The organism is Bradyrhizobium sp. 1 (assembly GCF_023073315.1).
Taxonomy (GTDB): Bacteria; Pseudomonadota; Alphaproteobacteria; order Rhizobiales; family Xanthobacteraceae; genus Bradyrhizobium.
In genome coordinates this window covers 93,379-142,478 of sequence record NZ_JADPJH010000020.1, presented here as the reverse complement: position 1 = coordinate 142,478, position 49,100 = coordinate 93,379, and the positions used below count along the sequence as shown (strand labels likewise).

53 protein-coding genes and 1 pseudogene (1 of these 54 running past the window's edge) are annotated in these 49,100 nt (G+C 64.1%); 25 read left to right on the top strand and 29 right to left on the bottom strand.

Going from position 1 to position 49,100, the window contains the following annotated elements; genetic code table 11:
- Nucleotides 1–194 precede the first annotated feature (194 nt).
- The 5 genes from IVB29_RS16680 to IVB29_RS16660 form a co-directional block, all read right to left on the bottom strand.
- On the bottom strand, nt 195–344 hold the full coding sequence (locus tag IVB29_RS16680) for a hypothetical protein (protein ID WP_007591825.1): 150 nt from the start codon (nt 342–344) through the stop codon (nt 195–197).
- A gap of 74 nt (nt 345–418) precedes the next feature.
- Nucleotides 419–1,240 (bottom strand): tetratricopeptide repeat protein, encoded by an 822-nt coding sequence (locus tag IVB29_RS16675; RefSeq protein ID WP_247504460.1) that lies wholly within the window; start codon nt 1,238–1,240, stop codon nt 419–421.
- A gap of 32 nt (nt 1,241–1,272) precedes the next feature.
- Complete coding sequence (locus IVB29_RS16670; protein WP_247504459.1) at nt 1,273–1,959, bottom strand: substrate-binding domain-containing protein; 687 nt, start codon at nt 1,957–1,959, stop codon at nt 1,273–1,275.
- Between the two features lie 19 nt (nt 1,960–1,978).
- The gene (locus IVB29_RS16665) at nt 1,979–2,680 is read right to left on the bottom strand and encodes a GrlR family regulatory protein (RefSeq protein WP_247504468.1); all 702 of its coding nucleotides are present in this window, start codon (nt 2,678–2,680) and stop codon (nt 1,979–1,981) included.
- Between the two features lie 198 nt (nt 2,681–2,878).
- Complete coding sequence (locus IVB29_RS16660; protein ID WP_247504458.1) at nt 2,879–3,913, bottom strand: glutamine synthetase beta-grasp domain-containing protein; 1,035 nt, start codon at nt 3,911–3,913, stop codon at nt 2,879–2,881.
- Between the two features lie 537 nt (nt 3,914–4,450).
- Between IVB29_RS16660 and IVB29_RS16655 the strand changes: the two genes are divergently transcribed.
- On the top strand, nt 4,451–4,654 hold the full coding sequence (locus IVB29_RS16655) for a DUF2735 domain-containing protein (RefSeq protein ID WP_247504467.1): 204 nt from the start codon (nt 4,451–4,453) through the stop codon (nt 4,652–4,654).
- A 110-nt stretch (nt 4,655–4,764) separates the two neighbouring features.
- Here IVB29_RS16655 and IVB29_RS16650 read toward each other — a convergent pair.
- Nucleotides 4,765–5,090, bottom strand: a pseudogene (locus IVB29_RS16650) (MliC family protein).
- A gap of 63 nt (nt 5,091–5,153) precedes the next feature.
- On the opposite strand from IVB29_RS16650, the gene IVB29_RS16645 reads away from it, so the two are divergent.
- Nucleotides 5,154–5,897 carry a tyrosine-protein phosphatase gene (locus IVB29_RS16645; RefSeq protein ID WP_247504457.1) on the top strand — a complete coding sequence of 248 codons (744 nt, stop codon included), beginning with the start codon at nt 5,154–5,156 and terminating at the stop codon, nt 5,895–5,897.
- Here the strand turns inward: IVB29_RS16645 and IVB29_RS16640 are convergent, their stop codons facing one another.
- On the bottom strand, nt 5,898–6,635 hold the full coding sequence (locus IVB29_RS16640) for an SGNH/GDSL hydrolase family protein (protein WP_247504456.1): 738 nt from the start codon (nt 6,633–6,635) through the stop codon (nt 5,898–5,900). It abuts the gene before it with no gap.
- Nucleotides 6,636–6,753: 118 nt separating this feature from the next.
- Here IVB29_RS16640 and IVB29_RS16635 point away from each other — a divergent pair, with 118 nt between their 5' ends.
- A complete protein-coding gene (locus IVB29_RS16635) occupies nt 6,754–7,434 on the top strand; it encodes an SDR family oxidoreductase (protein WP_247504455.1) in 681 nt (226 codons plus the stop codon).
- Here the strand turns inward: IVB29_RS16635 and IVB29_RS16630 are convergent.
- Entirely contained in the window at nt 7,431–7,778 is a 348-nt protein-coding gene (locus IVB29_RS16630) for a GrlR family regulatory protein (protein ID WP_247504454.1), read from the bottom strand. The genes IVB29_RS16635 and IVB29_RS16630 overlap by 4 nt on opposite strands.
- 142 nt (nt 7,779–7,920) lie before the next feature.
- Here IVB29_RS16630 and IVB29_RS16625 point away from each other — a divergent pair, with 142 nt between their 5' ends.
- The 3 genes from IVB29_RS16625 to IVB29_RS16615 all read left to right on the top strand — a co-directional run bounded on the left by IVB29_RS16625 (nt 7,921) and on the right by IVB29_RS16615 (nt 9,323).
- Nucleotides 7,921–8,607: a DUF2161 family putative PD-(D/E)XK-type phosphodiesterase gene (locus IVB29_RS16625; protein WP_247504453.1), complete on the top strand. Its 687-nt coding sequence runs from the start codon at nt 7,921–7,923 to the stop codon at nt 8,605–8,607.
- Between the two features lie 25 nt (nt 8,608–8,632).
- Nucleotides 8,633–8,932, top strand: a complete 300-nt coding sequence (locus IVB29_RS16620) for a putative quinol monooxygenase (protein ID WP_247504452.1) — start codon at nt 8,633–8,635, stop codon at nt 8,930–8,932.
- Nucleotides 8,933–9,017: 85 nt separating this feature from the next.
- The gene (locus IVB29_RS16615) at nt 9,018–9,323 is read left to right on the top strand and encodes a hypothetical protein (RefSeq protein ID WP_007591844.1); all 306 of its coding nucleotides are present in this window, start codon (nt 9,018–9,020) and stop codon (nt 9,321–9,323) included.
- Nucleotides 9,324–9,399: 76 nt separating this feature from the next.
- Here IVB29_RS16615 and IVB29_RS16610 read toward each other — a convergent pair whose 3' ends face one another.
- Both IVB29_RS16610 and IVB29_RS16605 read right to left on the bottom strand, forming a co-directional pair.
- A complete protein-coding gene (locus IVB29_RS16610) occupies nt 9,400–10,029 on the bottom strand; it encodes a GNAT family N-acetyltransferase (protein ID WP_247504451.1) in 630 nt (209 codons plus the stop codon).
- Between the two features lie 152 nt (nt 10,030–10,181).
- Nucleotides 10,182–10,580, bottom strand: a complete 399-nt coding sequence (locus tag IVB29_RS16605; protein ID WP_247504450.1) for a PaaI family thioesterase — start codon at nt 10,578–10,580, stop codon at nt 10,182–10,184.
- A 119-nt stretch (nt 10,581–10,699) separates the two neighbouring features.
- Between IVB29_RS16605 and IVB29_RS16600 the strand changes: the two genes are divergently transcribed.
- Entirely contained in the window at nt 10,700–11,488 is a 789-nt protein-coding gene (locus tag IVB29_RS16600) for a cobalamin-binding protein (protein ID WP_247504449.1), read from the top strand.
- 156 nt (nt 11,489–11,644) lie between these two features.
- Here the strand turns inward: IVB29_RS16600 and kynU are convergent, their stop codons facing one another.
- The 5 genes from kynU to IVB29_RS16575 all read right to left on the bottom strand — a co-directional run bounded on the left by kynU (nt 11,645) and on the right by IVB29_RS16575 (nt 16,873).
- Nucleotides 11,645–12,847, bottom strand: a complete 1,203-nt coding sequence (kynU, locus tag IVB29_RS16595) for a kynureninase (RefSeq protein WP_247504448.1) — start codon at nt 12,845–12,847, stop codon at nt 11,645–11,647.
- Nucleotides 12,848–12,867: 20 nt separating this feature from the next.
- Nucleotides 12,868–13,707 (bottom strand): tryptophan 2,3-dioxygenase, encoded by an 840-nt coding sequence (gene kynA, locus IVB29_RS16590; RefSeq protein WP_247504447.1) that lies wholly within the window; start codon nt 13,705–13,707, stop codon nt 12,868–12,870.
- A 34-nt stretch (nt 13,708–13,741) separates the two neighbouring features.
- Complete coding sequence (locus IVB29_RS16585) at nt 13,742–14,551, bottom strand: alpha/beta hydrolase (RefSeq protein ID WP_247504446.1); 810 nt, start codon at nt 14,549–14,551, stop codon at nt 13,742–13,744.
- Between the two features lie 266 nt (nt 14,552–14,817).
- The gene (locus IVB29_RS16580; protein WP_247504445.1) at nt 14,818–16,095 is read right to left on the bottom strand and encodes an ArgE/DapE family deacylase; all 1,278 of its coding nucleotides are present in this window, start codon (nt 16,093–16,095) and stop codon (nt 14,818–14,820) included.
- 52 nt (nt 16,096–16,147) lie between these two features.
- Nucleotides 16,148–16,873, bottom strand: a complete 726-nt coding sequence (locus tag IVB29_RS16575; RefSeq protein ID WP_247504444.1) for a pyridoxamine 5'-phosphate oxidase family protein — start codon at nt 16,871–16,873, stop codon at nt 16,148–16,150.
- Nucleotides 16,874–16,947: 74 nt separating this feature from the next.
- Between IVB29_RS16575 and IVB29_RS16570 the strand changes: the two genes are divergently transcribed.
- Nucleotides 16,948–18,417, top strand: coding sequence for a PLP-dependent aminotransferase family protein (locus IVB29_RS16570; protein WP_247504443.1), 1,470 nt, complete (start codon nt 16,948–16,950; stop codon nt 18,415–18,417).
- A 67-nt stretch (nt 18,418–18,484) separates the two neighbouring features.
- Nucleotides 18,485–18,730: a DUF6719 family protein gene (locus IVB29_RS16565; RefSeq protein WP_247504442.1), complete on the top strand. Its 246-nt coding sequence runs from the start codon at nt 18,485–18,487 to the stop codon at nt 18,728–18,730.
- 4 nt (nt 18,731–18,734) lie between these two features.
- Here the strand turns inward: IVB29_RS16565 and IVB29_RS16560 are convergent, their stop codons facing one another.
- Together IVB29_RS16560 and IVB29_RS16555 are read right to left on the bottom strand one after the other, a co-directional pair.
- Complete coding sequence (locus tag IVB29_RS16560) at nt 18,735–19,100, bottom strand: hypothetical protein (protein WP_247504441.1); 366 nt, start codon at nt 19,098–19,100, stop codon at nt 18,735–18,737.
- 34 nt (nt 19,101–19,134) lie between these two features.
- Nucleotides 19,135–19,299, bottom strand: coding sequence for a hypothetical protein (locus IVB29_RS16555; protein WP_247504440.1), 165 nt, complete (start codon nt 19,297–19,299; stop codon nt 19,135–19,137).
- Nucleotides 19,300–19,715: 416 nt separating this feature from the next.
- Here IVB29_RS16555 and IVB29_RS16550 point away from each other — a divergent pair, with 416 nt between their 5' ends.
- Nucleotides 19,716–19,904, top strand: coding sequence for a hypothetical protein (locus IVB29_RS16550; RefSeq protein WP_247504439.1), 189 nt, complete (start codon nt 19,716–19,718; stop codon nt 19,902–19,904).
- A gap of 19 nt (nt 19,905–19,923) precedes the next feature.
- On the opposite strand, the gene IVB29_RS16545 is transcribed toward IVB29_RS16550, so the two are convergent.
- On the bottom strand, nt 19,924–20,472 hold the full coding sequence (locus IVB29_RS16545; protein ID WP_247504438.1) for a CreA family protein: 549 nt from the start codon (nt 20,470–20,472) through the stop codon (nt 19,924–19,926).
- A 208-nt stretch (nt 20,473–20,680) separates the two neighbouring features.
- Between IVB29_RS16545 and IVB29_RS16540 the strand changes: the two genes are divergently transcribed.
- From IVB29_RS16540 to IVB29_RS16525, 4 genes are all read left to right on the top strand, one after another.
- The gene (locus IVB29_RS16540; protein ID WP_247504437.1) at nt 20,681–22,312 is read left to right on the top strand and encodes a L,D-transpeptidase; all 1,632 of its coding nucleotides are present in this window, start codon (nt 20,681–20,683) and stop codon (nt 22,310–22,312) included.
- An 89-nt stretch (nt 22,313–22,401) separates the two neighbouring features.
- Entirely contained in the window at nt 22,402–22,968 is a 567-nt protein-coding gene (locus IVB29_RS16535) for a glutathione peroxidase (RefSeq protein ID WP_247504436.1), read from the top strand.
- Nucleotides 22,969–23,132: 164 nt separating this feature from the next.
- On the top strand, nt 23,133–24,134 hold the full coding sequence (locus IVB29_RS16530; protein WP_247504435.1) for a polysaccharide deacetylase family protein: 1,002 nt from the start codon (nt 23,133–23,135) through the stop codon (nt 24,132–24,134).
- Nucleotides 24,135–24,141: 7 nt separating this feature from the next.
- Nucleotides 24,142–24,693 carry a dihydrofolate reductase gene (locus IVB29_RS16525; RefSeq protein ID WP_247504434.1) on the top strand — a complete coding sequence of 184 codons (552 nt, stop codon included), beginning with the start codon at nt 24,142–24,144 and terminating at the stop codon, nt 24,691–24,693.
- A 3-nt stretch (nt 24,694–24,696) separates the two neighbouring features.
- On the opposite strand, the gene IVB29_RS16520 is transcribed toward IVB29_RS16525, so the two are convergent.
- Together IVB29_RS16520 and IVB29_RS16515 are read right to left on the bottom strand one after the other, a co-directional pair.
- Complete coding sequence (locus IVB29_RS16520) at nt 24,697–25,149, bottom strand: DoxX family membrane protein (RefSeq protein WP_247504433.1); 453 nt, start codon at nt 25,147–25,149, stop codon at nt 24,697–24,699.
- A 178-nt stretch (nt 25,150–25,327) separates the two neighbouring features.
- Complete coding sequence (locus IVB29_RS16515) at nt 25,328–27,637, bottom strand: NADP-dependent malic enzyme (RefSeq protein ID WP_247504432.1); 2,310 nt, start codon at nt 27,635–27,637, stop codon at nt 25,328–25,330.
- Between the two features lie 247 nt (nt 27,638–27,884).
- Between IVB29_RS16515 and IVB29_RS16510 the strand changes: the two genes are divergently transcribed.
- Entirely contained in the window at nt 27,885–29,852 is a 1,968-nt protein-coding gene (locus tag IVB29_RS16510; RefSeq protein ID WP_247504431.1) for a hypothetical protein, read from the top strand.
- 168 nt (nt 29,853–30,020) lie between these two features.
- Here IVB29_RS16510 and aspS read toward each other — a convergent pair whose 3' ends face one another.
- Nucleotides 30,021–31,793, bottom strand: a complete 1,773-nt coding sequence (gene aspS, locus IVB29_RS16505; RefSeq protein WP_247504430.1) for an aspartate--tRNA ligase — start codon at nt 31,791–31,793, stop codon at nt 30,021–30,023.
- A 196-nt stretch (nt 31,794–31,989) separates the two neighbouring features.
- Between aspS and IVB29_RS16500 the strand changes: the two genes are divergently transcribed.
- The 6 genes from IVB29_RS16500 to rnd all read left to right on the top strand — a co-directional run bounded on the left by IVB29_RS16500 (nt 31,990) and on the right by rnd (nt 39,505).
- Nucleotides 31,990–33,465, top strand: coding sequence for a protein adenylyltransferase SelO (locus tag IVB29_RS16500; RefSeq protein ID WP_247504429.1), 1,476 nt, complete (start codon nt 31,990–31,992; stop codon nt 33,463–33,465).
- 431 nt (nt 33,466–33,896) lie between these two features.
- Nucleotides 33,897–34,748: a phosphodiesterase gene (locus IVB29_RS16495; protein WP_247504428.1), complete on the top strand. Its 852-nt coding sequence runs from the start codon at nt 33,897–33,899 to the stop codon at nt 34,746–34,748.
- 1 nt (nt 34,749) lies between these two features.
- Nucleotides 34,750–35,700 carry a sugar ABC transporter permease gene (locus tag IVB29_RS16490; RefSeq protein ID WP_247504427.1) on the top strand — a complete coding sequence of 317 codons (951 nt, stop codon included), beginning with the start codon at nt 34,750–34,752 and terminating at the stop codon, nt 35,698–35,700.
- Nucleotides 35,697–36,566, top strand: a complete 870-nt coding sequence (locus tag IVB29_RS16485; RefSeq protein WP_247504426.1) for a carbohydrate ABC transporter permease — start codon at nt 35,697–35,699, stop codon at nt 36,564–36,566. The genes IVB29_RS16490 and IVB29_RS16485 overlap by 4 nt, the downstream gene beginning before the upstream one ends.
- Before the next feature lie 11 nt (nt 36,567–36,577).
- Nucleotides 36,578–37,909 carry an ABC transporter substrate-binding protein gene (locus IVB29_RS16480; RefSeq protein WP_247504425.1) on the top strand — a complete coding sequence of 444 codons (1,332 nt, stop codon included), beginning with the start codon at nt 36,578–36,580 and terminating at the stop codon, nt 37,907–37,909.
- A gap of 411 nt (nt 37,910–38,320) precedes the next feature.
- Nucleotides 38,321–39,505 carry a ribonuclease D gene (rnd, locus tag IVB29_RS16475; RefSeq protein ID WP_247504424.1) on the top strand — a complete coding sequence of 395 codons (1,185 nt, stop codon included), beginning with the start codon at nt 38,321–38,323 and terminating at the stop codon, nt 39,503–39,505.
- Nucleotides 39,506–39,672: 167 nt separating this feature from the next.
- Here the strand turns inward: rnd and IVB29_RS16470 are convergent, their stop codons facing one another.
- The 5 genes from IVB29_RS16470 to IVB29_RS16450 form a co-directional block, all read right to left on the bottom strand.
- Entirely contained in the window at nt 39,673–41,055 is a 1,383-nt protein-coding gene (locus tag IVB29_RS16470; RefSeq protein ID WP_247504423.1) for an aspartate aminotransferase family protein, read from the bottom strand.
- A gap of 143 nt (nt 41,056–41,198) precedes the next feature.
- A complete protein-coding gene (locus tag IVB29_RS16465; RefSeq protein ID WP_247504422.1) occupies nt 41,199–41,369 on the bottom strand; it encodes a hypothetical protein in 171 nt (56 codons plus the stop codon).
- A gap of 30 nt (nt 41,370–41,399) precedes the next feature.
- Nucleotides 41,400–41,963, bottom strand: a complete 564-nt coding sequence (locus IVB29_RS16460; RefSeq protein ID WP_247504421.1) for an isochorismatase family protein — start codon at nt 41,961–41,963, stop codon at nt 41,400–41,402.
- A gap of 25 nt (nt 41,964–41,988) precedes the next feature.
- Entirely contained in the window at nt 41,989–42,609 is a 621-nt protein-coding gene (locus tag IVB29_RS16455; protein ID WP_247504420.1) for a GNAT family N-acetyltransferase, read from the bottom strand.
- Nucleotides 42,596–43,207 carry a hypothetical protein gene (locus tag IVB29_RS16450; protein ID WP_247504419.1) on the bottom strand — a complete coding sequence of 204 codons (612 nt, stop codon included), beginning with the start codon at nt 43,205–43,207 and terminating at the stop codon, nt 42,596–42,598. The genes IVB29_RS16455 and IVB29_RS16450 overlap by 14 nt, the downstream gene beginning before the upstream one ends.
- A 77-nt stretch (nt 43,208–43,284) precedes the next feature.
- On the opposite strand from IVB29_RS16450, the gene IVB29_RS16445 reads away from it, so the two are divergent.
- Entirely contained in the window at nt 43,285–44,325 is a 1,041-nt protein-coding gene (locus IVB29_RS16445; protein WP_247504418.1) for a LysR family transcriptional regulator, read from the top strand.
- Nucleotides 44,326–44,343: 18 nt separating this feature from the next.
- Here IVB29_RS16445 and IVB29_RS16440 read toward each other — a convergent pair whose 3' ends face one another.
- Entirely contained in the window at nt 44,344–45,492 is a 1,149-nt protein-coding gene (locus tag IVB29_RS16440; protein ID WP_247504417.1) for an autotransporter outer membrane beta-barrel domain-containing protein, read from the bottom strand.
- 371 nt (nt 45,493–45,863) lie between these two features.
- On the opposite strand from IVB29_RS16440, the gene IVB29_RS16435 reads away from it, so the two are divergent.
- Nucleotides 45,864–46,070, top strand: coding sequence for a cold-shock protein (locus tag IVB29_RS16435; RefSeq protein ID WP_092025880.1), 207 nt, complete (start codon nt 45,864–45,866; stop codon nt 46,068–46,070).
- 76 nt (nt 46,071–46,146) lie between these two features.
- Here IVB29_RS16435 and purN read toward each other — a convergent pair whose 3' ends face one another.
- Nucleotides 46,147–46,800: a phosphoribosylglycinamide formyltransferase gene (purN, locus tag IVB29_RS16430; protein WP_247504416.1), complete on the bottom strand. Its 654-nt coding sequence runs from the start codon at nt 46,798–46,800 to the stop codon at nt 46,147–46,149.
- A complete protein-coding gene (gene purM, locus IVB29_RS16425) occupies nt 46,800–47,873 on the bottom strand; it encodes a phosphoribosylformylglycinamidine cyclo-ligase (RefSeq protein WP_247504415.1) in 1,074 nt (357 codons plus the stop codon). Before purM ends, purN begins: the two co-directional genes overlap by 1 nt.
- A 154-nt stretch (nt 47,874–48,027) precedes the next feature.
- Between purM and IVB29_RS16420 the strand changes: the two genes are divergently transcribed.
- Nucleotides 48,028–48,570, top strand: coding sequence for a CDP-alcohol phosphatidyltransferase family protein (locus tag IVB29_RS16420; RefSeq protein WP_247504414.1), 543 nt, complete (start codon nt 48,028–48,030; stop codon nt 48,568–48,570).
- A 94-nt stretch (nt 48,571–48,664) separates the two neighbouring features.
- Nucleotides 48,665–49,100, top strand: partial view of a DnaA/Hda family protein gene (locus tag IVB29_RS16415; RefSeq protein WP_247504413.1) — the 5' portion only. It continues 242 nt past the right edge of the window; the window shows 436 of its 678 coding nt (coding positions 1–436); it begins with the start codon at nt 48,665–48,667; its stop codon lies off the right edge, out of view.

Genomic DNA, 49,100 nt, shown 5'->3' with positions numbered 1-49,100 from the left:
ATCGCCTAAGGCCGCCAACGACCAATTCTTGCTCAGCCTCGACGGGGCAAGACATTTTTCGCTAAATCAGAAATTAACGATCTCAACCGACAAGTGATTTCGGCGCCCCAGCGATTTCAACGACTTGGCTACGGTGCATGGGGTTGTTTTCGAGCTTTTTGCTTTGGCCGGTCCCGGACCGCCTTGCTCATGCGTCAGTGGCGCTTGAAATATTGCACCTCGCGCTCGTGCTTCTCCGCCGCCGCACGGCTTCTGAAGGTACCGAGGTTGCGGCGCTTGCCGGTCTTGGGATTCACCTTGCGCGAATAGAGACGGTATTCGCCGGATGCGAGCTTGCGGATCATGGTTGCGCCTCCTGTCATGCTTTCGGATTCAACCCGCTCGGCACGCGATCCGTTCCGCGTTTCTCCGCCGGGGATCAGAAGCACAGCGTGGTGACGAGCTTGCCCTGCTTGTCCTTGATCGCATAGGGACAGCGCAGCCGCTCCAGCGCCGCCTTGGCGTCCTCGTCGCCGAGCGCTGAAGCGCGCTCGTAATAGGCCTTTGCGGCGTCCTTGTCCTTCGCACCGCCGCGGCCTTCCTGCGCGAAGGCACCCATCCGCTCCAGCGCGCCGGAATGGTTTTGTGCCGCCGCCTTCTCGAACAGCGCCCGCGCCGCAACGTCGTCCTTCGCGCCGCCCGTACCTTCGGACAGCATCAGGCCGAGCTGGTACTGCGCCTCCGCGTTGGTTTCGGCGGACTTGCTCAGCAGCGCGCGGGCCTGCGCGGGATCGGCCGGAACCGCACCACCTGCACCGCCGACGGCGGCAAGGTTGCTGACGCCGCGGGGATTGCCTGCCTGCGCCGCCTTCTCGAACAATTTGCGCGCCTGCGCCTCGTCCTTCGCAACGCCGGAGCCGGTGCCGTAGAGCACGCCGAGCTCGACCATGGCCGCGCTTGATCCCTTGTCGGCCGCCTTGCGCCAGGCGGCAATCGCCTCCGCCGTCTGCCGGTTGGCTGCATAGGCGCGCCCGAGCGCGAACATCGCGCGCCGCGACGATGGTGCCGCCTGCTTGCAGAACTTGATGGCGGTCGCAACGTCTGAGGAAGCGATCTCGCTCACGCCCTTCACATCGGCCGGCTTGTCGGGATCGCTGGGATCGGCGGCGACCCGGTCGCACAGGACGAGGTCGGCCGATTGCGCATGTGCAGCCAGGGGCGCGGCGAGCGCGAAAATGATGGCAAGGAGATAAGTTCGCATGGACACCACGTTGCGTCCGCGTGCCGGCGATTTCAAGGCTCGAGTCCCGATTGGCGCAGCACCGGCACGACCTCGGGCGATGCCAGATAGCGCAGCAGCCGGTCGGCGGCTTCGGCATTGTTCGCATTGGCCATGCGGCCGGCGGAGAACACGGCCGGTGTCTGCAAATCGTGCGGGACCGGGCCGACGACCTCGATGCCCGCGACCTGCTTCAGCTCGCTGATCTGCTGTACGGCCAGATCAGCCTCGCCGCTGACGAGCCGCTCCGCGGTAAAACCTTGCTCGACGATGGTCGCCTTGGCGTTGATCTCATCCGCGATCCCCATCCGCACGATCAACTGGGCGAAATACACGCCGCTCGCGCCCAGCCGCGAATAAGCGACTGACCGCGCCGCAAGCACCGTCTTGCGCAGCGCGGCTTCGCTGGCGATATCGGGATGCGGCTGCCCTGCCCGCACGGCGATGCCGACGAAGGAGCGCGCCAGATCGGCTGCGGTGCCGGCGATCACGCGGCCCTCGCCGATCATCTCGTCGAGCCCCTCGCGCGTCAGGATCACGAGATCGGCCGCCTCGCCGTCGCGCAGGCGCTTGAGCAGCGCCAGGGTCGGCGCGAAGTCGGCATCGACGTGAATGCCGCTCGCGGTCTCGAAGGCGGTGGACAGGCTGCGCATCGCCCCCATCAGGCCGAGCGTCGAGAGCATGCGAATGGTGCTTGTCATGTGTCTTCCCGGATATCGATCAGGCGCTGTGCATCAGCTTGAGCGCGGCGGTCAAGCGCAGGCTGCGCTTGCCGGCGAGCGCCGTTGCGTCCAGCACCGCCTGTTCCGCGTCATAGCTGCCGGAGAAGCCGATGCCGACCTCGTGGCCGCCGAAGATCGGATCGTCCTTGGCCGGCGTGTGCTCCTGATTGAGGATCTGGCCCTTCCAGCGGCCGTTCGCGGCGGTGTAGCTGCCGAGATAGTAGAACGAGGCGTCGCCGCCAAGGATGCGGCCCCGGTTGAGCAGCATCACGCCGGTCAGGCCGCCATCGACGCCGTCGAGCATGCGCAGGTGAACCGAGTAAAGACCGTCGGCAATGCCGCCCTCGCCGACACTGCCCGCGATCGGCACCTCGCCTTCCGTGATCGGCGTCATCACCGACTGGAACGGCACGCCGGGCAGCTCCCTGAGCTCGCCCTTCAAGCGATAGAGATCGCCGTCAGGCCAGCCCTTTGCGAGCAGGGTCGCATCGTCGGTGCCCGCCATGGCACGGTAGGTCGGGTCGGGGTTGTGGCGCACGGTCTTGATGACGATGTCGACGCCGACTTCGGTTCTCTCATAGGTGCCGATATGGGCGAAGGCCGAATTGCCCCCCAGCATCTTGCCATTGCCGACATGCATCACGCTCCGGCCGACGGCGTCGCCGAGCTGAAATCTCGTCTTGTAGAAGCCTTCAAACACCAGCCGTGTCCCCGGCCCCGCGCGCATCGGAGAGCACTCTATCCCGGTTTGGCCGGCGATGGACAGACTGCAAGCCGGCATGGCCGGCAGACCCACAACAATGGCTGTCATCAGAATGCAAAAATCCGCCGGAGCCTTTCGGCTCCGGCGGATTGAATGCCAACCCGGGCCAGCCCCCTAGCCCGGGCCGGGAGGATCTTAGGCGACCGCCTTCTGTTCGGTCGGCACGGACGCGATCGTCTTCAGGATCTGCGAAGCGATCTGGTATGGGTCGCCCTGCGAGTTCGGACGGCGGTCTTCCAGATAGCCCTTGTAGCCGTTGTTGGCAAAGGAGTGCGGAACGCGGATCGAAGCGCCGCGATCGGCAATGCCGTAGCTGAACTTGTTCCACGGCGCGGTCTCGTGCTTGCCGGTCAGACGCTTGTCGTTGTCCGGGCCGTAGACGGCGATGTGGTCCATGATGTTCTTGTCGAAGGCCGCCATCAGCGCCTCGAAATACTCCTTGCCGCCGACCGTGCGCATGTACTCGGTCGAGAAGTTGGCGTGCATGCCGGAGCCGTTCCAGTCGGTGTCGCCGAGCGGCTTGCAGTGATACTCGATGTCGATGCCGTAGCTCTCGGTGAGCCGCTGCATCAGGTAGCGAGCGATCCACATTTCGTCAGCGGCCTTTTTGGAGCCCTTGCCGAAGATCTGGAATTCCCACTGGCCCTTCGCCACTTCGGCGTTGATGCCTTCGTGGTTGATGCCGGCGGCGAGGCAGAGATTGAGATGCTTCTCGACGATCTCACGCGCGACCGCGCCGACATTCGAATAACCCACGCCGGTGTAGTACGGGCCCTGCGGCGCCGGATAGCCAGCCTCCGGGAAGCCGAGCGGACGGCCGTCCTTGTAGAAGAAGTATTCCTGCTCGAAGCCGAACCAGGCGCCGGCATCGTCGAGGATGGTCGCGCGCTTGTTGGTGGAGTGCGGGGTCTTGCCATCGGGCATCATGACTTCGCACATCACCAGCGCACCGTTCTCCCGCGCGGCGTCCGGATAGACGGCGACCGGCTTCAGCACGCAATCCGAGCTGTGGCCTTCGGCCTGCTGGGTGGAGGAGCCATCAAAGCCCCAGAGCGGAAGCTGCTCGAGCGTCGGGAACGACGCGAATTCCTTGATCTGGGTTTTGCCGCGCAAGTTCGGAGTCGGCGTATATCCGTCGAGCCAGATGTACTCGAGCTTATACTTGGTCATTGAGCCTCTCTGTAGATGATGCGAAAGGTGGGGGCCCGGGGGCCCCCGCACGATTGTTTACCCGGCCACTATCGGCCGACCCTTTCCAAGCATTTTACGTGCCAAAAGGCCGCAGCGCGGGAGGTTATCCACCGCGACCCGGGCCTCCCGCTGTTGCTAAACCGTCCACGGCAGCGTGCGTCATAGAAGCGCACCTTCTCGTGAAGCTGCACTGCAAAAATCCCGCGTAAAACGCATGATTCTGGAGCAGATGGTGCATTGCCAGAGGTTGCCGATGAAACGCGCATCAACGTGCGGCAATTTTTGCAAAGTCAGGAGCCCCCGCCCGCAACCTTCGCAATGGCCCAAGCGTTAGTCATCAACGTGGTGCCTTGGAGAATGCAGACGGCTCTCTGCCTACAAAATGAGCTGAGCCTGATTTCCTTTTCAGCACTTTGCATTTCGGAGTGCGGCGCCGATATGGGGACTCCAGTAACCACAAGCCAACGAGTCGGGCGCACCATGGAGGCAAGCGCTTGGGCCCGAGGAGATACCGCAATGATGAACAACGGACTGAGTCAGGGATCGGCAACGATCTATCAATTCCCTGTCGGGGGCCGCGCGGCTCTTGCAGGACGCCACTCCGGTGAGACCCGCCTTCCTGCTGACCGTCTCTCGCTCCCCGTGAACGAGACGATCTGCAGCGGCAGCTGGTACCATCAGGAAGCCGTCGATGAGGCCAAGCCGAAATGGGATCGCTGATGCCTGCGTTTGGTTTGATACCCCAGCGCTCCCACATGCGCCGGGCGGCAATCTAAAAAGGGTCGAAACAACGAGGTTTCGGCCCTTTTTGATTCGTGTTGTCGTTCCGGCTAGAGCCCGGGCTTGTCGACCGCTGCGCAGGCCTCACCGGCCGCTTCAGATGCTTGACCGTAGTGGCCCCGCTCTTGGGAATCCTCAGCGTGATCCCCGCCCCCGAATAGCGCGCGCCGGAAACCGTCAGCCGCTTGGCAAGCGTGGCAGGCTCGCCGTCGATCTGGAGGAAAGCGCGCTGGTCCTCGTCATAAAACCCGACGATGAACTGCGTACCATCGGCGCAGCGATAGGTCCGGAACGTCTGCGCATCGGCCTGCCGCGCAGCGAAAATTCCGCCCGCCAGCATGGTGATCGCCAAAACAATGGCCTTGTGCCGGTCCATGATCGCCCCCTGTAATAGTCCACCGGCAACATAACAAAAGCTGATCCGATGCAAGACTCCTCTGTGCAAGCCTCCCCTCTCCGTCATCTCGCCCTGCAAGGCGCCAGCAATTTTCGCGATCTCGGCGGCTACGCCACAACTGACGGCCGCACCACGCGCTGGCGCCACATCTTCCGATCCAACCATCTCGGCCAGCTCACCGCCGCCGACATCGAGATCGTCCGCGCGCTCGGGGTGCGAAGCGCATTCGATTTTCGCGGCGTCGAGGAGCGCGCGGCCGGCGTCTGCGTGGTGAACGAGATCACGGTGCACTCGCTGCCGATCGAACCGACAGTCGTGGCGGGGCTGCGCGCCGAGCTCGCCAGGGGCAGGCTGACCGCACCGGTCGCGCTCGAGCTCATGCGCGAGTCTTATCGCAACTATGTCCGCCACAACACGCACAGCTTTCGCGCGCTGTTCGGCCATCTGCTGGAAGACCGCGCGCCGCTCGTGATCCATTGCACCGCCGGCAAGGACCGCACCGGCTTTGCCGGCGCGCTGATCCTGCATGCGCTCGGCGTGGCCGACGAGGTCATTGCCGAGGACTATTTATTGACCAACCAGCACTACAAGCGCGACGCGACGGCCGCCATCGATCTACCCGAGGACGTGCGCAATGCCATCGGCAACGTCGAGGCCTCTTACCTCGCGGCGGCGTTCGAGGCCGTCAGTAGCGAATACGGCGATCTCGAAACCTACTTGCGCGACGGCCTCAAGCTCGGCACTGCAGAGCAGACCGCACTGAAGGCGCGTTATCTGCAGGTGTGATCAGGATTTCTGCCCAGCCGCCAGCCATCCCGCCGCCGTGGTTGCGTCCGTGATCGCCTTGCACAGCGCCTTGGAGACCTGAAGCGTGCTCCAGTCGCTCTGATGGAGCTTGTCGCCATCCGTGGGGTCGAGCAGTTGCTCGAACGACACCTCGTTGCTTACGTGCCAATGCCGCATCAGAGCCCAGCGCTGAAACACGCTGATCTTCGCTTCATCGGCGATTTTTCGGATCTCCGAAACCATCGTTTCCGAAAGCTCCGCCTTGTCATCACGGAGCATGGCCGTCACATATTGCGGGTCGATCAACACGACGTCGATCGGATGCTTGGCAAGTAGACGCACGCCCTCGGCAATCTTGTCGACGACCTCCTTGAAATTGAAGTCCTGCTTGCGAAAGACGGCATTGGTGCCGACCTGCCAAAGCACGAGAGGCGGATTATCGCAAAAGATATCGGCATCGAAGCGATCGAACTCTTTCGGAGCTTCCTCTCCACCCCTGCCCCGATTCAAGACGTCGATCCGGACATTCGGCAAAGGTTCGGCGTAGTGCTGCCTCAGATACATCTCGAGACGATAGGGGTAAGGCACGACGTCAGCCCGCCCTGCCGTCGAGGACGATCCCATCGCCACGACGCGAACCGGCCCTCCTCCACGCAGCGCGTCGAAGAAGTTTGATAGTGGGCGCTCAAGCTTGATGATGCCTTGGGGAATGTCCACGACAGGCAGACTTTCGGACATATCGCCCCCCTCCCGCCATCCAAGGTTGTAGCAATCATTCAGCCTTGAAGCCGCCGCCATTGCAAGTCCAATTCAGCCCGCGCAATAGTCAACCCGAAGTGAAACGACGGAGAGTCTCGTGCAGGGAAAAGTCATTGTCGTGACCGGAGCGCTCGGCGCACTGGGCAAGGTGGTCGCTGAGGCTGCGCAGTCTCGCGGCGCACGGATCGCCGGCATCGATCACGCCCCCTCGCAGATGTCGGCGACGCCTGAAAGAATCGAGATCGGCGGCGTCGACCTGTCCGACGCGACGCAGGCGACAACGGCGGTCGAGACCGCCGCGAAGCACTTTGGCCGGCTCGACGCGCTGATCAACATCGCCGGCGGCTTCGCCTTCGAGACCGTCGGCGACGGCGACATCAAGACATGGCAGCGAATGTATGCGCTCAACGTGCTGACCGCGCTCAACGCCTCGCGCGCGGCGCTGCCGCACCTCGCCGCGTCCAAGGCCGGCCGCATCGTCAATATCGGCGCCATGGGCGCGCTTCAGGCCGGCTCCGGCATGGGCCCCTATGCGGCGTCGAAGGCCGGCGTGCATCGCCTGACCGAAGCGCTGGCGAGCGAGTGGAAAGGTAAGGTCACGGTGAACGCGGTGCTGCCCTCGATCATCGACACAGGGGCCAATCGCGCCGACATGCCGAAGGCGGACTTTTCCAAATGGGTGACGCCGCAGGAACTCGCCGAGGTGATCCTGTTCCTCGTAAGCGATGCCGCAAGCGGCGTCACCGGCGCGCTGCTCCCGGTGGGCGGGCGGGTTTAATCCGGCACCAATAGCCGCAGATTGCCCTTGAAGCGGATGCTCTGCTTGCCTGCGAGCGCGATGCCCTCGCCATAGGCGGTCTCGTCATTGTAAGTGCCGCTGAAGCCGATGGTCACGGCCTTGCGGCCCCACACCGGGCGCTCGTCGAATGAGGGTGAGTGCTCCTCGTTGGTCAGCTCGCCCTTCCACTTGCCGTCGGCCGAGGTGTAGCTGCCGTAGGCGAAGAAGAATGAATCGCCGCCGCGCATGGTTCCGTCACGCAGCACCATAACGCCCTGATTGCCGCCCTGGACCGCATCGAGCATCTCGATGCGAATGTGATAGAGCCCGTTCCTGATTGTCATGTCGCCAGTGCCAGACTGTCCCGCCCGCAGGATAGCCGGATCATCGGTTCCCGATCAAATGGCGCGGGAGCGCCAAGTCCGATCCGGGCTAAGCTGCCCGCAACTGATTCTCGGATCTGAACGCAAGACTCGAAAGCTATCCTTGGAAACTGAGCTTTATCTCCCCGTCAAACGCTTCCTCGAAGAGCTCGGCTTCTCGGTCAAGGGCGAGATCGGCGGCTGCGATCTCGTGGGCCTCAGCGCCGGCGATCCGCCGGTGGTGGTGATCGGCGAGCTCAAGCTCGCCTTCAATCTCGAGCTGATCCTGCAGGCGGTCGACCGCGCGCCCGCCGGCGACGAGGTCTGGATCGCCGCTAAAATGTCGGTGCGTGGCAAGGGACGCGAGAGCGATGCGCGCTATCGCAATCTCTGCCGCCGGCTCGGTTTCGGTATGCTCGGGGTAACCGACCGCGGCCAGGTCGAGGTGCTGGTGAAGCCGCCGACGGCAGCCCCGCGGCGAGAGCCCAAGATTCGTTCGCGCCTCGTGGCCGAGCATCAGCGCCGCCAGGGCGATCCCGTGCTCGGCGGCAGTACGCGCGCACCGATCATGACGGCCTATCGGCAGCAGGCGCTGGCCTGCGCCTCGGAACTTGCGGCAGGCCCGCGGCGCGTGAGCGAATTGCGCCAACGCTGTCCCGACGCCGGCAAGATCATGCTTAACAACGTGTATGGCTGGTTCGAACGCGCTGAGCGGGGCATCTACCGGCTGACCGAGGCCGGACGCGCGGCGTTGAAGCGTTGGCCGCAAGCGCCTGTGAAAGACACCGCCCGCGAGGCATCCCCGCCCTAGCGGCACTTACATCGGGAGACGTCGCATGATCGTTGTGACCGGCAGCGTAACGACCCGACCCGAGACGTTCGAGGAGGCGCGGCGCCTGAGCCTCGAGCACGTTCATCGGTCGCGACAGGAGCCCGGCTGCATCTCGCATGCCGTGCATGTCGACTGCGAGAACCCGCTCAGGCTGGTGTTCTTCGAGCAATGGGCTGACCGCGCAGCCTTGGCCGCCCATTTTGCGGTATCTGCGTCCGGTGCGCTCGTGCGCAACTTGCGCGCGTTGGCCACGGGCCCGACAACCCTCGACCTTTATGACGCCAGCAAGCTCGAGAAACCGTGAGTGCATAGCTGAGATGCCACACCAAATTTATATTGCAATGCAACATCGGCGGCACTAGGTATCCCGGCATCCAAACGAGGCCGTTATGAACGCAGACTGGAATACCAAATATGGCACGCGGCGCGTGCGCCACGATCCCCCGACTCTGGACGAGGCGATCTTCGCCGCCGTCGGCATCACCGACGATCAGGAGCAGCAGGCCGAGATCGCCGCAGCGCTGATGGGCATGCCGCTGGATGTCGTGCAGGCCGAAGTCAAGAAGCAGGTTCGCACCAACAGCCGCATCACCTCCACTCGCGTGATCGCCGGCGAACAGGGCGCACAGCGCTCGGTGGTGGTCGAGCGCCGCGTCGTGCGCCGCTTCGGCAACGACAAGCGCACCGGCACCTGAGCGCATCATTCCCTGCCCCAAAACAAAAGCGGACCGGTTTTAGCCGGTCCGCTTTTTGATTCAGGTGGCTTTCGCTTCAGGCGGCGCGATTGCCGTACATGCTGGAGATGATCTTCCAGCAGGTCGAATTGAAGCTGAGCAAAGCGCGCCCCGCCGTGAACGGCGAGGCCGCGAGATCGGCGAGCTCGGCTTCCGGTGTCTTGATGAGATCGATCGTGCCGGTCGATTCGCCATGGCGGAATTGCAGATTTGCGCCGAACTTCCGGGCCAGCGCGCGCATGGCGTGATTCTCGGCGCCGGTGGTAATACGCAGGCGCTTAAAGCCCTTCCAGCGCGCTTCGGCGATCAGACGGCTGAACAGGATCGTGCCGACATTCTGGCGGCGCGCGGAGGCTTCCACGCTGAAGGCGACCTCGGGCAGCGAATCGCCCTCCGGCGGATGCAGCTCGGCCGCACCGCGGACCATGCCCTCGACGATGTAGGCTACGATCACGGTGCCGTCCTCGGCGCAGCGGGCGGCATAGCGCTCGATGAAGCTGTCGTCGAGAAAGCCGTTGAAACGGTCGTGCCGGCTCGCGGCATCGAGCCTGAGCAGGTGATCGCGCAGAAGCGGCAATTCTTCCTGCTGGCTCAAGGTCCGCACATAGCCCGGAACGGACTGCGCGCGGGTGGTATCTTCAAGTGCTGAATCTGCTTCGCGTGACAAGTCAAAACTCCTCTTGGTATCCCTCGAGGAGGCGTTCGAATCCCTAGGCCTCCAATATTGTGCGCCGCAGCAAATTTTTCAAGACGGGAACCTGCCCAAGTTTGAGGCATTGAACGCGACTAATTCGTTAACAAAATCAAAGCCCCGTAGTCTTACAGGATCAGCTGCGTCTGGGTCACCAATGCGACCAGCTTGCCGTCTTCGGTTTCCAGCCGGGTGGTCCAGACCTGGGTGCGACGGCCCCGGTGCACCGGGGTCGCGGTTGCGACGACCGTGGTTCCCTCCTTGGCCCCGCCGATGAAATTGGTCTTGCTCTCCAGCGTGGTCGTGCCCTTGGCGTCCTCCGGCAAATTGATCACGGTCGCCGCCGCGCCGACGGAATCAGCCAGCGCCATCACTGCGCCGCCATGGATGGTGTGGTGAAGCGTGCAGAGATCGGGGCGAACGATCATCCGCGCCACCACGCGATCCTTCTCGGCCTCCACGAACTCGACGCCCTTGAGCTCGGCGAACGGCATCTTCATCGCTTTAAGTTTCTCGAGCGGCGTCATCAGAAATCCTCCCAATTCATTGTTGCCTCAGCGTGAATTGCTTCGCGCGGCAAAGCAATGACGTCGGAGGTCATGGCCACCGTGACATCGCCTGCGGCATCAGCGCATATGCTCCTCCCATGCGCCACTTCCCACCCCGCCGCATCGTCTGCCTGACCGAAGAGACGGTCGAAACCCTCTATCTGCTCGGCGAGCAGGATCGCATCGTCGGCGTCTCCGGCTACGCCGTCCGCCCGCCACAGGTGCGACGCGAGAAGCCGCGGGTGTCGGCCTTCGTCTCCGCAGACATCCCGAAGATCCTGTCGCTGGAACCGGACCTGGTGCTGGCGTTCTCCGACCTCCAGGCCGGCATCGTTGCCGATCTCGTCCGCGCCGGCGTCGACGTCCACGTCTTCAACCAGCGCGAAATTGCCGGGATTCTTGCGATGATCCGGACACTGGGCGCGCTGGTCGGTGCTGCCGGGCGTGCGGAGGAGCTCGCTCAAGGTTTCGAGCGGCGCCTCGCCACGATCGCGGCAACACCCCGCCCTTCGCCGCGCCCAAGGGTCTATTTCGAGGAATGGGACGAGCCATTGATCTCGGGCATCGGCTGGGTGTCGGAGCTGATCGAGATTGCCGGCGGCGAAGATGTGTTTGCGGAGCTGCGCTCTCGGCAGGCGGCAAAGGATCGCATCATCTCGGCGGATGCGGTGCAGGACGCAGCACCCCACGTCATCCTCGCCTCCTGGTGCGGCAAGAAGGTTGTTCCTGCCCGCATTCGGGAACGCGATGGCTGGGGTCAAATTCCGGCCGTACGGGACGGCCGTATCGTCGAGATCAAGTCGCCAATTATCCTGCAGCCGGGACCGGCAGCGTTGACGGACGGGCTCGATGCAATCGTGACGGTGTTGTGGGGCGAACTCAAATAGCGAGATCGCAGCTCTCGTGTCCCGGACGCGCTGCAACGCGCTGGCGTTGCTGCGCTGAGCCGGGACCCATCTCACAACGGAATCCCTGCAGCGTGGCCCCGGCTCTGCGGCGCACCGCTGAAGAAGCGCTGCGCCGCGTCCGGGGCACGGCAGACCTCACGTCACCGCATTCACGACCTGATACTCCGGCTGCCGCCACACCTCGCCTGCGATCACCTCCTCGATGATCCCGGCCGCCCTTATCACCTCAGCCTCGCCGATATACAGCGGCGTGATCCCGAACCTCATGATGTCAGGCGCGCGGAAATCGCCGATGACGCCGCGGGCGATCAGGGCCTGCATCGCGGCGTAGCCGCCGTCGAAAGCGAAGGAGACCTGTGAGCCGCGTTGCCCATGCGCGCGCGGGGTCACCAACGCCAGAGACGGACAACGGCGTTCGACCTCGGCGATTAGCAAGTCGCCGAGCGCCAGCGAACGCGCCCGCACCTCGGCAATATCGACGCAGTCCCAGATATCCAGCGAAGCCTCCAGCGCGGCCATTGCGAGCACCGGCGGCGTGCCGACGCGCATGCGCTCGACGCCGCCCGCGGCCGCATAGCCAAGCTCGAACGCAAACGGCTTTGCATGCCCCATCCACCCCGACAAGGCGGCGCGTGCACTGTCGGCATGGCGCGGCGCGACGTAGAGGAAGGCCGGCGCACCCGGGCCGGCGTTGATGTATTTGTAAGTGCAGCCCGCGGCGAAATCTGCACCGCAGCCGGCGAGATCGACCGGCAATGCACCGGCCGAATGCGCGAGATCCCAGACGGTGACGATACCGAGTGCATGCGCTTTCTCCGTCAGCTTCGCCATGTCGTGGCGGCGACCGGTACGGTAATCGACCTCGGTGATGTACAGGACGGCGATCTCGTCCGACAGCGCGGCCTCGATCTCCTTCGGCGCCACCAGGCGCAATTGATGACCGCGCCCCAGCGTCGCAATCAGGCCTTCGGCCATGTAGAGGTCGGTCGGAAAATTGCCGGTGTCCGACAGGACAATCTTGCGCGACGCGTTCATGTCGAGCGCAGCCGCAAGCGCCTGATAGACCTTCAGCGACAGCGTGTCGCCGACCATGACGGATCCGGCCTCCGCGCCGATCAGCCGCGCGATGCGATCGCCGACTACGCGCGGCTGGGCGTACCAGCCCGCGCTGTTCCAGGCACGGATCAGTTCGTTGCCCCACTCGGTCGTGATGACGCGGCTCACGCGTTCGGCAACACCGAGCGGCAGCGCGCCGAGCGAATTGCCATCGAGATAGATCACGCCGTCAGGCAGATGGAACAGCGCTTTGGTGTCGTGATAGACGCGATATCTGGTCATGGAGTTATTCTTGGGCATTTCTACAGGATGGTGCGGACGCGCCAGAGTTCGGGGAACAGCTCGACCTCCAGCATGCGCTTGAGATAGCTGACGCCGCCGGTGCCGCCAGTGCCACGCTTGAAGCCGATGACGCGCTCGACCGTCGTCACATGGTTGAAGCGCCAGCGGCGGAAGTAGTCCTCGAAATCGACCAGCTTCTCCGCGAGCTCGTACAGCATCCAGTGCGTCTCCGGCGCCTCGTAGACGATCCGCCAGGCCTGGAGCACGCCCTCGCTAAAACTGTGGGTCTCGCGGACGTCGCGCGCCAGCACGGCCGCCGGCATCGTGAGCCCGTTGCGGTCGGCGAGCCTGAGCACTTCGTCATAGAGGCTTGGCGTCGCGAGCTCGGCTTCCAGCAGTTTTGTCGTTTCCTCATCGTGCGCGTGCGGCTTCAGCATGGCGTGGTTGCGGTTGCCGAGCAGGAATTCGATCAGCCGGTATTGCCGCGACTGGAAGCCCGAGGACTGGCCGAGCTGCGAGCGGAAGCGCGTGTATTCGCTCGGCGTCATGGTGCGCAGCACGTCCCAGGCGTTGTTGAGCTGCTCGAAGATGCGCGACATCCGCGCCAGCATCTTCATCGCGGGCTGCACCTCGTCTTTGGCGATGGCGCCGCGCGCGGCACTGAGCTCATGGATGGCAAGCCGCATCCACAGCTCGGTGGTCTGATGCTGGATGATGAACAGCATCTCGTCATGCGCCTCCGACAGCGGATGCTGCGCGCCGAGGATCTTGTCCAGCGCCAGATAATCGCCATAGGACATCCGCCGGGCGAAATCGGTCTCGGCGCCTTCCTTCGTGGGATCGTAATCGCTGGACGTCATGGCTGGCCCTTTCGATCGATCATCCCTCGCGCCATCAGTCGAGGCCGATCAGGCGCGCGGTGATCTGCGACGATGGATCCCTAAGCCCGTCGATGACGGTGAAATGGTTCAGCGCAGGCTCCACCACGAGGCGTGTCGGCACGTCGAAACCGGTCCAGACATTGGCCATCAGGTCGGATTGGCGGATGAACTCCGGCCGCTCGCTGCCGCCGACCCAGGCCGTCACGGGCGAATGCCCGCGCGGCGGATGCAGCGCCGCGCTTTCGAGCGTCGCCTCCTCCATCGTCATGCCGAGAGTCTCGTTCATCCTGGTCTTGAGCAGCGGGCGCAGATCGTGCAGGCCGCTGATCGAAAGTGTGCCGGCGATACGGTTGAAGATTGCGGGCTCGAGCCGGCTGTCGTCACACAGCATGCGCGTGACGAGATGACCGCCGGCCGAATGCCCGGCGAGCCGGATCGGTCCTGCGACGAGCAAAGCCGCCTTGGCGATCGCGGCGGTGATCTCTGCTGTGATGTCGGAGATGCGCGCGGCCGGCGTCAGCGTGTAGCTCGGCAGCGCCACGGTCCAGCCGTGGTGCCGTGCGCCTTCCGCAAGATCGGTCCAGGTCGATTTGTCGAAGCGCATCCAGTAGCCGCCATGGACGAAGACGACGAGGCCCTTGCTGTCGCCGTCGGGCAGGATCAGGTCGAGACGCTGGCGCTCACCGGAGCCATAGGCGATGTCGGCGCGGAAATCCTTCAGACTGGCGCGGTAGGCGGCGGCCCGTTCCGCCCACTGTGCCGGCATCTTGTCCGAGCCCGGGATATGGGCCGAATTGGCGTAAGCATCATCCCAATCGCGCATCGTTGCTCCCGAGGACTCGTCCTGCGACCAGATGCCAGTCTGCCACCGGTCAAGGCGGCATCCTAGTCTTTATTTTAAGCTTAAAGGATTTGGGGAAGCTCGTGTTGAGGGCAGCGCAGCGGCAAGATATTTCCGCTTAGATGCTCCAGCAAGCGAGACATCGTAGGGTGGGCAAAGCGCAGCGTGCCCACCATCTTCGTCGTATCGGGGAGGACTGGTGGGCACGGCGCAAGAGCGCCTTTGCCCACCCTACGAGATCTCGCCCGCTACGCCTTCTCCACCCCGCACCATTCCGCGATGAACAGCGCCATCGCCTTGGTGGTCTTCTTCAGCGACTCCAGGTCGACGAATTCGTTGAAGCCGTGCATCTCACCGCCGCTGGCGCCGAAGCATAGGCTGGGGATGCCGTAATTGAGACCATAGAAGCGGGTGTCGGTGAGCGCGGTGAAGACGAGGTCCTCGACCGCGCCGCCATAGACCTTGTTGAAGGCCTTGCCGAATGCGGCTTCCGGTGCAGCAGAGTCGGTCAGCTCGTAACCTTCCGACAGGAAGCCGGACCATTCGACCTCCGGCGGATTGTTGGCGAGGAAGCGGTGGTTGCGCGAGGCAGCAGCGACGCAGGCCATGATCTCCTTCTGGTGATCGGCCACCGACCAGCCCGGCAGGATCGCGATGCGGCAATCGACATCGCACCAGGCCGGCACGCTGGAAGCCCAATCGCCGCCCTTGATGATGCCCGGGTTGAAGTTGATGGGGTGATTGAGAGTCTTGAAATGACGATCCGCCTTGGCGCGCTCGTTCCACTCGATCTCGAGCTTTTGCAGGGCATGTACGAGATGATAGGCCGCCATGATCGCATTGGAGCCTGAGCCGGCAAAGGCGACATGGGTCGGATGGCCCTTCACGCGCAGCCGGAACCAGATCACGCCGACCTGCGAGCGCACCATCTTGCCGGCGGTCGGCTCCGGAATGAAGCAGGCGTCCGCGCGATAGCCGCGCTGGAGCGTCGAGAGCGCGCCGACGCCGGTGCTCTCCTCCTCGATCACGGACTGGAAGTGAATGCGCGCCGTCGGTGTGAGCCCGGCGGCCTTGATCGCATCGAGGGCATAGAGCGCGCCGATGGTGCCCGACTTCATGTCACAGGCACCGCGGCCGAACATCTTGCCGTCCTTGATGACGGGCGAGAACGGCGGCGTGTCCCACAATTCCAGCGGCCCTGCCGGCACCACGTCGCAATGGCCCTGGAGGATCAGCGATTTGCCGGCCTCGGTCTTGGGACGATAGGTGCCGACCACGGTGCGCGCCTTCGAGAAATCATGCTCGATCGGGCCGAAGCCGCGCAGGTCCTTGAGATCGTCGACATTGATGTGCCAGTCGTCGACCTCGTAGCCGCGTGCGCGCAGGAGGTCGCCGATCATGTCCTGGCATGGCCCCTCCGCCCCGCGGGTCGAAGGGATCGCGACGAACTCGCTTGTGGTCGCAAGCTGGGCTTCGAAGCCGGCATCGACGGCGTCAAGAATCCTCTGCTGCGTTTCGGCATTCATCAGGCTACTCCGGGCATCCAGTTGGTCGAAGGAGCGCGCAAGCTAGCCGATTTCAGCCGTTCGGGTACTCCACAAAATATGCATCCCGCAATGCATCTTCGAGCAGTCGGCCTTCCGAATAGCCAGCGAGTGTCGCAGGCCGGCTGACGCCGTCGAGCAGGCGCGGACACGGCTCGGGCGCGCCGAGAACGGTGCGCACGGGAATGCGCTCGGCATAAACAGGCAATTCGTAGTCCTCCTCGTCGTCGGCGACACCCTTGGCGCGGATTTTTGCGGAGGCTTCCTCGATCTCCATCGCGATGAACGAGGTCGCCTTGATCTCCTGGGTGCTGCTCGTCCGCAGGCTCGCGGTGCGGTCCGGGAAAAAGCGATCGACCATCGCGATTACCGCCCGCTCCTTCTCGTCCGCGTCGGTGACGAGATAGGCGGTGCCGAACGCCATCACCGCGCGGTAGTCGGCGGAATGGTTGAAGCCGCAGCGCGCCAGCACGAGGCTGTCGAGATGGGCGACCGTCAGGCACACCCGTTCGCCCTTGGTCTGGTTGCGCAGCATGCGGCTGGCGCTCGAGCCGTGCCAGTACAGCTTGGTCCCCTCGCGCCAGAAGAAGGTGGGCGTGCAATAGGGCTGACCATCGATCGCATAGGAGACGTGGCACATCATCGAGGAATCCAGGATGCGGTGAACCGTCTCGTGATCGTAGAAGCCGCGGTCGTGACGGCGCTTGACCTGATTGCGCGCTGACGTCGGATAGGAATTTTCGCTCTCGGTCTGGCTCACGGCCGCTCCTGTCGGGAATGGAACAATCCAGGAGAGTTGTAGCCGTGGATTTGGTCTGCGATAGTGCCAATTCCATGCAAAAAATTCCAACCAATTCTTCCTCGCCCGGCAAGGCTGAGCTGCCGCTCGACCTCACCGGGCCGCACATCACCGCAGGCGCTTCCGCCGCGCACCGGCTGTATCAGGCGCTGTGCGAGATGATCGTCTCCGGCCTCGTCAAGCCCGGCGAGCCGCTGCCGCCATCGCGCACGCTGGCGAAGCAGACGGGCTTTCGACGCAACGCCGTCGTCACCGCCTATGAGCGCCTGATTGCCGACGGCTTTGCCGACGCGACCGTCGGCTCCGGCACCTTCGTCGCCGCGCGCATTCCGGCACGCGCGACTGAACCGAAGAAGCCGAAGATCGTGGTCGAAGCTCCAAAGCAAGGCGCCTTCTCGCTCGGCTGCACCCATATCGACGAGCGCGCGGTGCAGCGTTTTCGCGCCTTCGTCGGCCGGCGCATGCGCGCGTTCGGATCCGAACATCTGCATTACGGCGATCCCCGCGGCAGCCGCGAACTGCGCGCGGCGATCGCCGATCATCTGTTGTCGGCGCGCGGCCTGCGCTGCGATCCCGACCAGATCATGCTCACATCAGGCACGCTGCATGCGCTGCGGATCGTGCTGAGCGCGATCCTCAAACCCAACGACCAGGTCTGGTGTGAGGACCCGGGTTACCCCGCTGCGCGCAACACCATCGCGCATTGCGGCTATCGCGCCGTGCCGGTCCCCGTCGACCAGCACGGCATGCGCGTCGCCAAAGGCCGCACCGCGGGGCCCAACGCACGCGCCGCCTATGTGACGCCGTCGCACCAGTTTCCGCTCGGCGTGCAGATGTCGATGCCGCGACGGCTCGAGCTGCTCGACTGGGCGAAGCAAGTTGGCGCCTTCGTGTTGGAAGACGATTACGACAGCGAGTTCCGCTATGACGGCGCGCCGCTGATGTCGCTCGCCGGCATCGATCATCTCCAGCGCGTGATCTACATGGGCACCTTTGCCAAGACGCTATTTCCGGGTCTGCGCATCGGCTATTGCGCCCTGCCCGAGCGCCTGATCGGCGACGTGACCGCCGCACGCGCCGCGCTCGACCGCTTTCCCGGCACGCTGATGGAAGGCGCGGTCGCCGACATGCTCAATTCCGGCGCGTTCGCCGCGAATTTGAAGCGGGTGCGAAAACTTTATCGGGAGGCGCGCGACGCACTGGCCGAGACGCTGGAGGCCAGATCCGACGGTGCATTGTCTGTGCCGGTGCCGTCGCAGGGGCTGCACCTCGTCGCCCGGTTCGATCCATCGGTCGAACTGTCGGTCGCAGCAGAGGCAAAGCGGGCCGCCGGCGCGGAAGGCTGGCTGCTAGCCGACACCTATTCCCGCGCGCGTCCCCTGCCCGGCTTCGTCCTGGGATTTTCTGGGCACGCGGTTCCACAACTCGTGGCATCGGCAGAACGGCTCGCGCGGGAATCGCGCGCCGCCTTGCGCGTTAAAGGCAAGTCGGCCCGGCGAGCGTGACAAAGGTTTACTATCAGAATCGCGAACCGGCCCCTACATTGCGGAATTGACGCCGGGACCTTTCGCCATGCTTCTCCGCCACGCAGCCTGCCTCTCGCTCCTGATCTCCGTTACGCTCGCGACGATGGCGCATGCCGTCACGGTCGGACGCGAACAGGACATCACCGATCTCAAGCTCGGCCAGCGCGTGCAGGTGGATGACGGAACCTGCCCTGCCGGGCAGGTCAAGGAAATACGCGGCGCGAAGATGACCGACCAGGGCGTGGCACGGACCGCTTCCTGCGTACCGCGGTTTGGTCCGAAATCGAAGTGAAGGCTTAGGATTTCGCCGGGTCGAACATGCACTGAAGGGTTGGCTTGGCGATCTTGGTGAAGGTCGGGCCGATCTCGCTTTGCTTCGACGCCGGCACCCAATCGGTCTCGATCGTAGGCACGCCGGTCTCGCTGATGCCGCGCAAAAGCGCCTCGCGCAGGTCGCGGTCCTCAACGGCCGCGGCGGCATGATCATGCAGGCAGCCGCAGACTTCTTCGGGATGTTCCCACCGCCCGAGCATTCGCGGCGCGCACTGGCGCACAAACTCGGTGCGGGGGTCTGGTAGCCTGGAGGGAGCGCGGACCTGCGCCTCGGCGGCACTGATCGTCAGAAGGGAGATGAATGCTGCGGCGCAAATGCGGAAATTCATGATGGCCTTTGACGGCTGATTTTTTTGTCGGCGATCAGAAGCGCGCGGCAACAACGATCGGCTGCGGCGCCGTCGTGGTGATCGGCGAGCCGCTGTACTGGAAGGTGCCGATACCGGGGAGGTTGCCATCAGGTGCGCCGGCAAACGAGGAACCGGCGAGCACGAAACCGAAAGCAAGGATGAAGCTGAGCGCGCGCATGGTCTTGTCCCTCAATCGGTGGCCGGCGGTGCGCCGTCGTCGTTGTGAACCTGATAACCATGGGCGGTTTCGCGCGTGATGCGCCAAAAACGGAAAATGGTTTCATCTTTGTGAGAATTGTTTCGTCGGGTCCGGGACGACGAAACATTCAGCGAAAAAACCCAATCTTATCAGATGGATCGCGCTGCGGTTCAAAGTCGCCTGGCAGGCTCCGTTCGCGCTTGAAACTTGCCGCGCGCAGCACGCTGTCATGTCCGCGCCTTCACCGCTTCACACGCATTTTACGTTTTTCTGCTGAACAGAAACCCAAACGAAGGCTGGGTCCCGTCGAACCGAAGGCGCGTCGGCTGCGACCCAAACCATCGAAACCGAGAAGCCCGGAACCACCGGGCGCGTTCAGTTGAGGGATTGCCATAATGACGGCGCAAGATCGCGCAACGGCGCGCGACGCGGACCGCGACGACCAACAGTCCATTCGCAACGGCGTCGGCGTCATGGCGATACAGTCGGGCCGCGGCTATGAAGCCGTGCCACAAGCGTTCGTGCGACTGACCGGCTCGCATCTCGCGAAGCCGCGCGTCAACCGCACTGTCGTCACTGAGTGAACGCAAGCGCGTCAGCGCGTCACTGAGTGAAGAACTCTCCGCACTTCTGGACGTTTGCGTCCCCCGGTCCCCACGGCATGACCGGCACCGTCGAGGTCGAGTTCTTCGGCGAGCCCTCGATCAGCCTGTCCGAATAGACCATGTAGACCAGCACGTTGCGCTTGGCGTCACAGCCGCGCACGATCTGCATCTTTTTGAAGAACAATGAGCGGCGCTGGCGGAACATGTCGTCGCCCTGCTCCATCTTGTTCTTGAACTTGATCGGACCGACCTGGCGGCAGGCCAGCGAGATGTCCGAGACCTCCTCGGCAAGGCCGAGCCAGCCCTTGAAACCGCCCTTCTCGGGTATGGTGAAATGACAGGCCACGCCCTCGACCTCGGGATCATCGAGGCCGTAGGTCGCGAGCTTGTCGTTCGGGCTCATCCATTTGAACACGGTGGAGCGGCGGAAGATCAGATCGGGCTCATCGGCGGCAGATGCGGACGCCACAGGCGCGAGCAGAGCCAGAAGGAATAAAGCGAGGCCTTTCAAGCGGATGCTGGAAAGACCGGGGAAACGAGATGACATGAAGTTCTCCGGTAACAAGTCCTGACAATGTAGGCATGGGGTGGCCGCTCAGGAAGATGACAGGCCGCGCTCCGCGGCCGCCGTTTACCGTCCTGTGAGGCTTTTTTGCTACGAGTTGGACAAAAGTAGCTGACGGCAGAACCGCCCTGCTGGTGAACGCGTATCCCCTCTGCGACACTAACGTCTGATTTGGATTATGGATTCGAGGATGAATAGCGTGAACGGGTCTGGTTTTTCTGCCAAGCCGGCACGGCTCTGGCAGGTCGCCATTTTGACGGCGGCGGGTGCGATCGGTACGGCCAACCGGGCTGAAGCAGCATTTTACTACTGGCCGGATTATTCCGACGGGTCCTACGCCTCGCGGCAGGATCGGCATTCCGAAGTTCCCCGCCAGAAGCCGCAAAAGCGCGGTGCGGCCGGCAAAAAGGACGCCGTCGCCGAGAAGGAAGTCGGCGCCAAGCCGCAAGGCCCCCTCGTCATCGTCGTCTCGATCGACCGGCAGAAGGTGACGGTCTACGACACCCATGGCGTCTTCGCGGAATCTCCGGTGTCGACAGGCATGAAGGGCCATTCGACGCCGATGGGTGTGTTCAGCGTCATCCAGAAGCACAAATTCCACCACTCCAACATCTATAGCGGCGCGCCGATGCCGTACATGCAGCGGGTCACATGGTCCGGCATCGCGATGCACGCCGGCGTGCTGCCCGGCTATCCGGCCTCGCATGGCTGCATCCGCATGCCGATGGCGTTCGCCGTGAAGATGTGGAATTGGACCAAGATGGGCGCGCGCGTGATCGTCGCGCCCGGCGAGATGACGCCGCACGATTTCCAGCACCCGTTGCTCGCCTCCGTGCGCGTGCCGCCGCAGCCCGCGGCCAGCCTCGCGCCCCAGACCAGTGCCGGTGACAAGGCGGACAAGGCTGCCGCCGACGTCAACGCCAGCGACGCGAAGCCGGTTGAGACCAAGACCGCCAGCGCCGATGCCGTGCTGGAGCTGCGCTCGTCGGTCGGCCACACCGTGATGTCGGATATGACGACCGGAAACGCGCCTGTGCGCGAGGAGGCCGGCACATCAACAGACAAGGTCGAGGCATCTGACGCGACCAAGTCCGCCAGCACCGAAGCGAAGCCCGCCGAGGCCGCGGAAGCACCCAAAACTTCGACGCCAACCGACGACAAGGTCGAGTCTGCCAAGACCGAGCCGACCAAGACAGAGCCCGCGAAAGCCGAGCCTGCCAACGCCGAAGCCGTCGACAGCGCGAAGAAGCCCGACGCGCCCCTGACGGCTGCGGCACCAGCGCCTGATACCAAGAAGGACGAGAGCCGCGTCGCCGAGCCCGCGCCGGCGGCAAAGCCGGAAGCGCCGAAGCGGGCCGGACAGATCGCGGTCTTCATCAGCCGCAAGGATTCCAAGCTCTACGTGCGGCAGAATTTTGCGCCGTTGTTCGAGGTGCCGGTCACGATCGCCGCGAGCGACCGGCCGCTCGGCACGCATATCTTCACCGCGGAAGTCGACAAGACCGATTCCAATGCGCTGCATTGGTCGGTGGTGTCGCTGCCCGTCTCGGCGCGCTCGGCCGCACGCGAGGACGACAGTCGCGTGACGCGCCACCAGCGTGGCGCCGCCGTGATCCCCGTCGCCGCCAAGCCTGTTACAGTCAAGCCCGTGGTCGCGCCGGACAGCCCGACCGAAGCCCTCGACCGCATCGCGATCCCCGCCGACACCATGGCGAAGATCAACGAGATGCTGACCTCCGGCGGCTCGATCATCGTCTCCGACCAGGGCATCAACCAGGGCGAGACCGGCGAAGGCACCGATTTCATCGTCCGCCTGTACTAGGCCTCGTCGGTCCCGATAACGCGGTGTTGACGAGGCCGCTTGCGCCGACGGGGTAAAGTGTGTCCCGGAACACGTCGGGGGACGTCGCCATGCTAAACCGCAGGACCATGCTCGCCGCGCTTGTTGCGACGACAGCATCCGCAACGCGCGCGCTTGCCGATGGCGGCATGAGCCGGATCCCGGCCTACGCCTTCTCCTTCCCGGCATTGTCCGGCGACGACATCCGCCTTGCCGCGTTCATCGGTAAACCTCTGCTGGTGGTGAATACCGCATCGCTCTGCGGCTACACTCCGCAATACGCAGGCCTGCAAGAGCTCTGGAGCGAGTTTCGCGAACGCGGGCTCACCGTCATCGGCGTGCCCTCCAACGATTTCGGCGGCCAGGAGCCTGGCGGCACCAGCGAGATCACCGAGACCGCACACCATCAATACGGCGTTACCTTCCCGATCGCGGCCAAGGCGGTCGTGACCGGAGCCAAGGCGCATCCGTTCTACAAATGGGCGGCAGAGGCGCGCCCCCGGGACGTTCCGCGCTGGAACTTCCATAAATACCTGATCGGCCGTGACGGCTACATTGCCGAGGTCTATCCGTCCGCCGTCGAGCCGACCGATACGCGGATCAAGACAGCCATCGCCAAAGCGCTGGCCGACAGCTGACGCAGCGCGGCCCAATCCGGTTGGGCACAATTGTGGCGGGGCGCCAAACAGCCGTTGCAATGGCGAGGGCCCACCATCTAGGCTAGGATCGTTTGGGGCAGGATGGTTTTGCCGGAGGCGAAAAACTTCGGCGGAACAACGGGATCAATCTCGAGGACAACACCATGCGTGTGGCGGCAAAACTGATTTTGGCAAGCGCTATGTCTCTGGGCATGGCAGGCGCGGCATGGTCGCAGACCCCAGCCGCAAAGCCCGCCGCCGCGACGCAGGCCGCACCGGCCGCAGCACCTGCTGCTGCTCCCGCGCCAGCTGCCGCCGCGCCAGCCGGCTTCATCAATCCGCCCCCGCCGCAACAGGCGCCGCAGCCCGCCCGCGCGGCCTGCAACACGCCCGGCGCGCTCGGGGTCGCCCGCACCGTCGAGATCGACACCACAGGCGGTCCGGGCTTCGGCTTCGAGCACTTCAAGGAGCTCGACTTCCTGCGCGACAAGGAGGTCGTGCTCACCTTCGACGACGGCCCCTGGCCGAAGAACACCCCCGCCGTGCTGAAGGCGCTCGCCGACGAATGCACCACCGGCATCTTCTTCTCGATCGGCAAGCACGCGACCTATGAGCCGGAGATCCTCAAGCAGGTCTACGCGGCCGGCCACACCGTGGGCACCCACACCTGGTCGCACGCCAATCTCAACAACAAGAAGCTTACCGAGGCGCAGCGCAAGGAAGAGATCGAGAAGGGCCTTTCCGCGGTGAAGTGGGCGCTCGGCGGCATCTCGCCCTCTCCGTTCTTCCGCTTCCCGGCGCTCCAGCATCCGCCGGAGATGGTCACCTATCTCGGCAACCGCAACACGGCGATCTTCTCCTGCGACATCGATTCCTTCGATTTCAAGGCGTCCAAGCCCGAGAAGGTGATCGAGACCGTGATGAAGAAGCTCGACAACAAGGGCAAGGGCATCATCCTGATGCACGACTTCCAGAAGCACACCGCCGAAGCCCTGCCGGAGTTGCTCAAGCGGCTGAAGGCCAGCGGCTACAAGGTCGTGGCGATGCGTGCCAAGTTCCCGGCCTCGACGCTGCCCGAATATGACCAGGAGCTGATGAAGGACATCAAGCTGCCGACGGTGAGCAGCCGGCCGGTGAATTCCGTGGTGACGACGGTTTCGGAATAGTCGGCAATTGTCTTTCCGTATCGAAGGCTACGTCATCATCTCCGCGGACGGCATGCTCGCGGACCCGATGCATGTCATGCCGGACAGCCTCAAGTTCGAAGGCGACAAGCTGTTCTTCGAACAGGCGCTCGATCGCGCCGCGCTGGTCGTGCACGGCGGCCATTCCCATGAGGGACAGCAGAACTCGCCGAAGCGCAAACGGCTGATCCTGACCCGCAAGATCAAGGCGCTGACCGTCGATCCGGAAATGCCGAACGCGACGCTGTGGAATCCGGACCATGCGAGCTTCGAGGAGGCTTGCGCCTTCGCCGACGTCGCCTCCGGCATGGTCGCGATCATCGGCGGCCCCGTCGTGTTCGACATGTTCATGGACCGCTACGACACGTTCTGGCTGTCGGAGGCCCCGCACCTGCGCCTGCCCGGCGGCGAAGGCTGCTTTGTCGGCGTACCGGAGCGGACACCGCATGAGGTGCTGGCCTCACACGGGATGAAGCCGGGGACGCCGTATCTGCTCGACGCGGCGCATGACGTCACCGTCACACCGTGGCGCAGGACGTAGCGACTACACGTCCCCGTAGGCCGTCTCGGCCGAGCGCGTGGCACGGCCGTAACCCATGATCATGAACAGCGCGCCGATGATCGAGAGATTCTTGAGCGCATCGACCAGCACCTTGGCGTTGTCGGGCGGCACCTGGTTCCAGAAATCGTAAAACAGCACGGTCGAGACCGCGACATAGATGATCATCAGCAACGCGAAGAAGCGCGCCCCGAAATTCAGCGCGATCATCAGGCCGGCGATGATCTCCAAGCCGCCGATCGCGATCGCCAGCAGTTGCGGCGTGGTCATCCCGGTCGCCGTCTCGATCTGCTTCGCGTAAGGCGCGATTGCGTCAGGCACCACGACCTTGGTGGAGATGAAATCGACCGTCGCCTGCATGGCGAAGAATCTTGCCGCTCCCGTGTAGATGAACAGCACGGCGAACAGGATCCGCCCGAAAGTCACGAACGCTGGCATGATCGGCCTCTTGGCAAAGCGCTAAAGCAGGAACGCGCTGGCGGAGTATGGAGAGTCCGGTTGCGGTTTTCAAACGGGGAAATGGAAAACTGCAAGTTATTCAAAAGTGGCGGGCCTTACTTCCCCTCTCCCACAAGGGGAGAAGGGGTCGCACCACTCGCTGCGCTCCAGCTCGCCCTTACGTAAACAACGTCGGTTGCTGCCGCGAGGCCCGCTCTTGCGCTTCCACCACCGCGACCGCGGTCATGTTGAGGATGCCGCGCGCCGTCACCGAGGGGGTGAGGATGTGGGCCGGGCGCGCCGGGCCGATCAGGATCGGGCCGACGGGCAGCGCGTCCGCCAGCGACTTGATCATCTGATAGGCGACGTTGGCGGTGTCCAGCGTCGGCATGATCATGATGTTGGCCTCGCCCTCCAGCTTGGAGTGCGGCAGCACCATCTTTCGCGCAGCGACGGAGAGCGCGGTGTCGCCCTGCATCTCGCCGTCGGCCTCGATCTCCGGATGCTTTTCCTTCAACAGCTGGGTCGCCCGGCGCATCTTGCGCGAGGAATCGGTGTCGTAGCTACCGAAATCGGAATGCGAGACGAAGGCGATCTTGGGTTTGAGCGCGAAGCGCTGGACATGGACCGCGGCGAGCGAGGCGATCTCGGCGAGCTCTTCCGCACTCGGATTGGGGCGCACTTGCGTGTCGGCAATGAAGAAGGCGCCCTTGCTGGTGATCAGCAGCGCCAGCGCGGCATAGTCGCTCACGCCAGCCTGGAAGCCGACGATCTCGCGGACATGACGCAGATGATGCATGTAGCGGCCCTCGACGCCGCAGAGCATGGCATCCGCCTCCCCGCGCATCACCGCGAGCGCCGCGATCACCGTGTTGTTGGTGCGCACCACCGTCCGTGCCGCATCCGGCGTGACGCCGCGGCGGCCGGCGACTTCGACGTAGGACTGCACGTAGGAGCGATAGCGCGGATCGTCCTCGGGATTGATGAGGTCAAAATCCTTGCCCGCCTTGATCAACAGGCCGAAGCGATTGATGCGCGCCTCCACCACGGACGGACGGCCGACCAGGATCGGCCGCGCCAGATTCTCCTCCAGCACCACTTGGGTGGCGCGCAGCACGCGCTCGTCCTCGCCTTCGGCATAGATCACGCGCACCGGCTGGGTCTTGGCCTTCGCGAACATCGGCTTCATGACGAGGCCGGAACGGAAGGCGAAGCGCTCCAGAAGCGCAGTGTATTCGTCGAAATTGGTGATAGGGCGCGTCGCCACGCCCGATTCCATCGCCGCCTTGGCGACGGCTGGCGAGATACGCAGGATCAACCGTGGATCAAAGGGACTCGGAATCAGCGAGCCCGGGCCAAAGCCTTGCGTCTCGCCGGTGTCAAAGCCCTGCGCCACCGCATCGGACGGCGCCTCGCGCGCGAGCTGCGCGATGGCCTCGACCGCGGCGTGCTTCATCTCCTCGTTGATCGCGGTGGCGCCGACGTCGAGCGCGCCGCGGAAGATAAAGGGAAAGCAGAGGACGTTGTTGACCTGGTTCGGATAGTCGGAGCGCCCGGTGCAGATCATGGCGTCAGGGCGGGCTTTGCGCGCCTCCTCCGGCATGATCTCCGGCGTCGGATTGGCGAGCGCCATGATCAGCGGCTTGTCGCCCATCGCCTTGGCCATCTCGGGCTTCAGCACGCCCGGTGCCGAAAGCCCGATGAAGATGTCCGCGCCACCGATCACGTCGGCGAGCGTCCGCTTGTCGGTCTTCTGCGCATAGACCGCCTTCCAGCGGTCCATCGTGGTGTTGCGACCCTCGTGCACGAGGCCGTCTATGTCGCAGACCCAGATGTTCTTGCGCTGCGCGCCCATCGACACCAGGAGATTGAGCGTCGCGATCGCTGCGGCCCCTGCCCCGGACGCCACGATCTTGACGTCGGACAGCTTCTTGCCGTTCAGCCGGAGGCCATTGGTGATGGCGGCGGCGACGATGATGGCGGTGCCGTGCTGGTCGTCATGGAAGACCGGGATCTTCATGCGCTCCTTCAGCTGCGCCTCGATCTCGAAACATTCGGGACCCCGGATGTCCTCCAGATTGATGCCGCCGAAGGTCGGCTCGAGCGCTGCCACGGTCTCGACCACGCGCTCGATGGTGTCGGCGGCGATCTCGATGTCGAACACGTCGATGCCGGCGAACTTCTTGAACAGGACCGCCTTGCCCTCCATCACGGGCTTTGAGGCCAGCGGGCCGATATTGCCGAGACCGAGCACCGCGGTGCCGTTCGAGACCACGGCGACCAGATTGGCGCGGATCGTCAAGGTCGCTGCTTCGGCCGGGTTCTTCGCGATCTCCAGACAGGCAGCAGCTACGCCCGGAGAATAGGCAAGCGCGAGGTCGCGCTGGTTGGCGAGCGGCTTGGTCGCCTGGATCTCGAGCTTTCCGGGGCGCGGCAGACGGTGATAGGCCAGCGCTGCCTGGTGAAGATCATCGGAATAGGACGACATGCGGTGTCTCGCCTCGCGTTACCGGCCTCAAAATGCCTCATCCGGAGCGGCCGTCCAAGCGGGCGGAATTTCCGGGTCGTGGAAACGGGATGAAGCACGGCCGGCGCCCCGGTGGCAATATCCGATTGCGGCCCCATCAACAGGGCGGGTAGTCAAATATCTGATAGCGCTAGCTTTCCCTGGACCGCACGACGTTTCCCGAATATGGCAGGTTGCGCAGTGCAAAACGAGCAACTGGAGCTGGGGAATGAAGCGTATCCTGATCGGCCTGATCGTAGCAGCCGTGCTCGCCGCGGGCGGATGGTTCGGCTTCAATCTCTACGTCCAGCATCGCGCCACTGCCGAGGTCGAGGCGGCCTTCGAGCAGATGCGCAAGCAGGGCGGTAAGGCGAGCCATGGCAAAGTGGCGTTCGATTTGCCCACACGCACCCTGACGATCGAGGACATCGCGGTCGAGCCGGGCAAGGAGACGCAAGCGCAGATCAGGATCGCCGCCATCAAGGGCACGGGCGTCCGCCAGATCGACGAGACAAGGTTCTCGGCCGACGACATCGATATCACCGGAGTCGAGGTTATGCTTGACCAGATCGGCGCGGCCAAGTTGAAGCTCGCGTACAAGATCCCGCAACTGGTCGTGCGCGACTATGCCGGTCCTATTCACGCAGGTCAGGTGCCGGCGGACGGCTCGCTGGTCGACATGTACCGCTACGTGCTCGGCCAATATGCGAGCGTCGTCGCATCGTCGCTCACGGCCCCGACCCTCACGATGAGCTTCGATTCCGGCGCCGCCGCCGGCAGCGGTGAGGTCAGGTATTCCGGACTAGCGATTCAGAACCTGAAGCACGGCAAGGTCGATGCGATGAAGGCGGACCGCGCCGCAATCTCGGTCGACGTGAAGCAGCCCGGCAAGCCGGACAAGCTGACGGGCGAGATGTCGAACATCATCGTCAACGATTTCGACGCGACTGCGATCCTCGCCATGTTCGACCCGCAGACGGCCAGTGACGACAGCTACCGCCGGATTTACCGGCAGGTCTCGGCAGGCCCCTATGCGCTCAAATCGGCGCAGGGAATGCGCGTCGATATCGACGGTGTCGTCATGGAGGACATCGCCGTGCAGCCGTCGAAATTCCGGCTGGCCGACATGTTTGCCGCGCTGCCGCAGGACCAGTCGGCACCACCGACGCCGGCGCAGGCGCGCGAGCTGCTGGAGAAGCTCGCCGGATTCTACGAGGGTTTGCGCATCGGTAAGGCTGAAATCGGCAAGATGTCGGTCGGCACGCCGCAAGGAACGGCCACGGTCAATGCCATCCGATATCGCGACGGCGAGCTCGCGGTCGAAGGCGTCGACACGCCGTCTCCGCAGGGACAGTTCAAGATGGAGCGCTTCGCGCTGAAGTCCTTCAGTCTGCCGAACCTGATGCGTTGGGCAGCAGGCCTCACCACGCCCGGGCGGGCGCCCTCGCCGGATCAGATGCTCGGGCTGTTCGGCGTGCTCGCGGGCGCGGAGATCAAGGGCGTGACCGCGCCGTTCAAGAGCACCAGGAAGCTGGTTACGATCGACACGCTGAGCCTGGATTGGGGGCAGCTGGTCGGCTCGATCCCGAGCAAGGCGCATGCGGTTGCCAAATTTGTCACGCCGACCGATCCATCCGACCCAAAACAGATTCCATTGATTGCCAGCGGGATCGACAAGCTCGCGATCGACCTTGACCTCGGCGCGGCGTGGACGGAGTCATCCAACAGCTTCGCTCTGACGCCCGCGACCCTCGACATTGGAGGGATCGCAAGAGCGCAACTGCGCATCGCGCTCGGCAACGTACCACGCGAGGTGTTTTCGGCCGATCCGGCCCAGCTCATGGGCCAGGCGGCCCGGATCGAGGCGGGCACGCTCGAATTCTCATTGCGCGACAGCGGCCTCATCGATCTGGTCGTGGCGCAGTTCTCGCGCATGCAGAATGTGAGCCGCGAAGTCGCACGTCAGGCGCTGGTCGAGAGCATCAGGGCCAAACGCGAGCAGATTGCTTCAGCCAATCCGGATGCGCAGACGGCCGTGGACGCGGTCGTCCGCTTCGTCGAGACGCCGGGGCAGACGCTTTCCATCAAGCTCTCCCCGCGCGCCAAGGCGCCGCTGATGCAATTGATGCAGCTCTTGCAAGCCGACCCGCAGAGCGCGCTGGCGCAGTTCAGGATCGAGACGTCGACGGGGCTGTAGGCGAGAGAGGCGATCTCGTGTCCCGGACGCGCTGCAGCGTGTAACGCTGCTGCGCAGCGCCGGGACCCAGAAGCTTGCTGTGCGACGGAGCGTGGGCCCCGGCTCTGCAGCGCACCGCTGAAGAGCGCTGCGCTGCGTCCGGGGCACGAGACCGAAGATCGGCTCGCCTCACTTCTGCGGCAAGTTCACTTTCACATGCAGCTCGCGGAGCTGCTTGGTGCTGGCCTCCGACGGTGCGCCCATCAAGAGGTCCATGGCCTGCTGGTTCATCGGGAACAGCGAGATCTCGCGGAGATTGTTGGTCCCGCACAAGAGCATCACGATGCGGTCGACGCCCGCGGCCATGCCGCCATGCGGCGGCGCGCCGTACTGGAAGGCGCGGTACATGCCGCCGAAGCGATCGACCACTTCCTGCTCGCCGTAACCTGCGATCTCGAACGCCTTCACCATCGCTTCTGGCACGTGGTTGCGGATGCCGCCAGAGGCGATCTCAAACCCGTTGCAAGTGATGTCGTACTGGAACGCCTTGATGGTCAGCGGGTCCTGCGATTTCAGCGTTTCCAAGCCACCCTGCGGCATCGAGAACGGGTTGTGCGAGAAGTCGACCTTCTTGTCGTCCTCGTTGTACTCGTACATCGGGAAGTCGACGATCCAGGCGAGCTCGAACCGCTCCTTGTCGGTGAGGTTCAATTCCTCGCCGACCTTGTTGCGCGCCAAACCTGAGAACTTCCAGAACTTGTCGGGATCGCCGGCGACGAAGAAAGCGGCATCGCCTTCCTTGGTGCCGATCTGCGCGCGGATTGCTGCCGTGCGCTCCGGCCCGATGTTGTTCGCAAGCGGACCAGCGCCCTCGCCGCCCTCGCGCCACATGATATAGCCGAGGCCGGGCTGGCCCTCGCCTTGCGCCCACGAGTTCATGCGGTCGCAGAAGGCGCGGCTGCCGCCGCCCGGGGCCGGGATCGCCCAGACCTGGTTCTTGGGATCTTCGAGCATGCGCGCAAAGACCTTGAAGCCGGAGCCGCGGAAATGCTCCGAGACGTCCTGCATCTCGATCGGATTGCGCAAATCCGGCTTGTCGCTGCCATATTTGCGCAGCGCCTCGGCGAACGGGATGCGGCGCCAGTTCTTGCTCACCGGCTTGCCCTTGGCAAACTCCTCGAACACGCCGGTGATGACGGGCTCCATCGCCGCGAACACGTCTTCCTGCGTGACAAAGCTCATCTCGACGTCGAGCTGATAGAACTCGCCCGGCAGACGGTCGGCACGCGGGTCCTCGTCGCGGAAGCAGGGCGCGATCTGGAAATAGCGGTCGAAGCCCGACATCATCAGCAGTTGCTTGTACTGCTGCGGCGCCTGCGGCAAAGCGTAGAATTTTCCCGGATGGATGCGCGACGGCACCAGGAAGTCGCGCGCGCCTTCCGGCGAGGACGCGGTCAGGATCGGGGTGTTGAACTCGAAGAAGCCCTGCCCCTCCATGCGCCGCCGCATCGACTTGATGATGTCGACGCGCGTCATGATGTTCTGGTGCAGTTTTTCGCGGCGCAGGTCCAGGAAGCGATACTTGAGCCTGATGTCCTCAGGATATTCCTGGTCGCCGAACACCGGCAGCGGTAGGTCGCCGGCCGGACCCAGCACCTCGATCTCGGTGACATAGATCTCGATCTTGCCGGTCGGCAGATCGTTATTGTCGGTGCCTTCGGGGCGGCGGCGGACCTTGCCGTCCATCTTGACCACGAATTCCGAGCGCAGCTTTTCGGCCTGCGCGAACGCCGGCGAGTCCGGGTCGACCACGCACTGGGTCAGGCCGTAATGGTCGCGCAAATCGATGAACAGCACGCCGCCATGGTCGCGCACGCGATGGACCCAGCCCGAGAGGCGAACTGTCTCGCCGATGTTGCTCTCGCGGAGATCGCCGCATTTATGTGACCGGTAGCGATGCATGGTCGTCCCAAATTCAATGTCGGAGGGGTCGAATCGGACGGCCTGTAACGGCCCGTCCGAAGTTGCGGCAGGGTTTACCCGACGAGGCCCGAAGCGGCAACCAAGGGAATGGCCTGTTTTGGGCCCGAACCGCCCATTTTCGACCTCCCGCGACCGGGGCCTTTGCCATCAGGCGTTCCAACCCTATCTTGAGGCCATGACAGTCCATTTCCCCTTCCAGAACTCCTATTCGGCGCTGCCGGACAGCTTCTTTGCGCGGGTCGCGCCAACCCCGGTGGCGGCCCCCCGGCTGATCAAGCTGAACCGGCCGCTGGCACGCCAGCTCGGGCTCGATCCCGACATGCTGGAAACCCCTGAGGGCGCCGAGATCCTCGCCGGCAAGACGGTTCCCGCCGGGGCCGATCCCATTGCCATGGCCTATGCCGGTCACCAGTTCGGGAATTTCGTGCCCCAGCTCGGCGACGGCCGCGCCATCCTGCTCGGCGAGGTCATCGACAGAGGCGGCCTCCGCCGCGACATCCAGCTCAAGGGCTCCGGCCCCACCCCGTTCTCCCGCCGCGGCGACGGCCGCGCCGCACTGGGTCCTGTGCTGCGCGAATACATCGTCAGCGAAGCGATGTTCGCGCTGGGCATTCCGACCACGCGCTCGCTCGCCGCCGTCGTCACCGGCGAGCACGTCATCCGCGAAACCGCGCTGCCCGGCGCGGTGCTGACGCGCGTCGCTTCGAGCCACATCCGCGTCGGCACCTTCCAGTTCTTTGCCGTCCGCCGCGACACCGACGCGATCCGCCGGCTCGCCGACCACGTCATCGCCCGCCATTACCCGGACCTGCTTCACGCGGAGCGGCCCTATCACGGCCTGCTCGCCGCGGTCGTCGCGCGCCAGGCAAACCTCGTCGCGCGCTGGCTGCTGGTCGGCTTCATCCATGGCGTCATGAACACCGACAACAGCTCCATCTCCGGCGAGACCATCGACTACGGCCCCTGCGCCTTCATGGACGCCTATAATCCTTCGCAGGTATTTTCCTCGATCGACGAGATGGGCCGCTACGCCTATGCCAACCAGCCGCGCATCGCGCTGTGGAATCTGACGCGGCTGGCCGAATGCCTGCTACCTCTGTTCTCCGACGACCAGGAGAAAGCGGTCGCGGAAGCCCACGACATCCTCGGCGCGTTCGCCGAAACGTTCAGCGACGCTTATCAGGCGGGCCTGCGCCAGAAGATCGGCCTGTTCACGACGCGCGAGGGCGACGAGCCGCTGATCCAGGACCTGCTGGATGCCATGGCCAAGAACCAGGCCGACTTCACCCTCACTTTCCGCAAGCTTGGTGACGCCGCCGGCGATCCGGCCGCCGACGATGCGCGCGCCCAGTTCATGGATCCGGCGGCCTTCGACGAGTGGGCCAAACGCTGGCACGAGCGCACAGCCCTGGAGCCGCAGAGCGCAGCCGAACGGCAAGCCGCCATGCACGCCGTCAATCCAATGTTCATCCCGCGCAACCACCGCGTCGAAGCCGTGATCCAGGCCGCGGTGAACGATGACGACTACGCACCGTTCGAGGAGCTGGTGAAGGTCCTGGCAAAGCCGTTCGAGGATCAGCCGGACTACGCCGCCTACGCCGATCCGCCGCTGCCGGATCAGCGCGTGCTGCAGACATTCTGCGGGACGTAGCAACAATCTCGGTGCGTAGGTGGATTAGCCGAAGGCGTAATCCACCACTTCTCCTTCGACGCGGAAAATAAAGAGGTGGATTACGCTTCGCTAATCCACCCTGCCTACGCCGCCTTCGATCCAGCCACCCATCGCCGGGCCGCCCACGGTTCGCGCTTCTGATTTTCCGATGATCGCATCATGCCCCTGTTTTGCCCGACGTGTCAACTCGTGGTGAAAGACGCGTAAGTCATTGTTACGACAACCGTCGGCTACTGTGCATGGGGTTGTTTTCGAGATTTTTGTGCGGCATGCGGCTCAACGCCCTCGCTTCCTGTGGAATTCGGACCCCCGGGAACCGCTGTCATCAAACTGAAACACTCGCACTCTAACGGCCTGTCCAGGGCCGTCTTGCCGGAGGCGCCCACCCTCCAACGATCCTGACAAGCGCCATGCCCTTCAAGTTCATCCACATCACCGACACGCATCTCGCGAATCCCGGGCTGAAGCTTTATGGCCTCGATCCGCGCGCCCGGCTGGATGCGGCGGTTGCCGACATCAACAAGCACCAGTCCGATGCTGCTTTCGCCGTGGTGACCGGCGACCTCACCCATTGGGGCGAGCCTGAATCCTACGCCAATTTCGCCGACGCAATGGCCGCGCTGAAGATCCCGTACATCGCCATGGTCGGCAATCACGACAAGCGCGTGGTTTGTCTCGACGGCCTGAAGGCTGCGCCGCGCGATCCCAACGGCTTCGTGCAGGGCACCCGCACCACCGAGCACGGCCTGTTCGTGTTCCTGGACACGCTGGACGAGACCAGCCACGCCGGCGAGATGTGCGGCAAGCGCCTCGGCTGGCTCGCGACGACGCTTGCGGCCGCGCCCGCCGACATGCCGTTCGTGTTCTTCATGCACCATCCGCCCTTCCCGGTCGGCGTCCACGCGATGGACGAAATCTCGCTGGCACAGAGCGCGGAGTTCGCCGAGGTGATCGCGCCCTATCGTTCGCGCATCCGCCACCTCTTCTTCGGCCATGTGCACCGGCCGATCTTCGGCAGCTACGGCAAGATCCCGTTCTCGACCCTGCGCGGCACCAACCACCAGGTCTGGTTCGAGCTCGATGCGACCGTCACCGACCATCTGGCGAGCCACGAGCCGCCGGCCTATGGCGTCGTGCTGATCGACGGCGAAAACCTGGTCGTGCACAGCCACGATTTCCTCGACACCAGTCTGCGCTTCCCCTTCGAGCCACCGGCGGGAATGGACGGCCGCGACTATGCGCTCAAGTTTCCGGCGCGGTGAGATGAGCCTCGCTGAACCCGCGGCTCTCCCGGTCGCGGCATCGGCGGCACCGCGTCTGCACGTCCTGAAGCGGTTTTCTGATCGCTTCAAAGCCTCGCTGCCTGCCTATCTCTTGCTGCTGCCGTCGCTGGTCTTCCTCGCGCTGTTCACCTATGGCGCGATGGGCCGCGTGTTCGTCGACGCGCTCTATCAGCGCGCCACGCCGAAGGCGCCGGTCCGCTTCGTCGGCCTCGACAACATCAGCGCGGTGCTCGCCGACCCCGCCTTCACCGGCGCGGTCTTCAACAACCTCGTCTATGCCGTCGGGACGGCGATCCCGAGCATCGGCTTGGCTCTGCTGTTCGCGCTCGCGCTGGCGCGCACCAGTGCGATCAGCAGCGCGCTGCGTGCCGCGCTGTTCCTGCCGGTACTGATCCCGATGGTCGCGGCGTCCGCGCTGTTCCTGTTCATCTTCCTGCCGAACGTCGGACTGCTCGACTATTACATCGGCCGTTTCCTGCCGGTGCTGCCGAACTGGCTCGGCGATTCCGACATCGCGCTCTATGCCATCATGGTCATCACCATCTGGAAGAACGCCGGCTATTACATGCTGTTCTTCCTTGCCGGCCTCCAGGCCGTGCCCGAGGATGTGATGGAGGCAGCCCATCTCGACGGAGCAGGTCCGTTCATGCGTTTCCGCCACATCATCCTGCCGGAGCTCAAGCCCACCTTCCTGTTCGTCATCGTGATCGCCACGCTCAACGCGGTGACGCAGGTTGACCACGTCTTCGTCATGACCAAGGGCGGGCCATCCAACGCGACCAACCTCGTGCTGTTCTACATCTACCAGCAGGCCGTCGAGCATTACGACATCGGCAAGGCTTCGGCGGCAACGCTGCTGACGCTCGCCGCACTGATGGGTCTCACCGCGCTCTCCTTCCGAACGATGGCGAACCGGGAGGGCGGGCCATGAAGCTGATCGACTGGCTGCTCAAGGACGCCCCGCTCGCGACCCGCCGCGAGATCACGCCAAAGCTCGGCTTTTTACTGACCGTGCTGCTCGCGGTCGTCTGGCTCATCCCGTTCTTGTGGATGGGCGTTGCGACGCTGCGCCCGGCCTCCGACGGCATCAATCTCATGGCCGAGCTGATGCCGAGCCTGAAGCCGACGCTCGACAATGTCAGGGACGCCTGGGAGATCGGCGATTTCCCGCGCTACACCCTCAACACCACCATCATATGTACCGGAATCCTGCTGGTGCAGTTCGTCACGATCACGCTGGCAGGCTTTGCCTTCGCGCGGCTCGACTTCGCCGGGAAGTCGCTGATCTTCTATCTGTTCCTGATGCAGCTGATGCTGGTGCCGGTGCTCTTGATCGTGCCGAACCTGAAGCTCGTGGCACAGCTCGGCCTCTATGACACGCTCACCGGCGTGATGATGCCGTTCTTCGCCTCGGCCTTCGGCACCTTCCTGATGCGCCAGGCGTTCGAAGCGATTCCGACCGAGCTTGAGGACGCAGCGCTGATCGACGGCGCCAGCCTGTTCCAGCGCATCCGCCACATCTACATCCCGCTGTCGATGCCGAGCTTTTCGGCGTTCGCCATCATCTCCGTCACCAGCCACTGGAACGACTTCCTGTGGCCGCTGATGGTGATCAATTCACCGGACAAACGGCCGCTCACGGTGGGACTGTCCGTCTTCACCGCCACGGCGGAAGGCACGCAGGCATGGGGCACCATCGCCGCCGGCACATTGATGGTGATCGCGCCGCTGCTCATCACCTTCCTGATCTTCCAGAAACGCTTCATCAGTTCTTTCGTCACCTCAGGCATCAAATAGGAGATTTGTCGATGCTGTTTACCCGCAGGCTCATGCTCGGCCTCGCCATGGCAGGCACTTTCGCCAGCGCCCTCGCCGTCCCGGCGATGGCCGAAGGCCCGACCGAGATCGATCTGTTCTTCCCCGTCCCCGTCGACGGCAAGCTCGCCCGCGACATGGGCACCTTGATCAAGGAGTTCAACGAAGGACATCCCGCGATCAAGGCGACCGCCGTCTACACCGGCTCCTACGACGACACGCTGATCAAGACGCGCGCGTCGATCAAGGCCGGCAAGCCGCCGGCCGCCGTGATCATGTCGGCGAACTTCCTCCTGGACATGCAGATCGAGAACGAGCTTACCAATCTCGACGGCCTGATCGCAGCCGACGGCACCACCAAAGAAAAGTTTTTGGGCCAGTTCTTCCCGGCGCTTCAGGGCAACGCGGTGATCGATCGCTCGGTCTACGGCGTGCCGTTCCACAATTCGACGCCGCTGCTCTACATCAACGCCGACAAGGCCAAGGAAGCCGGCCTCGATCCCAGCAAGCCGCCGCAGACCTGGGCTGAATTGACCGACTGGGCCAAGAAGCTCACCAAGCGCGAGGGCGACAAGGTGACCCAATGGGGCATCGCGATCCCCTGCGCCTACGACTATTGCGGCTGGATGATGGAAACGCTCACCATGACCAATGGCGGGCGCTACTACAACGAGGAGTTCGGCGGCGAGGTCTATTACGATACGCCCTCGATGCTGGGCGCGCTGACCTGGTGGAACGACCTCGTCTATAAGCATAAGGTCCACGCCCCCGGCGCAACGCCTGGTCCTGCCGTCAGCACCTCCTTCATCTCCGGCAACGCCGCAATGATGATGCTGTCGACGGGCTCGCTGACCTATGTGCGCGACAACGCCAAGTTCAACTACAAGGTCGCCTTCATCCCGCGCAACGTCCGCAACGCCGTGCCGATCGGCGGCGCCTCGCTGATCATTCCGGCCGGCTTAGAGGCGGACAAGCAGAAGGCTGCCTGGACGCTGATCAAGTGGATGACCTCGCCGGAGAAGAGCGCCTGGTGGAGCCGCGCCACCGGCTATTTCGCGCCCAACATGGCGGCGTACAAGACGCCCGACATGGTCGATTTCCTCAACAAGAACCCGGACGCCAAGACCGCCGTCGAACAGCTCGACGTCGCCAAGCCCTGGTTTGCGACCTACAAGACCGTTCCGGTCCGCAAGAACCTCGAGGACGAAGTGATGCTGGTCCTGAATGGCAAGAAGCAGCCGAAGGAAGCCCTCGTCGCCGCCCAGAAAGCCGCCGACGAGACGCTGAAGCCGTATAATGCGGAGACGTCGCTGAAGCTGCCGTAAGCCCGGCTCCAACGGCAAACGAACATCGGCGCTCCGTCATGCGGGGCGCCGAATTCGTTTCGATGGCCCCTGCCCGTTAACCCCGCGTCCACCATCCGGCCTGCCCCGCCGCCGGTAACCACGAGAATTAACAGACCCTCAACGCACCCCAGACAAGTTTAGCAATGTTTCTGAGGGATTTTGCCGTGGATCTGTTGGTTTTCGAGTTCCTGGGATTGGCTCTGGTCGCCATGTGCGTGCTCGTGGTGGCGCTGCCCTGCGCCCGCAAATCCTCGCAGCGGGTCCGCTACGAATAGGCATTTCGTCGGAAAGAGGTGATTCCAGCCCGATGCAAGGCTCGAATTCGCTTAGAGCCCCTTGACATCACAGTGCTTTCGGCAGAACGGCTGATGGACTTGTCATGGGCCGTTCATGGATTTGATTACCACCACCGCTGACCTCGCGGCTGCCTGCAGCCGGCTGGCCAAGCACCCCGTCATTACTGTCGATACCGAGTTCCTGCGCGAAACCACCTATTACCCGCTGTTGTGCGTGGTGCAGATGGCCAGCGCCGAGGAAGCGGTCGTCATCGACACCCTGGCCGAGGGGATCGACCTCAAGCCGTTCTTCGAGCTGATGGGCAACGAGAGCGTGCTGAAGGTTTTTCACGCCGCCCGCCAGGACATCGAGATCATCTGGCACCAGGCCAACATCATTCCGCATCCGGTGTTCGACACCCAGGTCGCGGCCATGGTGCTCGGCTATGGCGACAGCATTGCCTACGACGCGCTCGTCGAGAAGGTCGCCGGCCACCGCCCGGACAAAACCCACCGCTTTACCGACTGGTCGCGCCGGCCGCTGAGCAAGGAGCAGATGCATTACGCGGAGTCCGACGTCACGCATTTGCGCGACGTGTTCGCCGCGCTCGATGCCGATTTGAAGAAGCGCCGCCGCAGCGAGTGGGTCTCCATCGAGATGGAGGTCCTGACGTCGCCCAAGACCTACGACTTCCACCCCGAGCGCGCCTGGGAACGGCTGAAGACACGGGTGCGCAAGCCGAAGGACCTCGCAGTCCTGATGGAGGTCGCCGCCTGGCGGGAGCAGGAAGCCCAGAGCCGCGACGTGCCGCGCGGCCGCGTGCTGCGCGACGAAGCCATCAGCGATATCGCGACCCACGCACCGAATACGCTGGAGAAGCTCGCAAACTTGCGCTCTGTGCCGAAGGGTTTTGAGAAGTCGAAGTGGGGCGCGGATATCGTTGCCGCGGTCACGCGCGGGCTGGCCCGGGACCCAGCGACGCTGCCGAAGCTGGAAAAGCCGCGCAACAATAACAATGGCGCCGCCATCGTCGAGCTGTTGAAGGTGCTGCTGCGCATGACCGCGGAGCGCCATGCCGTCGCCAGCAAGGTGATCGCGACGGTCGACGACCTCGAGGAGATCGCAGCCAATGACGAGGCCGACGTTCCCGCTTTGCGCGGCTGGCGCCGCGAGCTGTTCGGCGATGCCGCGTTGAAGCTCAAGCGCGGCGAGCTGGCACTTGCGGTCGAGAAAGGCCGCGTGATCGGGGTTCAGCGGGCGGAGCAAGCCGCGATACCAACAACCACACCGTCATCCTGAGGCGCGAGGCGTGCGATGCGAAGCATCGCACGAGGAGCCTCGAAGGATGCACGGCCCCGCTGCTGCAGTCGGGCCGCCGCCCTTCGAGGGCCGCTGAAGAAGCGGCCACCTCCAGCGACAACGGCTTCGCCGTTGCGCAGGGGTGACGGCGATGGAGTTGGAGCCGCTTACGCCGGCGTCAGCTTCGCCACTTCCGGCTTCATGTCATTCAGCACGCCTGATATCGCCGCGATCAGCTCGTCGATCTGGGCCTTGGTAACGATCAGCGGCGGGCAGATGGCGATGGCATCGAGCATGTTGCGCGAGATCACGCCGCGCTCCTGGAGCATGCGGCTGGCCATGCCGCCGACCGCGCCGGGCGTGCTCGCGGCCGTCTTGCGGCCCTTGTCGAGCACGAGCTCGATCGCTGCGATCATGCCGACGCCGCGGACCTCGCCGACCAGCGGATGGCTGGTGAGCTCGCGCAGCTTGCCCTGCATGTAGGCACCGAGCTCGGCGGCATGCGCGACCAGGCCGCGCTCCTCGATGATCTTGAGGTTTTCCAGCGCAATGGCCGAGCCGACCGGATGCCCGCCCGCAGTGAACCCGTGCCCGAGCACGCCGATCTTGTTGCTCTCGTCGGCGATCGGCTCGAACATCTTGTCGTTCATCAGGATCGCCGAGAACGGGAAATAGCTCGAGGTGATCTGCTTGGAGACCACGAGCACATCAGGCTTGATGCCGTAGGTCTCGCAGCCGAACATCTTGCCGGTGCGGCCGAAACCGCAGATCACCTCGTCGGCGACCAGCAGGATATCGTACTTCTTCAGGACCGCCTGGATCTTGTCCCAATAGGTCGCCGGCGGCACGATGACGCCGCCCGCCCCCATCACCGGCTCGCCGAAGAATGCCGCGATCGTCTCCGGCCCTTCTTTCTGGATCAGCGCGTCGAGCTCTTCCGCCCGGCGGGTCGCAAAAGCTTCCTCGCTCTCGCCGGGCGCGCCGTCCTTGTAGAAATGCGGCGAGCCCGTGTGCAGGATGTTCGGCAGCGGCAGGTCGAACGAGCGATGGTTGTTCGGCAGGCCCGTGAGGCTTGCGGATGCGATGGTGACGCCGTGATAGGCGCGCATCCGGCTGATCACCTTCTTGCGCTGGGGCTGGCCGAGCGCGTTGGAGCGATAGGCGATCAGCTTCAGAACGGTGTCGTTGGCCTCCGAGCCGGAATTGGTGAAGAACACCTTGCTCATCGGCACAGGCGCGAGCGACACCAGCTTCTCGGCGAGATCGATCGAGGGCCCGTGCGATTTGGCGGAGAACGTATGGTAGAACGGCAGCGCCAGCATCTGCTTGTGCGCGGCGTCGACCAGCCGCTTCTCGTTGAAGCCGAGCCCGACGCTCCAAAGGCCGGCCATCGCCTCGAAATAGCGCTTGCCTGCCGCGTCGAACACGTAAGCGCCCTCGCCGCGCTCGATCACCAGCGGACCGGCCTGCTGATGGGCGCGCGCGTTGGTGTAAGAATGGAGCTGGTAGGCCACATCCCGGGCTTCTTGCGAATTGGGCAGCATGGACATTTGCGGGGATCCCTTAAAGTCGTCGCGTCGCCGGCGCGGCTCACGTCATCACTTGGCTATTGCCATGAGACAGAACTTGCAACGTCAATTCATCGGCAGCGAGCGCTCAGCAGCGTTGCACAAAGCCGCAGACGGGACAGCCTTCAGGCCGCGCTGTCGTCATCGCCATCGTCGGCGGCGGCAGCGGCCTCCCTCACCTCGACGAGCGCCATCGAGAGCAGATAGACCGTCGTGGGCAAGCCGAGGTCGCGCGCCGCCTCGGCGGCACGCGACAACCCGCTCGCCAGCTCCTTGAGCTCGTCTCCCCGCGACAATGTTCCATCCCATCCGCCGATCGCGGCCGCCTACACCGCAACGGCGCCGCTGGCTCTGATCAGTTCGGCGCTGGACTGGATTGTAGCAAAATTACTGATGACATTCACCACCGAGGTTTTGTAGGCGGCCGCATCACCCGTGCCCGGCTGCCGGCAGGCCACGGCGTCGGCGACGATCTGGTAGCGATGGCTGCGGTGAAACCCGTCCACGGCGGTGGCCAGGATGGTCTCGTCCAGCGAAAATCCGATCAACACGGAGCGGACATTGCGGATATTGGACATGTAGTCCACAAACCGCGCGGAACTATAGGCTGACGGCAGCGGGTGCTCGAACGTCATTTCTCCCGGGTTCGGCCTCGCCTCCGCGATCCAATCGGTCAGCTTCGATGCCGGATTGAACCAGGCGGCCTGGGCGATGCGCTTCAGATGCATCACCGGCCAGAGATTGGTGCGCCACAGCGCCAGAAGCTCCAGGCAACGCAGGGTGGCGGCGTCGCCGTCGAGGATGACGTGGCGACGCCCGGGGGTCAGATATTCGGCCTGGAGATCCGCGCAGATCAGGATCGGCGGATCATCTTGGATTGAAGTCAGCATTGTCTTGCGCCGAGCTGCAACAGTTTCAGCGATCGGCGACTGCGAGGCCCCGCAGCGGCGAGGTCACCGCGCGCCCCGCCGATGCGTCGAGCACACCAGGCCGGTCCCAATCGCCCTCGGGACGGATGATCACATAGGGATCGCTGTCGAGCGTGATGGCGTCCGGCCCCGGCTCGATCTCCAGCAGCATCTCCGTATAGGAGAAATCCGAGAAGGTGATCTTGCGATTGTGGCCGAGCGGCTTGGCGCCGAAATGGGCCCAGAAATCGACCAGCCGGTCCTGCGCCTGGCCGTAGATCTTGCGAAAGCCCTTGCGCTTCACGTAGTCGACGCTCGCCTGCACCAGCTTGAACGAAACGCGCGAGCGCCGGTATTGGTGCCGCACCGCGAGCCGCTCCACCTTGGCGAAATCGCCGAAGAAGCGCACCCGCAGGCAGCCCGCGGGCTCGTTGCCGACATAGCCGATGAAATGGGCAGCGACCATGTCGTTGCCGTCGAACTCCTCGTCGAACGGACAATCCTGCTCGGCAAGATAGACCGCGGCGCGAATGGCGGTGACCAGCATGAGATCGCTGGGGTCGCGCGCGAGGCGGATGGTGATGGCGCGGGAGTCGGGCTTGGCGAGGGGAATCCTAGTGCCGTGCATCTGCAAAACTCCTTGCTTGGATGACCGCGCCCGGCTTGAGCATCGGCTGCCGGTGCCAGGGGCGCTCGTAACACCAGAGGTCGGGCTGGAAGCTCGGGACAGGCGCAAAGCCGGTCGCTCTCATGATCTCTCGTCCGGCCACGGTTGACGGCTGCGCATAGCAATCGGCGCCGCGAAATCTTAACTGTCGCAGATGAGCCGCGGCCTTGCCGAGACCGGCGACGCCGCGCCCGGTTGCCGCGATCGCCCAGATGTAGATGGCAGCAACGTCCTCCTGCGGGGACGCAAGATAATGCATCTCGGGCGCGGTGAGGCAGATCTCGTCGAGCAGCAGCGCATCGTGGCCGCGCTCGCTGAGAAACAGGAACGCCATGCCGCCGACGAGATGGCCCTGCCGGCTGAAGGTCAGGATGCTCTGGGGATCGAACGTGAAGTATCTGGCAAGCTCGGCCGCGCCGATCTGTACGCCCGGCACCAGCCGCTGCGCCATTTCGGAAAGCGCCGCAATTTCGGAAAATTGCGCACAGCGGACGTCGATGTCCGGACTGGGCGGCAGCGCGTCGAAATCATGCCTTGCGGCAAACGAGCCCCTTTCCATACCAACTTCGCCCCTCTATCGTTCGCGGCTTTCGTACCCCGCTATGAGGATGAGCTTAGCGGCTGGGGATCAGGAGTATGCAGCAGTTATTGCACCGGGGTGCTGCGATGATGCAGCACCGTGAAGAAGCCCTGGACGCGTCCTGGGACGATTTGAAACTATTTTTAGCTTGCGCAAAATATAAAAGTTTCCGCAACGCCGCCGAGGAGCTCGGGCTCACCTCCACCACGTTGATGCGCAGGATCGACCGGCTCGAAGAGAGCATCGGCTGCAAACTGTTCCTGCGCGACCAGAGCGGGCTCACGCTGAGCGATGAAGGCACCGGGATGATCGCCGACGTCACGCATATGGAGCGTCACGCCTTCAACGTGTTCCGCCGCGCCTCGCGCGCGTCGAACGACACCTCGGGCACGGTGCGCGTCGCAGTGACCGAAGGCCCCGGCAATTTCTGGATCCTGCCGCGGCTGATCGATTTCCAGAAGACCTATCGCAAGATCACAGTCGATCTGCGTTGCGCGATGGAGCAGGCCGACGTCGCGCGCCTGGAGTCGGACATCGCGATCCAGCTCGAGCCACCGACCAATCCCGATCTGATCGTCGCCAAGCTCGGCCGCCTGCACATCTACCCCTTCGTCTCCAAGGAGTACGAGAACCTCTACGGCGTGCCGGCGGCGCTCGCGGACTTGCCGAACCACCGCATCATCAAGCAGAGCGCGCCGCAGGTCGACGACAGCGCCTATGCCCGCGTGCTCGGGCTGAAATCGCTCGAAGGCATCGTCGGGATCAAGACCAACTCCTCGGTCGGCGTGCTCTACGCGGTGGAGCGCGGCGCCGGCATCGGCTTCCTGCCGACCGTGTCGATCGCGCTCGGCGCGCCGCTCGTTGCCGTCGATCTCGGCGTCAGCCACCATGCCGATCTCTGGCTCACCTACCACAAGGAATTCCGCGACTCCGAACGCCACAAGATCGTGGTCGACTGGCTGAAGAAGATCTTCGATCCCAAGACCCATCCCTGCTTCCGCGACGAGTTCATTCATCCGAATGCGCTGGTGCCGATGATGACGGCTGCGCGCGAGGGCTTTGGATTGACGGGTTATGTCGCGGCAACACCGGCGTAAGCTCGAACGATCAGCGTCCTACCACCTGTATTCGAAGCCGACCGTGCCCTGGTGCGACGTCAGCTCGTTGCGGAACTTGCCGTCGTAATTGATGTAGAGCCGCGCGGTGTTGGTCAGGCTGAGCGAGGCCGAGGCTCCGGCATCCATGCCGTAACGGCTCTCGCCGATGCCGGGGACGACGATGCTCTGCGTCCCCAGGCTGACCTGCACCGATCCCAAATTCTGGTAAAAATTGTCCACGAACTTGCCGTAGGCCGACAGGTCCAGGATCTTCTGGTCGAAGATGAAGTAACGCCCGATCTCCGCGCCGATCATGACGCGCGCACGAGAGAGCGCGGTGGAGCCCACGTTGAGCGGATCGAGCCCTCCCGCCTCCTGGAACGCCACGCTGGTCGCGCGGACATATTCGAGCGCGCCCTTGGGCACGACGCGCATCTGGTCCTTGGTCCAGTAATAGCTGATCTCGGTCAGCGCGCCATCGACGGCGGCGCGATAGCCCGCGGTGGCAAGGCCAAAGCCGGTATCCCGGCTGGAATGGACTTTTCCAAAACCGTGGACCACCGCGAACGCCCAGGTCCATGGACCCTTGTCGACCGAGCCGTTGAAGCCGATTTGCGTCAGGTCGAGTGTCGCCGACTGGAGCGCCAACGGCACGTCGATGTCGGTGTGGCTCTGGTCGACCGAGAAGCCGAGATTGACGCCGGGCGCGACCCGCGCGCCGAAACCGGCGACGCCGCCTACCGTCTTGCGCTTGTCGCCGACGAAATCGCCCTGCGCATCGGTCCGCACCGAAATGCCGTAGCCCTCGAACCAGGTGCGGTAGCGCGGATCTTCCGTGCTGGCCGATGCTCCGCCGCCGCCGGGATTGGTACGGAACGCCCGGTTGACGCCGCCGGAGGCCTGATTTCCGAGCCGCTCCAGGAAATTTGAGCCGAGATTGAGCGCGGTGTTGCCGGCCGATTGGTCGTAATTGGTCGAGGTGGGCGTCGGGACTGGGGTCGGTGATGCGGTCGGCGTCGGGGTCGGCGTGGGCGTCGGACTTTGCGCGAAGCTTGATGTCGCCGACAGCATCACGACGAGCGCAAACGCGATTGCAGCCGCGATCCGGCGGACGCGGTCCGGCCCGATCGTCTGCCGTGTCCCGGAGGACCGCGAGGCGCAGCGCATGACGATGAATCCCAAAGCAAAGTGGCGGCGCGCAAAAATGCAACACGATCTGCGGCGCATGCGGCGATTTGTGCCGAACTGCCACGGAGGGTCAACGGTTGGCGCGCCATGGCCGAGGCTATTGCCCTCGATTGTGGTTCCGATGCCACAGGTCGCAAATTGCAGGCGGCAACACCCGCCCCGGTCTTGAAATCCGCGTGCGGCTTGCTAACGCGCGATTTTCATGTTGCAATATTGGACACAATCGGAATTGGCCGCTCGGCTGTGCGTTTCGCGACGATGAGACTCGAACAGACTTCCGGAAGCCCGTTTGTGGCGTGGCGCGCGAAAAGCGGCCGCGTCGTTTTTGTATCTAGCGGAGGAGACTGAGGATGTCGCAAAAGGGCACCGTCAAATGGTTCAACCCGACCAAGGGCTATGGGTTCATCAAGCCGAACGGCAGCGATAAGGACGTATTCGTCCACATCTCCGCCGTCGAGCGCGCCGGACTTTCGACCCTCAATGAAAACCAGGCGGTCGAATACGACCTCGTGGAGAACCGCGGCAAAGCATCCGCGGAGAACCTCAAGGTCTCCTGATTTCTCTCAAAGCTACGCACGAGAGATCGTGACCTTGCCCCCGGCTCTGCCGGGGGATTTTGTTTTGGGCGGCGCTTCAGTTCGCCATCGGCGCAATCAGAAAATTCTCCGACGGCCCGCTTCCCGCCGTCTTGCAGACATCACCCTCAATCCGGACCTTGCCGGTCGCGAGCAGCCGCAGCGCTTCGGGATAGATGCGGTGCTCGACTTCAAGGATGCGCTCCGACAACGTCTCCCCCGTGTCGTTGTCGCCGACAGGCACCGCGCCCTGCATCACGATCGGACCGGCATCGGTCTCCGGGATCACGAAGTGCACCGTCGCGCCAGACAGTTTGACACCGGCGCGCAAAGCCTGGCCATGCGGGTCGAGGCCGGGGAACGACGGCAGCAGCGAGGGATGGATGTTCAGCATCCGCCCGTACCAGGCCTTGGTGAACTCCGCCGTGAACAGCCGCATGAAGCCGCCGAGGCAAATCAGCTCGATGCCATGCTGGTCGAGCGCTGCCTGGAGCACTTTCTCGAAGCCGGCGCGGTCCTTGCCGAACGGCTTGCTCTCGATCACGAGCGTGTTCACGCCGCTCGCCCTGGCCCGTTCGAGCCCAAGCGCATCGGCCTTGTTCGAAATGACGAGCGAGATCTCCGCCGGAAAATCCGCAGCGCTGGCGGCCCTGATCAGCGCGGACATGTTGGAACCGCGGCCGGAAATCAGGATGGCGACGCGGCGCTTCATCACAGTGCCAGATCGAGATGGCCGTTATAGACGACGCGATGCTCGCCCTCGGCCGGGATCACGGTGCCGAGCTGCGCCACGGTCTCGCCCGCTTCGGTGAAGACCCGCACGACCTCGTCGACCTTGTCCGGCTCGACGATCGCAATCATGCCGATGCCGCAGTTGAAGGTGCGCAGCATTTCGAGTTCGGCAATGCCTGCCTGCGCCGCCAGCCATTTGAACACCGGCAGCACCGGCAGACGCGCGAGGTCGATGCCGACGCCGAGATGCGGCGGCAGCACGCGCGGAATGTTGTCGGTAAACCCGCCGCCGGTGATGTGGGCGAGCCCCTTCACCGCGCCGGTCTCCCGGATCGCACGCAGACAGGATTTGACGTAGAGCTTGGTTGGCGTCAGCAACGCGCCGCCAAGGGTCATCACGGGGGCGAACGGCGCCTGCGCCTCGAAACCGAGGCCGGATTGCTCGACGATCTTGCGCACCAGCGAGAAGCCGTTGGAATGCACGCCGGACGAGGCGAGGCCGATCACGGCGTCGCCCGCGGCGATGTCCTTGCGCGGCAACAGCGTGCCCCGTTCCGCGGCGCCCACAGCGAAGCCGCCGAGGTCGTAATCGCCGTCCTTGTAGAGGCCGGGCATTTCGGCGGTCTCGCCGCCGATCAGGGCGCAGCCGGATTCCCGGCAGCCTTCGGCGACACCGGCGACGATCGAAGCCGTGGCCTCCGGGTCGAGCTTGCCACAAGCGAAATAGTCCAGGAAGAACAGCGGCTCGGCGCCCTGCACCACGAGGTCGTTGACACTCATGGCGACGAGGTCGATGCCGATCCCGCCATGCAGGCCGGTCTCGATCGCGATCTTGAGCTTGGTTCCGACGCCGTCGGTGGCGGCGACCAGGATGGGGTCCTTGAAACCGGCCGCCTTGAGGTCGAACAGGCCGCCAAAGCCGCCGATCTCGGCGTCGGCGCCGGGGCGCGCGGTGGCGCGCACCATCGGCTTGATCAGGTCGACAAGGCGGTTGCCCGCGTCGATATCGACGCCTGAATCGGCGTAAGTGAGGCCGTTTTTGCGGTCGGTCATGCCCGATTTCCAGTGGGTTTGCGGCTGGTTACGTCGAATTCCGGGGACGCGCAATGGCTCGCATGGCGCCCCGCCCTATACTATGTAGATATCAACCGGTTCAGCCTCCGAAGGGGCCGGATTCGAGGTCAGGCCGGGTGCCGGGAAGCGCCGCGTGAGTATTCCGAATATCATTACCCTGGGCCGCATCCTGCTGGTCCCGATCATCGTCTGGGCCATCGTGTCGAGCCAAATGGAGGTGGCGTTCGCCCTCTTCCTGATCGCCGGCATCAGCGACGCCGTCGACGGCTTCCTGGCCAAGCGGTTCAACATGACGAGCGAGCTCGGCGCCCTGCTCGACCCGCTGGCCGACAAGGCGCTGCTGGTGTCGATCTACCTCGCGCTCGGCATCTGGGGCGATATCCCGCGCTGGATCGTGATCCTGGTGGTGTCGCGCGACATCATGATCGTCACCGCGGTGATCGTATCCTGGCTGTTCGACAAGCCCGTCGAGATGAAACCGTCGAAAGTATCCAAGCTAAACACAGCGGCCCAGGTCGCCTACGCTGCGTTGGTGCTGGCCGCGCTTGCCTTCGGCTTCAAGGCCGGTCCCTATGATATAATCCTGATGGGCCTGGTTACGGTCTTCACGCTCTCGTCCGTCTCGCTCTATCTCGTCGAGTGGCTGCGTCACATGAGCACGATTGACGCCAAATGAGCCGGGATGCGGCCCCGCAAAAGGCCAACTCCCGCTCGATGAAGTCGAGTCTCTTCAAACCAAGCCGGCTCGCCGGCACGGAGCAAAGCAAGCCGTGGCAGGCCGCGTTCATCCCCGACAATTGGCGTTCTCGCTTCCGCATGCGGAGAGCCTCAGCCGGGACAATTTCCTCGAAGGCCCTGCCAATGCCGCCGGTCTTGCCCTCGTCGACGCGTGGCCGGAATGGCCGAACCGGATCATGTGGCTGGCCGGGCCCGAAGGCAGCGGCAAGAGCCATCTCGCCGCGATCTGGGCCGACGAGGCCGGCGCCCGCTCGACTGCGGCCAATGGGCTGACTGCCGAAGCAGTCCCGGGTGCGCTCGCGACCGGCGCACTGGTGGTCGAGGATCTCAGGGCGAAGGAGTTCGACGAGCGGGCCCTGTTCCACCTGATGAACCTCGCGCGCGAGGACGGCGCCTACCTGCTGTTCACGGGTCGTGAAATTCCAGCCGCGCTCGACATCGACCTGCGCGATCTGCGCTCGCGTCTTC

Excerpts from the sequence above, each read along its gene's own strand:
- IVB29_RS16600 (WP_247504449.1), top strand. The coding sequence starts at position 10,700 with ATGCGCCACTTCCCACCCCGCCGCATCGTCTGCCTGACCGAAGAGACG.
- IVB29_RS16555 (WP_247504440.1), bottom strand. The coding sequence starts at position 19,299 with ATGCGCGCGCTCAGCTTCATCCTTGCTTTCGGTTTCGTGCTCGCCGGT.
- kynU (WP_247504448.1), bottom strand. The coding sequence starts at position 12,847 with ATGACCAGATATCGCGTCTATCACGACACCAAAGCGCTGTTCCATCTG.
- IVB29_RS16560 (WP_247504441.1), bottom strand. The coding sequence starts at position 19,100 with ATGAATTTCCGCATTTGCGCCGCAGCATTCATCTCCCTTCTGACGATC.
- IVB29_RS16585 (WP_247504446.1), bottom strand. The coding sequence starts at position 14,551 with ATGCGCGATTGGGATGATGCTTACGCCAATTCGGCCCATATCCCGGGC.
- IVB29_RS16515 (WP_247504432.1), bottom strand. The coding sequence starts at position 27,637 with ATGTCGTCCTATTCCGATGATCTTCACCAGGCAGCGCTGGCCTATCAC.
- IVB29_RS16545 (WP_247504438.1), bottom strand. The coding sequence starts at position 20,472 with ATGTCATCTCGTTTCCCCGGTCTTTCCAGCATCCGCTTGAAAGGCCTC.
- IVB29_RS16535 (WP_247504436.1), top strand. The coding sequence starts at position 22,402 with ATGCTAAACCGCAGGACCATGCTCGCCGCGCTTGTTGCGACGACAGCA.
- IVB29_RS16460 (WP_247504421.1), bottom strand. The coding sequence starts at position 41,963 with ATGCTGACTTCAATCCAAGATGATCCGCCGATCCTGATCTGCGCGGAT.
- IVB29_RS16510 (WP_247504431.1), top strand. The coding sequence starts at position 27,885 with ATGAAGCGTATCCTGATCGGCCTGATCGTAGCAGCCGTGCTCGCCGCG.
- IVB29_RS16530 (WP_247504435.1), top strand. The coding sequence starts at position 23,133 with ATGCGTGTGGCGGCAAAACTGATTTTGGCAAGCGCTATGTCTCTGGGC.
- IVB29_RS16450 (WP_247504419.1), bottom strand. The coding sequence starts at position 43,207 with ATGGAAAGGGGCTCGTTTGCCGCAAGGCATGATTTCGACGCGCTGCCG.
- IVB29_RS16580 (WP_247504445.1), bottom strand. The coding sequence starts at position 16,095 with ATGAATGCCGAAACGCAGCAGAGGATTCTTGACGCCGTCGATGCCGGC.
- IVB29_RS16470 (WP_247504423.1), bottom strand. The coding sequence starts at position 41,055 with ATGTCCATGCTGCCCAATTCGCAAGAAGCCCGGGATGTGGCCTACCAG.
- IVB29_RS16490 (WP_247504427.1), top strand. The coding sequence starts at position 34,750 with ATGAGCCTCGCTGAACCCGCGGCTCTCCCGGTCGCGGCATCGGCGGCA.
- purM (WP_247504415.1), bottom strand. The coding sequence starts at position 47,873 with ATGACCGACCGCAAAAACGGCCTCACTTACGCCGATTCAGGCGTCGAT.
- IVB29_RS16445 (WP_247504418.1), top strand. The coding sequence starts at position 43,285 with ATGCAGCAGTTATTGCACCGGGGTGCTGCGATGATGCAGCACCGTGAA.
- IVB29_RS16675 (WP_247504460.1), bottom strand. The coding sequence starts at position 1,240 with ATGCGAACTTATCTCCTTGCCATCATTTTCGCGCTCGCCGCGCCCCTG.
- IVB29_RS16660 (WP_247504458.1), bottom strand. The coding sequence starts at position 3,913 with ATGACCAAGTATAAGCTCGAGTACATCTGGCTCGACGGATATACGCCG.
- IVB29_RS16480 (WP_247504425.1), top strand. The coding sequence starts at position 36,578 with ATGCTGTTTACCCGCAGGCTCATGCTCGGCCTCGCCATGGCAGGCACT.
- purN (WP_247504416.1), bottom strand. The coding sequence starts at position 46,800 with ATGAAGCGCCGCGTCGCCATCCTGATTTCCGGCCGCGGTTCCAACATG.
- IVB29_RS16540 (WP_247504437.1), top strand. The coding sequence starts at position 20,681 with ATGAATAGCGTGAACGGGTCTGGTTTTTCTGCCAAGCCGGCACGGCTC.
- IVB29_RS16605 (WP_247504450.1), bottom strand. The coding sequence starts at position 10,580 with ATGACGCCGCTCGAGAAACTTAAAGCGATGAAGATGCCGTTCGCCGAG.
- IVB29_RS16570 (WP_247504443.1), top strand. The coding sequence starts at position 16,948 with ATGCAAAAAATTCCAACCAATTCTTCCTCGCCCGGCAAGGCTGAGCTG.
- kynA (WP_247504447.1), bottom strand. The coding sequence starts at position 13,707 with ATGACGTCCAGCGATTACGATCCCACGAAGGAAGGCGCCGAGACCGAT.
- IVB29_RS16615 (WP_007591844.1), top strand. The coding sequence starts at position 9,018 with ATGAACGCAGACTGGAATACCAAATATGGCACGCGGCGCGTGCGCCAC.
- IVB29_RS16630 (WP_247504454.1), bottom strand. The coding sequence starts at position 7,778 with ATGACAATCAGGAACGGGCTCTATCACATTCGCATCGAGATGCTCGAT.
- IVB29_RS16495 (WP_247504428.1), top strand. The coding sequence starts at position 33,897 with ATGCCCTTCAAGTTCATCCACATCACCGACACGCATCTCGCGAATCCC.
- IVB29_RS16620 (WP_247504452.1), top strand. The coding sequence starts at position 8,633 with ATGATCGTTGTGACCGGCAGCGTAACGACCCGACCCGAGACGTTCGAG.
- IVB29_RS16640 (WP_247504456.1), bottom strand. The coding sequence starts at position 6,635 with ATGTCCGAAAGTCTGCCTGTCGTGGACATTCCCCAAGGCATCATCAAG.
- IVB29_RS16500 (WP_247504429.1), top strand. The coding sequence starts at position 31,990 with ATGACAGTCCATTTCCCCTTCCAGAACTCCTATTCGGCGCTGCCGGAC.
- IVB29_RS16435 (WP_092025880.1), top strand. The coding sequence starts at position 45,864 with ATGTCGCAAAAGGGCACCGTCAAATGGTTCAACCCGACCAAGGGCTAT.
- IVB29_RS16485 (WP_247504426.1), top strand. The coding sequence starts at position 35,697 with ATGAAGCTGATCGACTGGCTGCTCAAGGACGCCCCGCTCGCGACCCGC.
- IVB29_RS16655 (WP_247504467.1), top strand. The coding sequence starts at position 4,451 with ATGATGAACAACGGACTGAGTCAGGGATCGGCAACGATCTATCAATTC.
- IVB29_RS16520 (WP_247504433.1), bottom strand. The coding sequence starts at position 25,149 with ATGCCAGCGTTCGTGACTTTCGGGCGGATCCTGTTCGCCGTGCTGTTC.
- rnd (WP_247504424.1), top strand. The coding sequence starts at position 38,321 with ATGGATTTGATTACCACCACCGCTGACCTCGCGGCTGCCTGCAGCCGG.
- IVB29_RS16670 (WP_247504459.1), bottom strand. The coding sequence starts at position 1,959 with ATGACAAGCACCATTCGCATGCTCTCGACGCTCGGCCTGATGGGGGCG.
- IVB29_RS16680 (WP_007591825.1), bottom strand. The coding sequence starts at position 344 with ATGATCCGCAAGCTCGCATCCGGCGAATACCGTCTCTATTCGCGCAAG.
- IVB29_RS16455 (WP_247504420.1), bottom strand. The coding sequence starts at position 42,609 with ATGCACGGCACTAGGATTCCCCTCGCCAAGCCCGACTCCCGCGCCATC.
- IVB29_RS16565 (WP_247504442.1), top strand. The coding sequence starts at position 18,485 with ATGCTTCTCCGCCACGCAGCCTGCCTCTCGCTCCTGATCTCCGTTACG.
- IVB29_RS16550 (WP_247504439.1), top strand. The coding sequence starts at position 19,716 with ATGACGGCGCAAGATCGCGCAACGGCGCGCGACGCGGACCGCGACGAC.
- aspS (WP_247504430.1), bottom strand. The coding sequence starts at position 31,793 with ATGCATCGCTACCGGTCACATAAATGCGGCGATCTCCGCGAGAGCAAC.
- IVB29_RS16440 (WP_247504417.1), bottom strand. The coding sequence starts at position 45,492 with ATGCGCTGCGCCTCGCGGTCCTCCGGGACACGGCAGACGATCGGGCCG.